Below are 53931 nucleotides of genomic sequence, written 5' to 3'. Positions count from 1 at the left end.
AAACCGTGGTGCAGGCCCAGGCCGTGTTCGCGCGCATGGACTCCGAGGGGCAGCGCCGCATGGCCGCGCTGCATTCGGGCGGGGCCAAGCGCTCCCGGGCTGACCTGGAGATCAGCCCCAACCTGTGGGCCGGCGTGGGCCTGGTGCGCGGCGGGGCGGGCACGGCCCTGGTGGGCGATCCGCAGACCGTGGCCGACCGCATCAAGGAGTACGCCGCCTTGGGGATCGACACCTTCGTGATGTCGGGCTACCCGCACCTCGAGGAGGCGTACCGCCTTGCCGAGCTGGTGTTCCCGCTGCTGCCGCTGGCGTTGCAGGAAAAGCTTGCGGGCGGCGCGCCCGGCGGGCCGTTCGGCGAGGTCGTGGGCAACCAGTACGCGCCGCGCGCGTCGCAAAGCTGAGCGGCGGGGCACACCATGGCGATCCATTCCATCAACCATGTGCAACTGGCCTTTCCGGCGGGCGCCGAGGGCCAGATCCGCAACTTCTACAGCACGCTGCTGGGGCTGCCGGAATTGATCCACCCCATCGGGAGCACTCTGCGCTTTGCTGCGGGGGCGCAGCGCATCGAGCTGGTGCCCACCGAACGCTGGCAGCCGGCGCCTGCCGTGTCCCACCTGGCGTTCGAGGTGGAGAACCTGCCCGAGCTGCGCGGGCGGCTGCTGCAGGCCGAGCTGCCGCTGGTGGAGAACCGGGCGCTGCCCGGCTACCTGCGCTTTTATGTGAAGGACCCGGCGGGCAACCAGCTGGAGTTCCTGGAACCCGACAACGAACCGAGGTACGACGCATGACCGATACGGTACGAGAACTGCAGGTCTCGCCCCTGCCCGAGTCGCCCGAAGGCCCGGCGGGCGCCTTGCCCGCGCCGCTGGTGCAACTGGCGGCCGCCGTGTGGCGCCGCCTGCTGCCCTGGCTGGTGCCGGTCGCGCTGATCGCGCTGTGGCAGGTGGCGTCCGCCCTGGGGTGGCTGTCCACCCGCGTGCTGCCGGCGCCGCTGGACGTGGTCAAGGCCGCGTGGACGCTCACCGAATCGGGCGAGCTGTGGACCCATGTGAAGGTGAGCGCCAGCCGTGCCCTGGCGGGCCTGGCGATCGGCGGCGGCCTGGGGCTGGTGCTGGGGCTGCTCACCGGCTCGCTGCGGCTGGCCGAGACGCTGCTCGACTCCACCATCCAGATGGTGCGCAACATCCCGGCGCTGGCGCTCATTCCGCTGGTGATCCTGTGGTTCGGCATCGACGAGTCGGCCAAGCTGTTCCTCATCAGCGTGTCGGTGTTCTTTCCGATCTACCTGAACACCTTCCACGGCATCCGCAACGTGGACCCGGGCCTGATCGAGATGGGCCGCACCTACGGCCTGTCGCGCTGGCAGCTGTACCGAGAAATCATCCTGCCCGGCGCGCTGTCGTCCATCCTGGTGGGCCTGCGCTTTTCGCTGGGGCTGATGTGGGTGATCCTGATCGTGGCCGAGACGATTTCGGCCCAGGCCGGTATCGGCTACCTGACCATGAACGCCCGCGAGTTCCTGCAGACCGACATCGTGCTGGTGGGCATCCTGCTGTACGCGCTGCTCGGCAAGCTGGCCGACGTGTTCGCCCGCGGCCTGGAGCACTGGTGGCTGCGCTGGCACCCCGGCTATCAGGCCAAGTCCTGAACCCGCCCGCCGTGCGCCAGACCGAAAGAAGGAACTGCCCATGACCTTTCCCCATTCCCCCAATCGCCGCACGGTGCTGGCGGCGCTGGCCGCCACGGCCACGCTGGGCGGCACCGGGCTGGCCGCTGCACAAGGCACCGCCCCGTCCGTGGTGCGCATCGGCTACCAGAAGTCGTCCACGCTGACCGCGCTGCTGAAAGTGCAGGGCACGCTGGAAAAGCAGCTCGCGCCGCTGGGCGTGCAGCCCGTGTGGCACGAGTTCACGAGCGGCCTGCCGCTGCTGGAGGCGCTCAACCTCGACAACCTGGACTTCAGCGCCGACGTGGCCGACACCGTGCCGGTGTTCGCCCAGGCCGCCGGGGCCCGCGTGACCTTCGTGGCGCAGGAGGCGCCGTCGCCTACGGCCCAGGCCATCCTGGTGCGGGCGGACTCGCCGCTCAAGACCGTGGCCGAGCTCAAGGGCAAGAAGGTCGGCTTCGCCAAGGCGGCGGGCGCGCACTACCTGCTGATCGCCGCGCTGGAAAAAGCCGGCCTGTCGTTCAGGGACATCGAGCCGGCCTACCTCACGCCCGCCGACGGCCGGGCCGCCTTCGAGCGCGGCGCCATCGATGCCTGGGTGGTGTGGGACCCGTTCCTCGCGGCCGCGCGGCAGCAGTCCGGCGCCCGGGTGCTGGCCGACGGCACGGGCCTGGCGTCGTACCAGCGCTATTACCTGGCCAGCACCCGGTTCGCTCAGGCGCGGCCCGACGTGCTGCGCACCCTGTATGCCGAACTGGAAAAGGCCGGCCGCTGGACCAAGGCCTACCCCAGGGAGGCCGCCGCGCTGCTGGCGCCCGTGTGGGGCCTGGATGCCGCCGTCATCGAGCAGGCCAACGGCCGCCGCAGCTATTCCGTGCGGCCCGTGGTGCCCGAAGGACTGGCCGAGCAGCAGCGCATCGCCGATGCCTTCTTTGCCGAGAAGCTGATCCCGCGCCGGGTGGATGCCCTGGCCGTTCCCCTGTTCAAGCCCGGAGCCTGACCCCATGCCTGACGCCCGACCTTCCTCTTCTGCATCCCCCGCCGGTGGCGTGCGCCTGCAGGCGCGCGGCCTGTCCAAGCGCTACGGCCAGCGCGAGGTGCTGCGCAACGCGCAGCTGGAAATCGAACCCGGCGAATTCATCGCCATCGTGGGCCGCAGCGGCTGCGGCAAGAGCACCTTGCTGCGGCTGGTGGCTGGGCTGGAGGCCGCCAGCAGCGGCACGCTCACCACCGACGGCCAAGCCGTGGCCGGCCTGCACGACGACACGCGCATCATGTTCCAGGAGGCGCGCCTGCTGCCCTGGCGCCGGGTGCTCGACAACGTGACGATCGGCCTGCCCAAGGCCGCGCAGGCGCGGGGCCGCGAGGTGCTGGCGCAGGTGGGCCTGGCCGACCGCGAGGGCGAATGGCCGGCCCGGCTGTCGGGCGGGCAGCGCCAGCGCGTGGCCCTGGCGCGCGCCCTGGTGCACCAGCCGCGCCTGCTGCTGCTCGACGAGCCGCTGGGCGCGCTGGATGCACTCACCCGCATCGAGATGCACCGTCTCATCGAGGGGCTGTGGCAGCGCCATCGCTTCACGGCGCTGCTCGTCACCCACGACGTGCAGGAGGCCGTGGCCCTGGCCGACCGCGTGGTGTTGATCGAGGACGGCCGCATCGCGCTGGACGAGCGCATCGACCTGGCCCGCCCGCGCTCGCAGGGCGATGCGGCCTTCGCCGCCATCGAAAAACGCATCCTCGACCGCGTGCTGCAAAAGCCCGATGCCGACCCGCCGGCCGATCCGGTCTGGCCCGGCATTCCCGCGCACGGGCTGCGCTGGGCGGTCTGAAACGACGCTTTCCATCGTTCCGTTCCCCTGATTTTCGATCCCACAGTTTTCCGTTCCCGGACTTTTCAAGGAGAAAACCATGTCCATCCAAGCCATCAACGTGCGCAATCAATTCAAGGGCAAAGTGCGCGAGATCGTCCGCGGCGACGTCGTGTCCGAGGTCGATGTCGAGACGCCCTGGGGCATCGTCACCTCCGTCATCACGACGCGCTCGGTCGATGAGCTGAGCCTGGTCGTGGGCTCTGACGTCGTGGCGTTGGTCAAATCCACCGAGGTGTCGATCGCCAAGCTGTGAAGGACATCGGGGCCAAAAACGCCCCTGGCGCATGATTCACTAGGGCGTTGTGCTATAAAAAAAGTAGCACTTGCTTTAAAAGGCGGCTTGCGGGCCGCCTTTTTCATGGTGGGGCGATCCTGCTGGGGGGGGGGCGCTGCGGCACGGCGCCCGGCGTGTCCGCCTTCATCCGTGCGGGCACTTTCCGACACCGTTGCGCGCAGCGCCTCGGTAGCGTCGAGGCCTGTTCCAACAAGGCACTCCCATGAATCCTTCTCCCATCGAATCATTCAAGCGGCTCCAGCGGTACGACGACCGGCGCCCCGGCTTCCAGGGCGAGCACTGGCTGGTGCTGGGCGCGGGCGCCGCGCTGCTGCTGGCTTCGCGCAGCAGCCCCTCGCCCTTGCGGCGCACCGTCGGCTCTGCGCTGGGCAGTGCGCTGCTGGTGCGAGCCGCCAGCGGGCGCCAGGGCCTGGCCAGCATCCTGCGGTACCTGCCGCTGGGCCGGCGCTGGTAGGGCGCACGCCCGGCGCGGCCAAGCGAAGCGGCTGTCTCAGGCGTTTTCGTCCCGCTGCGAAGGCGCGGTGCGGCACAGGTAGTTCTCCAGCAAGGTGACCAGCTCCGTGGCGAAGCGGGGGTCGCCGAGCAACTTCGGCCGCTCTGCGGTCACGGTGTGCACGACCGCATGCGCGGCCACGCCCACCAAGTAGGTCGCCAGGTCCGGGTCCGGCACGTTCTGCATGAGCGGCCGGATCACCTCCAGGAATTCCCCGCGCAGCTGGTGCTTGTCTTCCTCCAGGCCGCGCACCGTGCGTGGCAGTTCGTCGTAGATGGCTTTGTGCACGGCGGGCGCGGCGCGGTGCTCCTCCACGATCATTTCCACGACCACCGTCAGTGCCTTTCGCAGGGAGGGCTGCTCCGGCAGGACCTGCAGCGCCTTGCGCAGGTCGGAGCGCGTCTCGACGGCATGCCGCCGCTGCAGTTCCGCGATCACCGCCTCCTTGTTCGGAAAGAACTGGTAGAGCGAGCCGATGTTCACGCCCGCGCGCTCGGCGATGGCATTCGTCGTGAATCCTGCCCAGCCCACCTTGGTCAAAATGTAAGTCGCGGCTTGCATGATGGCATCCACGGTGGCGCGCGAGCGCGCCTGGACCGGGATTTTGCGGGGCTTGGCGGCGGTTTTGCTTTTGCGCGGGGACGGCATAGGAACGCGAGTTTCGGAAATAAAAGCTTTAACTTACGATTTAAAGCATGAAAACACAAGACCTGCTGCATCCCTGGGATGCCTTCCAAGCCGCCAACCGCTTTCGCCGGGCGATCCGCCGATTCCGGCCCACACCGATTCCGGAAGCGGATGTCCGGGCCCTGCTGCGCGAGGCCACCTTCGCCCCTTCCAGTGGAAACATGCAGCCCTACGAGCTGCACTGGGTTCGTACCCCGGCCGTGAAAGCCCGCCTCGCGCAGGCCTGCAACGGGCAGAAGGCGGCGGCATCGGCTGCGGATTTCGTCGTCTTCGCTGCCAGTCCCGCCATCGGGCAGCGGACTGCCCAGGCGCAGCTCGACCATGTCGAACGATCGACCGGGCTGGGGCCGGAATCGAAGGCCTATTACCGCAAGCAGATCGGCATGTTCCAGCGGATCCTGGGCGCGGGCTCGTCGGTGCTGTGGTCGCCATGGCTGCTGCTGGCCGCCTGGGTGCGCCCCACGCTGTCGCTGCTGCCGGTGGGGCACATCGGCGGCCGCCAGTGGGCCGCCCGCAATGCGATCTTCGCGGCACAGACGCTGCTGCTGGCCGCGGCGGCGAAGGGCATCGATTCGTGCCCCATGGAAGGCTTCTCCGCGTCCGCGGTCGCCAAGCTGCTGGGACTGCCGCGCGGCACGGTCATCCCCCTCGTTGTGGCGCTGGGCTACCGCGCCGATGACGCCCGCGTCGAGGATCGCTGGCGCCTGCCTTTGGAAGAGTCGGTCGTCGTCCATTGACCGGCAGGGTGACGCCACGCGGCCGGCATGCTCCGTGCCGTGCCGTGCCGTGCCGTGCCAGGAGCCGGGCCGCCCGCGTTCGGGATGCTCGTCAGTATGGTCTGTCGAAATTTTCAATAACGCATCTTTGTTGCGTTATTGGGTCTAGAATCTGCTGTTGCAACTCAGTTGCAGTAGTAAATAAATTCACCTTCGGCCACCCTCATCCCCTTTTAAACTGCGGCACCTTTCCCTGTGATCCCGCCGTGGCGCTCTGCCCCGGCCGCCGGCGGCCTTGGCATCCGTACGGCTTGCGCGCATCGGGGCCTGCCTTTTTCCACCGTCCACGCCGGTCTCGCTCTCAGCGGCCATTCCTTGTCTTTTTCCATCCCATCATGCGACCGCTCTGCCCGACAGCTTCCCTCTGGTTGACCCCTTTGCTGGCGCTGTCCGCGCCCGGCGCCATGGCCCAGGAGGGCGGCAGCACCGCCGCGCTGCCCACGGTGGTCGTGAAGGAGCATGCCACGCCAGGCGCGCTGGACCAGCCGGCCGAGGGTGCGTCCCGCCTGGGCCTGTCGGTGCGCGAAACGCCTGCGTCCATCGACGTGGTCTCGCGCCAAGTGCTGGGCGAACGCGGGTTGCGCACCGTCACCGAAGCGGCCCAGGCCGCCGTGGGCGTGACGGCCGGGGACTTTCCGGCCGAGCCCAGTGCGTTTTCGATGCGCGGCTTTGCCAACAGCCAGATCAACACGCTCTACAACGGCATCAAGATCGGTCCGCCCAACATGACCTCGCGCGTCATGGACACCGCCAACCTGGAGCGCATCGAATTCCTGAAAGGCGCGGCCTCCCTGATGTCGGGCGAGGGCGCCTCGGGCGGGGCGGTGAATTTCGTCACCCGCGCGCCGCACCGCGGCCCGGTCCAGACCGAGGTCGAGACGGCGGCCGGCTCGTTCGGCGAGCGCCGCGTCCGCCTGGGCTCCGGCGGCACCACCGCCTGGAAGGACCTGGATTACCGCATCGACCTGAGCGGCTCGGACAGCGACGGCCCCGTGCAAGGCACCCAACAGCACAACCGCCACCTGTCGGGCGGGCTGGACTGGCATGTGCGCCCCGGCCTCAAGTTCTTCGTGGCGGCCGAGGTCAAGCGCGACCGGGGCAGCAGCTACTGGGGCACGCCGCTGGTTTCCGCCGCGGCGCCGGGCATCGAGCCCGAGGGCGGCGTGGTGTCCGGTACCTACACGTCGGGCTTCAACGGCAGCGCGCTCGGCCCGGTCGCGATCGACCGGCGCACGCTGCGCACCAATTACAACGTGCTGGACAACCGCAACGACGCGCGCGAGACCTGGCTGCGCACCGGCATGGACTGGCGCATCGACAACGCCTTCACGCTGCGCACGCAGATCTACCGCTATACGGCCACGCGCACCTGGTTCAACAACGAGATCGCCGCGTTCAACGCCGGCACCGGCCTGGTGGACCGCGAGCGCTTCTACGTGGCCCAGGACCAGACCTCGGTGGGCCAGAAGACCGAGCTGCAGTGGGACGGCCAGATCGCCGGCCGCGACAACCGCTGGGTGGCGGCGCTCGAATACAGCGACCTCGACCTGACCCGCCCCGGCGCGGCCAACTTCCCCGGCGACAGCGTGAGCTTGGTGAACCCCGATCGCGGCACCTACGGCCCGCTCACGCGGCAATGGCAGACGAGCGGCGTGCGCAACACGGTGCTCGCGCTGGAAGACCGGTTCTCGGTGGCGCCGGGCTGGATGCTGCTCGGAGGACTGCGGCACGAATCCATCGAGCTGTCGCGCACCTCCACCGATGCCGCCGGTGCGCCGCGCGTCGGCTTTCCGTTCGACAAGGCCTGGCACCCGACCACGGGGCGCGTCGGCCTGACCTGGACCCCAGCCGCTGGCACCACCGTGTATGGCCAGTACGCCACGGGCGCCGACGTGGCGGCCAACAACCTGTTCCTGCTGCGCGGCACGCAGCCGCTGGACCTGACCCGCACGCGCAATGTGGAGGCCGGGGTCAAGCAGTCGTTCTGGCAGGACCGCGGCGAATGGACCTTCGCGGTGTACGACACCGAGCGCCGCAACGTCTATGCCGCGCAGGGCGGGCAGTCGCTGGCCGTGGCGGGGGCCTTGCAGTCGCGGGGCGCCGAGGCCTCGGTGGCGCTGCGGCCCGATGCGCACTGGAGCGTGTGGTCCACCCTGGCGCTGAACCGCGCGCGCTACCAGGACTACGCGCTGGCCGGTGGCGGCTCTCTTTCCGGCAACACGCCGCCCAACGCCCCGCGCGTGGTGGCCAATGCCGGCGTGGGCTACCGGTTCGTGGCCGGCGTTCCGGTGCAGGTATCGGCCTCGCTGCGGCATGTGGGCGAGCGGTTCCACAGCGATGCGAACACCGTGCGGCTGGCAGCCTACACCGCGCTGGATGCCGCCGTGGCCGTGGACGTGGCCCGCGGCGTGCAACTGACCCTGCGCGGGCGCAACCTGACCAACCGCGTGTACGCGGCCTGGGCCGATCCGTTCTACCCGGACCAGATCCTGCTGGGCGCGCCGCGCAGCTTCGAGCTGGCCCTGCGCTGGACGCTGTGACATGCAGGCGCTGCTGCGGGCCGAGGGCCTGGGCTTTCGCACCCCGCAGGGGCGCCCGCTGCTGCACGGCGTGAACGCCTGCGCGGCCCGCGGCGAATGCGTGGCCCTGGTCGGCCCCAACGGCGCGGGCAAGAGTACGCTTTTGAGGCTGCTGGGCGCGCGGGCCGTGCCCTCCGAGGGCCGGGTGAGCGTGCTCGGGCACGACTTGGCCGCCTGGCCGGCGCCCGAGCGTGCGCGGCACATCGCCGTGCTGGGGCAGACCGAAACCGCCGACCTCGCGTTCCGCGTGCATGACTACGTCGCCCTCGGGCGGCTGCCCCACCAGCACCATGCCGGCCGCGCGGAACACGCGCGGGCGGTGGACGAGGCCCTGCACACCTGCGCGGTCGACTCCCTGGCGCATCGGGCGCTGTCCACCCTGTCGGGCGGCGAGCGCCAGCGCGTGCACCTGGCCCGCGCCCTGGCGCAGCAGCCCGCGCTGCTGCTGCTGGACGAGCCCACCAACCACCTCGACCTCGCGGCACGTGCCGACCTGATCGCCCTCGTGCGCGGGCTCGGCATCACCGTGGTGGCCGCGCTGCACGAGCTGGGCCTGGTGCCTTCGTTCGCCGACCGGGTGTGGATGCTGGACCGCGGCACCCTGGTGGCCGACGGGCCACCCGATGAGGCGCTGAGCGCCGACCGCGTGGCTGCCGTGTTCGGCATGGAACTGGTTCACACGCGGCACCCGCGCCATGGCGGCACGCTGTGGTCGTTCGAACGAAAGGTGGCGGCATGAGGCGCGCGCTGCGGCGGTGGACGGCCGGCCGATCGCTGGCGGTGGCGATGGTGGTGGCCGGCGTGCTGTGCGGCGCGGGCCCCGCGCTGGCGCAGGGTGCGGGTGCGGTGCCGGGGTTCCCCGTCACCGTGCCCAACTGCGGCGACACGCTGCGCATCGCCGCGCCGCCCCAGCGCATGGTCGTGCACGACCTGAACATGGTCGAGATGGCGATGGCGCTCGGGCTGCAGTCGTCCATGGTGGGCGTGACGGGCATCACCGGCTGGTACAAGACCGATGCGGCGTTCCTGCGCAGCCTGGGGGCCATTCCGGAGCTGGCTCCCAAGTACCCCACGCTGGAAACGCTGCTGGCCGCCAAGCCCGACCTGTTCTTCGCCGGCTGGTACTACGGCATGCAGCCCGGGGGCGAGGTGACCCCGGCCACCCTGGCGCCGCACGGCATCCAGACGCTGATCCTGACCGAAAGCTGCGCGCACACGCTTGGCGACAAACCGCGCGCCACGATGGACCTGCTGTACGGCGACCTGCTGCGCCTGGGCACCGTTTTCGGCCGCCGTGCCGAGGCCGGGCGGCTCATCGCGCAATGGCGCGAGCGGGTCCGGGCCGCGACCCGGTCGCCGCTGCCGCAGCCGCCACGCGTGTTCGTCTACGACTCGGGCGAGGACAAGCCCTTCACCGCGGGCCGCGCCGCCATGCCCACGGCTTTGATCGAGGCCGCGGGCGGGCGCAACGTGCTGGGCGATGTCCCCATGAGCTGGGGCACCAGCGCCTGGGAGACGGTCGCAGCCAGCAACCCGCAGGTCATCGTGCTGCTGGATTACCAGAACGGCCAGGGCCCGGAACACCTTCAGAGCCTTCTGCAGGCCCACCCGGCCATGCGGCTGACCGACGCCGTGCGCCAGCGCCGCTTCGTCACGCTGCGCTATGCCGAGTTGACGCCCGGGCCCGCCAACATCGACGCCATCGAAAAGCTGGCCCGCGCCCTGAGGCCGGCGCCATGACGCCGCCGGGGGCGGATGCCCGCACCGCGCGGCGCAGCGCGGTGCCTCTGCGGATCGCGATGCGCCGCGCGGCGCCATGGGGAATCGCGCTGGCCCTGGCGCTGCTGGTCATGGCGTCGCTCACCGCGGGCAGCGCGCCCGTGTCGTGGCGCGAGGCAGTCGCGGCGCTGGCGGGGCCCTGGGCCGGCGTGTTCGGCGCGCCCGCGGGTGACATGGCGCAGGCCATCGTGCGCGACCTGCGCCTGCCGCGTGTGGTGCTGGCGCTGCTGGTGGGCGCCACGCTGGCCATGGTGGGCGGCCTGCTGCAAAGCACCACGCGCAACGACCTGGCCGATCCGTTCCTGTTCGGCCTGTCCTCGGGGGCTTCCACGGGCGCCGTGGCCGTCATCACGTTGACCGGCGAATGGCTGGGCGCCTGGACCTTGCCGGCCGCGACCTTCGCCGGGGCCGCGGTGGCGGCGGGCGCCGTGCTGCTGCTGGTGCGGCGCGCGGGCGGGCAGGGGCCCGCGCAGACCGTGCTGGCTGGGTTGGCGGTGTCGTTTCTGTTCGGCGCGCTGACGCACGGGCTGGTCTTTGCAGGCGATCAGCGCGCGGCGCATGCCGTGGTCTTCTGGTCGCTCGGCGGCCTGGGGCTGGCGCGGTGGGACAACCTGTGGCTGGCATGCCTGGGGCTGGCCGTGCCCATGGGGTTCGTCTGGCGCCGCCACCGCGCGCTGGATGCGCTGCTGGCCGGCGACGACACGGCCCACAGCCTGGGCATCGCGCCCGAGCGGCTGCGCACGCAGGCCTTCGTGGTGGCCGCCGTGGCGACGGCCTGCTGCGTGGCGCTGGCCGGGGTGATCGGCTTCGTCGGCCTGATGGTGCCGCATCTGGCGCGGCGGCTGTCGGGGCCCCTGCATGCCGCGTTCCTGCCGTTGGCCGGGGTGATGGGGGGCGCATTGCTGCTGGCGAGCGATCTGGTGGCACGCACGCTGCTGGGCTCGCAGGAATTGCCGGTGGGCATCGTCACGGCGGGCATCGGCGCCGTGTTCGTGATGGCGCTGCTGCGGCGTCGGGTGGTGGACTGACATGGATCATCAGATGTTTTTGATCCTAAGTCATGGAAATATATTCTTTCTGGTTTGAAGGGCCGACTCCTAAGATCGCGGCAGCTTCCCTGAAAGGTGTTTTCCGTGATCCGACCGCTCTCCGTGGCAACCGACATTTCCCCAGGCCTTCGACGATCGGCCGACGCCTGGACCGCAAGGGGCGGCGCATGAACTTTCAGCAACTGCGCTCCGTGCGGGAGGCCGTGCGCTGCGGCTTCAACCTGACCGAGGTGGCCGCCATGCTCTACACCTCGCAACCCGGCGTGAGCCGCCAGATCCGCGAGCTGGAGGAAGAGCTGGGCCTCGAAATCTTCGCCCGCGCGGGCAAGCGCCTCACCGGCCTCACGCCGCCCGGCGCCACGCTGCTTCCCATCGTCGAGCGGCTGCTTCTGGAGGCCGAGAACCTCAAGCGCGCCGGCCTGGACTTCAGCGCCGCGCAGGAAGGGCGCCTGTCCGTGGCGGCCACGCACTCCCAGGCGCGCTACGCCTTGCCCCAGGTGGTGCGCGACTTCCGGGCGCTGTACCCCCACGTGTCGCTGCACCTGCACCAGGGCTCACCCCGCCAGGTGGCCGAGATGCTGCTGTCCGGCGAGGCCGACATCGGCGTGGCCACCGAGGCGCTGGCCGGTTACGACAGCCTGGTCACGCTGCCGTGCTACCGGTGGTCGCACAGCATCGTGGTGCCGCCGGGGCATGCGCTGCTGGACCAGGCCGAGCCCGTCACGCTGCAGCAGTTGGCGCGGTTTCCGATCATCACCTACGAGCTGGGTTACACCGGCCGCGCGCACATCGACGAGGCCTTCTCGCGCGAGGGCCTGACCCCTGACGTGGTGCTGACCGCCATGGATGCCGATGTGATCAAGACCTACGTGGAACTGGGCATGGGCGTGGGCATCGTCGCCTCCATCGCCGTGGACCCCGACCGCGACCGCCACCTGCGCATGCTGGACGCACGCCACCTCTTCGAGGTCAATCTGACCCGCCTGGGCCTGCGGCGCGGCAGCTGGATGCGCGGCTATGCCTACCGCTTCATCGAGAGCTTCGTGCCCACCCTCACGCGCGAGGCGGTGGAAGCCGCCATGAAGGCGCCCGCGCCCTGAGCCGGGCAAGAGCGGGCCAGCCAGCGCTCAGGGCGGCGGGGCTGGCTGCGACAACACCCACAGCGCGAGGGCCCGCGCCTCGGGTTCGGTGATGCGCGCCTGGCGCGGCATGATCACGCGGCCCCAAGTGCCGACGCTGCCGTTGCGGATCTTGCCGGCCAGCCGGACCGGCGCCTCCGGGTCGTTGCGGTAGCGCTCGGCGATCTGCGCGAACCCCGGCCCCACCTGCTTGCGGACCATGCCGTGGCAGGCCATGCAGCCATGCTCCTGGCCCAGGTGCCGATCCTCGGCGGCCTCGCCGGTGACGGCAGCGCTCGCCAGCCACAGGCCCGCCAGCACCATCACGGCCCCGTGCCAGCCCCGCCGCGGCCCGGCGGCCGGGCCTGCGGAACGGGGCAGGGTGCGTGGGGCCATGGCGGTGCGGAAACGGGCGTGGGTCATGCCGTCGAGCATAGCGGTGCGCGCCCACCCACCTCCTTCGCTGTCCGGCCTGCCGTTTTGCGCATATCCAAACGCGTTCTTGTCGCTTGGGCCAGCGCATCGGCCCCGATAGATTCGCTCCAAGCCCACCGCACGGCGCAGTGGGCACTCCAGCGAAAGGACGAGGGATGACGACTGCAGCACTGCGATTTCAACGCCACCTCCCGACATGGCGCGACGGCCTGTATGCCCTGGCATTGGGCGCGGCCATCGCGCTGTGCGGCACGGCCTTCGCGGCCACGCCGGTACCGCAGGGTCCGCTGGTCACCACCGACTGGCTCGCGCAGAACCTGGACAACGCCAAGGTCCGCGTGATCGAGGTCAGCGTGAACCCCGGCCTGTACGAGCGCAGCCACGTGCCCGGCGCGGTCAACTTCTCCTGGCATTCCGACCTGAACGACAAGGTGCGCCGCGACATCGTGGGCAAGGAGGCATTCGAGGCGCTGCTGTCCAAGGCCGGCGTGGCGCCGGACACCACGGTGGTGCTCTACGGCGACACCAGCAACTGGTTCGCTGCCTGGGGCGCCTGGGTGTTCGACATCTACGGCGTCAAGGACGTGAAACTGCTGGACGGCGGCCGCAAGAAATGGGAGGCCGAGAACCGGCCGCTGAACAACCGGGTGCCCGAACCCGTGGCCACCACCTACCGCGTCGCTAACGTCAATACCCAGCTGCGGGCCCGGCTGTCCGACGCGCTGGCGGTGGCCGAAGGGCGCAGCGATGCCCGGTTGGTGGACATCCGCTCGGCGGACGAATACACCGGCAAGGTCTTCGCCCCGGCCGGCGTGCCCGAGCTGTCGGTTCGCGCGGGCCACATTCCCGGCGCGGCCAATGTGCCATGGGGCCAGGCGGTGCGCGAAGACGGCACGTTCAAATCGGCCGAAGAATTGAAGAAGCTTTATGCCGCCGCGGGCATCGACGGCAGCAAGCCGATCATCACGTACTGCCGCATCGGCGAGCGCTCCAGCCACACCTGGTTCGCGCTGAGCAAAATCCTGGGCTACGAGGTGCGCAACTACGACGGTTCGTGGACCGAATACGGCAACGCCGTGGGCGTGCCCATCACCAACCCGGCCGGCACCCTCTGGGCCGCCAAGTAACGCCGAGCCAAAACAGTTTGTCAGTAGGGGGTCTCTTTTCAAGCCCGCCGCGTGCGGGCTTTTTTTTGTCCGGAGGTTTTGGCCATGCGCGTTGCGAGACTGTTTTCATGGGGACTGCTGGCCGCGGTGGGGGTTGCCGCTTTGGCGCTGCAGGCCCAGCCGGGCGGGCGCACGCTGGCTTTCTCATTGGCGGTGGGCGCCGTGCTGGGCGTGGTGCTGCAGCGGTCGCGCTTTTGCTTTTATTGCCATGCCCGCGACTGGTTCGCCGACGGCAACCCGCGCGGCCTGCTCGCCCTGGTCTTGGCGCTGGCCGTCGGCACGGTGGGCTACACCGTCGTGCTGGGCAGTTGGGTGCCGGTGCCCACGGCCGGGCAATTGCCGGCGGACATGCACATCGGCCCGGTGAGCCTGGCCCTGGTGGCCGCGGGCCTGGCGTTCGGCGCCGGCATGGCGGTGTCGGGCTCGTGCATCAGCGCGCACTGGTACCGGCTGGCGGAGGGCTCGCCCGTCGCGCCTTTCGCGCTGATCGGATCGGCCGGCGGGTTCATCCTGGGGTTTCGCACCTGGAACCCGCTGTACAGCGCCAGCGTGGCCGACGCACCGGCGGTGTGGCTGCCAGCGCACCTGGGCTACGGCGGCGCGCTGGCGCTGCAGCTGGGCGTTCTGGCGGCCATCGCCGCCTGGCTGTGGCGCGGATTCGCCCGCGAGGCGCCCGGCGCCGCCGCCGCGCCCCCGGGCGTGCCGGGCCTGCGCGAGGCATGGCGGCGATTGTGGGTGGGCCGCTGGCCGTACTGGGCGGGTGGGTTGGCGGTGGGGATCATCGGTGCCTTCGTGATCGTGCGCATGCGGCCGCTGGGTGTCACGGCGACGCTGGGCAGCGCGGCCCGCTCGCTGGCCCAGGGGCAGGGGTGGATCCCCGACCGGCTCGACGGCCTGGACAGCCTGGCAGGATGCGCCACGGCCCTGCAGGCGACCTGGCTCACGCCCAACGCGGTGCTGATCGGCGGGCTGGTCGCGGGCGCCTTCATCGCGGCGCTGGCCAGCCGCCAGTTCGCGCCGCGCTGGCCCACCGGGCGCGACGCCGTGCGGGGACTGGGTGGCGGCGTGCTGCTGGGCTGGGGCGCGATGACCGGGCTGGGGTGCACCGTCGGTACCCTGCTGTCGGGGGGCATGGCCGGCGCGCTGTCGGGCTGGGTGTTCGGGGCTGCCGTGTTCCTGGCGGTCTGGGGCGGGGTGAGGGCGCAGGCATGGCGGGCGCGCCGGGCCGCCCGCTGATGCTTGAAGTGTTTTGGCCCCGATGCCGGCGGATTCCATGCCTTCATTGCTACTAAATTCGTAGCAGGCCGCGCGTTCGTGGCCTGTGGGGCCGGGTGTGCATTGCGGCACTGTCCGACGACAAAGGGCGTCTTGGCTGACGGAGGGCCGGGGCCCGGTCGAGCCACCATCGGCGGGTCGCCCGCGCCGCGGGCCCGCATCCGATTCAGGGAACGCATGGCATCCAAAGACAAAGAGAAAGAAAAAGACAAACCCGCCGGTCCGGCCATGAGCGAGAAGGAAATCAAGGCGCAGCGCGATCTGTGCGTGCTGGGACCGCACGGCGACCTGCGCCTGGCCTCGGTCACCATCGACGGCTACAGCCTGGAACTGCGCGACGGCGACGGCTTTGTGGGCGACAACGCCAGCCGCACCGCCTTCCGCGAAATGCTCGATGACTGGCGCAAGCTCTATACCGGCATGGCCGGCAAGGACCCGCTGGGCAGCAAGCCCACGCGCGAGATCAGCAAGCAGCGCCTGGACGAGCTGCTCGAAAAGGACGGCACCGCCGCTCGCGCCATCGAGGCCGCCTCGGAGGACTACGCGCTGCAGCTGTCCCATGTGGTGCAGTGTTTTCTCAAGCACAAGACCTGGCGCGGCGTGAAGCGCGTGATCATCGGAGGGGGCTTTCACCAGAGCGAAGTGGGCGAAAGGGCCATCGCCCGCGCCGCCGAAATCCTCAAGAAGGAAAAGACCTCCGTCGAGCTGCGCACCCTGCACCACCACGCGGACGAGGGCGGCCTGATCGGCTGGGTGCACCTGGCGCCGCCGGCGCTGCTGCAGAGCTACGACGCCATCCTGGCCGTGGACATCGGCGGCACCAACGTGCGCTGCGGCATCGTGCAGACCCACCTGCACAGCGCGCCCGATATGTCCAAGGCCGAGGTGCTGATCCGCGAGAAGTGGGGCCATGCCGACGACGCCCCCAAGCGCGACGAACTGGTCGAAGGCATCGCGGAGATGCTGGAAGACCTGGTGGCCCATGCCGAGAAGGAAAACATCCGCCTCGCGCCCTACGTCGGCGTGGCCTGCCCGGGGCTGGTCTGCGAAGACGGGTCGCTGGCGGGCGGCACGCAGAACCTGCCGGGCAACTGGGAGAGCATCCGCTTTCACCTGCCGCGCGACCTGTGCGAGCGCCTGCCCTACATCGGCCAGGGCCGCACGCAGGTCTGCCTGCACAACGATGCGGTGGTGCAGGGCCTGTCGGAGCTGCCCTTCACCACCGACGTGAAGCACTGGGCTGTGCTCACCGTGGGCACGGGCCTGGGCAACGCCAGCTACACGAACCGCGCGGACGGCTGAGCCGCAGGCCCGCGCCTGGCGGGGCCGGGCGCGGAAGGCCCGCAGGACAGGGCGGGGCCGATCTCCGGCGCCTTGGGCGGGCGCCGCGCTGCCCAATAGGGTGGGCCGCCCTCCGGCATGCCCCGAAACCTATAATCGACGTCCCCAGCCCTCGCCGGGCCTTCATGGGCCTCACATGCGTTGAGGCACCTCGGCACCCCACCAGATTCCAAGATGAGCCAGCCCACTTCCAGCGTCGCAGACATCCGCAAGACTTTCCTCGACTTCTTCGCGTCGAAGGGCCACACCATCGTTCCGTCAAGCCCGCTCGTGCCGGGCAACGACCCGACGCTGATGTTCACGAACTCGGGCATGGTGCAGTTCAAGGACGTGTTCCTGGGCACCGACAAGCGTCCCTACCAGCGCGCCACCTCCGTCCAGGCCTGCCTGCGTGCGGGCGGCAAACACAACGACCTGGAGAACGTGGGCTACACGGCCCGCCACCACACGTTCTTCGAAATGCTGGGCAACTGGAGCTTTGGCGACTACTTCAAGCGCGAATCGCTGAAGTGGGCCTGGGAGCTGCTCACCGAGGTCTATCAGCTGCCGGCCGAACGCCTGCTCGCCACCGTCTACGAAGAGGACGACGAGGCCTACGACATCTGGACGAAGGAAATCGGCCTGCCGCCCGAGCGCGTGATCCGCATCGGCGACAACAAAGGCGGCCGCTACAAGTCCGACAATTTCTGGATGATGGCCGACACGGGCCCCTGCGGCCCCTGCAGCGAAATCTTCTACGACCACGGCCCCGAGATCCCCGGCGGCCCGCCCGGCAGCCCGGACGAGGACGGCGACCGCTTCATCGAGATCTGGAACAACGTGTTCATGCAGTTCGACATGGCCGAGGACGGCTCCGTCAAGCCGCTGCCCGCACCATGCGTGGACACGGGCATGGGCCTGGAGCGCCTGGCCGCCATCCTGCAGCACGTGCACAGCAACTACCAGATCGATCTGTTCGATGCGCTCATCAAGGCCGCAGGCCGCGAGACGCACACGGCTGATCTGTCCAACCCGTCGCTGAAGGTGATCGCCGACCACATCCGCGCGACCTCGTTCCTCATCGTGGACGGTGTGCTGCCGAGCAACGAAGGCCGTGGCTATGTCGAGCGCCGCATCGTGCGCCGCGCCATCCGCCATGGCTACAAGCTGGGCCAGAAGACGCCTTTCTTTCACAAGCTCGTCAAGGACCTGGCGCAGCAGATGGGCGACGCCTACCCCAAGCTGCGCGAGCAGGAGCAGCGCATCACCGACGTGCTCAAGACCGAAGAGGAACGCTTCTTCGAGACGCTGGCCAACGGCATGGAAATCCTGGACGCCGCCCTGGCCGGCGGCGCGAAGGTGCTGCCCGGCGACGTGGCCTTCAAGCTGCACGACACGTACGGCTTTCCGCTCGACCTGTCGGCCGACGTGTGCCGCGAGCGCGGCGTGACCGTGGACGAGGCCGGTTTCGCCGAAGCCATGAACAAGCAAAAGGCCCAGGCCCGCGCGGCCGGCAAGTTCAAGATGGACAAGGCGCTGGAGTACACCGGCGATGTCAACCGCTTCACCGGCTACGAGCAACTGGCCGAGAAGACCGCCAAGATCACTGCCATCTATGTGGACGGCGTCGGCGTGGCCGCGCTGCGCTCGGGGCAGGAGGGCGTCGTGGTGCTCGACACCACGCCGTTCTACGCCGAAAGCGGTGGCCAGGTGGGCGATCAGGGCGTCATCACCAGCGGCTCGGCCCGCTTCGCGGTGGCCGACACGCTCAAGATCAAGGCCGACGTGTTCGGTCACCACGGTAGCCTGGAAGCCGGCACCCTGAACGTGGGCGACACCGTGACGGCCGAGGTGGACACGGCGCTGCGCGCCGCCACCATGCGCAACCACTCCGTCACCCACCTGATGCACAAGGCCCTGCGCGAAGTGCTGGGCAGCCATGTGCAGCAAAAGGGCTCGCTGGTGAACGCCGAGCGCACGCGCTTCGACTTTGCCCACAATGCCCCGGTGACCGATGCGCAGATCCGCGAGATCGAGCGCCGCGTGAACGAGGAAATCCTGGCCAACACCCCCACCGGCGCCCGCGTGATGGACATCGAGTCGGCCCAGAAGACCGGCGCCATGATGCTGTTCGGCGAGAAGTACGGCGAAAGCGTGCGGGTGCTGGACATCGGCTCCAGCCGTGAACTGTGCGGCGGCACGCACGTGGCGCGCACCGGCGACATCGGGCTGTTCAAGGTCGTCGCCGAAGGCGGCGTGGCGGCGGGCGTGCGGCGGATCGAAGCCGTCACCGGCAGCAACGCGCTGGCCTATCTGCAGCAGCTCGAAGACACCATGACCCGTGCGGCCAGCGTGCTGAAGGCACCGGTGGCCGAGCTGAACGGCCGTATCGGCCAGACGCTGGACCAGGTGAAGGGGCTGGAGCGCGAAGTGGCCGCACTCAAGGGCAAGCTCGCTTCGGCGCAGGGCGACGAGATGCTCGCCCAGGCGGTGGACATCAAGGGCGTGAAGCTGCTGGCGGCCCAGCTGCCCGGCGCGGATGCCAAGACCCTGCGCGACACCATGGACAAGCTCAAGGACAAGCTCAAGTCCGCCGTGATCGTGCTGGCGGCCGTCGATGGCGACAAGGTGCAGCTGGCGGCCGGCGTGACCGCCGACAGCGTGGGCAAGGTCAAGGCCGGCGAGCTGGTCAACTTCGTGGCCCAACAGGTCGGCGGCAAGGGCGGCGGCAAGCCCGACATGGCCATGGCCGGTGGCACCGATGCGTCCGCGTTGCCCGCGGCGCTGGCGTCCGTGCAAGGCTGGGTGGTCGAACGCCTCTGATTTTCAAGGCGCCGCAAAAACAAAGGCCCGCATCGCGGGCCTTTGTTTTTTGGGCAGCCGCAGGGGAGGCCGGTCAGAACAGTTCGACGTCGTCGTTGGACACCTTGGTGTGCAGGTGGCCCTGGTCGATCAGTTCGTCGTAGTAGCACACCCGGTTACGGCCGTTTTCCTTGGCGAAGTAGAGGGCCTGGTCGGCCTGGCCCAGGATTTCGACCGGCGCGCCGCGGTCGGTGCACACGAAGCCCAGGCTGACCGTGACGCGGCCCACCTGCGGAAAGTTGTACTCCTGCACCGCCAGGCGAAAGCGGTTGAACACCTTGTGCGCGGTCGACAGCGTGGTCGAGCGCAGCAGCACCACGAACTCCTCGCCCCCGAAGCGGAAGATGCGGTCGTGGCTGCGGAAGGACGAGCGCAGGATGTTGGCGATCAGGATCAGCACTTCGTCGCCATACAGGTGGCCGAAGCGGTCGTTCACCTGCTTGAAATGGTCGATGTCCACCACTGCCAGCCACTGCTGCAGCGGCTCGCTCGCGTCGGCACCGTCTCCGTCCGCTAGCATCTCGTCGGCCGCGATGCGCACGCTGCCGGACACGCCCGCGCGGCGCGCGAACTGCTCGTCGAAGGTCTTGCGGTTGAACAGCCCCGTGAGCGCATCGCGCTCGCTGTAGTCCAGCAGGCTCTGGTAGTTCTGGTAGACGTAGAAGACGCTCTGGATCACGTCCAGCTTGTGCACCGAGAACGGCCGCGACTGCGTCACTTCGATACAGGCGTGCACCTCGTCGTGCATCCACACCGGCATCCACAGCGTGTGCTCGCCCTTGCGCAGCGAATGCAGCGCGCGCCGCTCCTTCTGCAAGATGCATTCGTGCAGCGCGGCGTATTGGGTGAGGGGCTCGCGGCGGGAATCGGCCGCGGCTTCGGAGTTGGTCGACACCATCTGGCCCTGATCGCACCAGGTGCGCGGCCGCACGTACGGAACGCCATCGTCCTTGAAGATTTCGAGCGCACGCACTGCCTTGATCGCGGGCAGCTTCTGCAGCGTGGAGAGCACCGACACCTCCAGCCGAAGATGGTCGCGGTGGCCGGTCATTTCGACCAGGTTGTCGAGAATGGGCTTCATGGATGCGTCGATTCTGCAGTCATGCGGTCAACTTCGGCGCACGAACACCACGTCCCATACGCCGTGCCCCAGGCGCAGGCCACGGTTTTCGAACTTGGTGAGGGGGCGGTAGTCGGGCTGCGGCGCGTAGCCGTCAGCGGTATTGGCCAATTGGGGCTCGGCCGACAGCACCTCCAGCATCTGTTCGGCGTACGGCTGCCAGTCCGTCGCGCAATGCAGGTAGCCGCCCGGCTTGAGCCGGGCCGCCAGCTTGGCCACCAGCGGCGGCTGGATCAGGCGGCGCTTGTTGTGCTTTTTCTTGTGCCACGGATCGGGAAAGAAGATGTGGATCCCATCCAGCGTGCCGGGCGGCACCATGTGGTCGATCACCTCGACCGCGTCGTGCTGCAGGATGCGGATGTTGGCCAGGCCCTGCTCGCCAATGCGTTTGAGCAGCGCACCCACGCCGGGCTCGTGCACCTCGCAGCACAGGAAGTTGTCCTGCGGGCGCACGCCGGCGATGTGCGCGGTGGCTTCGCCCATGCCGAACCCGATCTCCAGCACCAGCGGGGCGGTGCGGCCGAACACGGCGGGGACGTCGATGGGTTGGGGGGAGTAGTCCAGCACGAAGCGGGGGCCCAGCTCTTCGAAGGCCTTGGCCTGGCCGGTGGTGGTGCGGCCTGCGCGGCGCACATAGCTCTTGATGGTCTTGGGATAGGGGACGTCGGCGGGGGCACCGCCGCCCGCGCGCGCAGGGCGCTGCTCGGGGGGATTCGTCGGGCCGGCATCGGCCAGGGGCAATTGCGTTTCTGTCACGGTGAGCGATTGTAGATTCCGGACCATGCCCGCGCCCAGAGCTCCAGCGCATGGCCGACCGGGGTGTCGTTTGGCCGCACCAGCGGCGGCAGGCCCAACTGGTGCGCGGCGGCGGCCAGCGCCTTGACGGGTTCGCGCGTGTCCACCGGCGGCGCGCCGTGCTGCTTGGAGAGCTTGGCACCGTCGGGCGCATACACCAGCGGCGTGTGCAGGTAGCGCGGCGTGGCCAGGCCGAGGGCGTGCTGCAGCAGGATCTGTCTCGGCGTGTTGTCGGCGAGGTCTTCCCCCCGCACCACGTGGGTGATGCCCTGGTCGGCATCGTCCACCACCACGGCGAGCTGGTAGGCCCACAGACCATCGGCGCGGCGCAGCACGAAATCGCCCACCGCGCTCGCCACGTCCTGCGATTGAACGCCCAGCCGGCGGTCTTCCCAGACCACGCCGTCGCGCGAGACCGAAGGCCCGGCATCGCGCTCGCACGGCCCTGGACGGGCAGGTAGTTTTTTCTGGATTTCCGATGAGCGGAACCGCCAGGACCGCGCCGGCCGACCCTGCAGCCCCCCACGGCAGGTGCCGGGGTAGGGCAGCTCCACATGGGGTTGGCGCACATGGCCGAGCCGGGCCTGGGCTCGCTCGATGTCGCTGCGCGAACAGGCGCAGGGGTAGGCCCGGCCCTGGGCGAGCAGGCGGTCCAGCGCTTGCTGGTACGGCAGGCCACGCTCCGATTGCCGCACCACCGGACCATCCGGCAGCAGGCCGCAATCGGCCAGCTGGGACAGGATGATGGCGTCGGCCCCAGGCGCGCAGCGCGGGGTGTCGACGTCTTCGATGCGCACCAGCCATTGCCCGCCGCGCCCCCCGTGCGCCGAACGCGCGTCCAGCCAACTGGCCAGCGCCGCCACCAGCGAGCCCGCATGCAGCGGGCCCGTGGGCGACGGCGCGAAACGGCCGATGTAGCGGGAAAGGGCGCCCAGCGTCATGCCACCGCGAGGGCGAGTTCCAGTCCGGAGACGAAGGCGTCTTCCAGGCGATGGCCCAGGCACCAGTCGCCGCACAGGCCGATGCCGGCCTTGGCGTCCCACAGGTGCGAGCGGCCCAGCGGCGCGAGCGTTTGCGCATAGCGCCATCGGCAGACCTCGGCGTGCGCGGGCTCGGCGCGGATGCCGGTCACTTCGGAGAACGCTTTGGTGAGCTTGGCCTGCACCCGGGCTTCGCCGTCCTCCAGGTGCTCCCGCGACCACGCGGGGCTGGCCTGCACGGTCCAGCGCTCCACCGGGCCGCGCCCGGGCTTGGAGGACTCGCGCGCCAGCCAGGCGATGCGGTGGTGGGTGCTGCGCGCCGCGTTCCACTGCGGCCCCAGCGTGGTGAGGCCCGGCCGCACCGCCTGGGGAAACGCCAGCATGAGGGTCCAGCAGGGGGCGATGGTGACCTGGGCCAGCGGTGCGTGCAGCGATGGCGCGACGGTCGTGCTCGACGCGGTGCCAGAGGCCTGCAGCAGCGCCAGCGCCGGCACGGAGGGCTGCGCGAGCAGCACCGCGTCGAACCCCGCATGCACCTGCGCCGCGCCATCGGGCGACTCGGTGCGCAGTTGCCAGCGCTTGCCGTCCATGGGGTCGCGTTCGATGCGGGTCACGCGGCAGCCGGTGAGCAGGCGGCCGGCCAGCGACAGCGGCCGCGACCAGGCATCCACCAGCGATTGCATGCCAGGGCTGGCGACCCAGTGGGGCTCGCCCGGCGGTGGCGCCGCAGCGGCCACGCGGCCTGCCGCGTCGAGTACGCGCACGGTGTTGGCGCTCCAGGGCCGGCACAGGCCGGGCACGGTTTCCAGGGCCCGTTCGAAGCGCGAGTCGCGCACGGTGAAATACTGCGCGCCGGCATCGAAGCTGCCGAAGGCCGTGTCCAGCGTGGTGGTGCGTCCGCCGGCATGGGGGGCCTTCTCGAACACCGTGACCTCATGGCCTGCCTGGACGAGCGTGCGGGCGCACACGATGCCCGCCATGCCGGCGCCGATGACGGCGAAGCGGCGTGCCGGTGCCGAAGGCTCGGGGGATGGGGCCGGGGTCTCCGTGGAGGGGCTGCGTCGCAGCCGTTGCTTGGATCGTTGGGCAGGTGCTGGGGGCATGGGGCCGGGCCTTTCGGAAGCGAAGTTCAGGAGCAGTGAAACAAGGCCCACTCTACACGCGCGGCCCTTGGCCGCGTGGCTTCGTGCGCTAGAAATGATGATGGTTTTCGAGCAGTGCCTTGCGCGTGGCGGGGCTTTGCAGTTGGGACAGCCACCACTGCAGCGCCCGGCCCGGCGCGCTGTGGCCGGGCCCGCCCCAGGCGTAGTGCAACTGCACGTTGCGCCGTGCGCGGGCCACCCGCCGTGTCACGAGGCGCCCCGCCTCCAGGTAGGGCCGGGCCATGGGCTCCGGAATGAACCCTCCGCCCAGCCCCCGCAACTGGGCTTGCAGCTTGGCCTGCATGCTGTCCACGGTGAAGACATCCTGCCCCCCGAGCAGGCCCATGGTGACGCTGCCGCGCTGCGCGGAATCGGCCACGGCGACGGCGCGGTGCATGCGCAGCACAGTGTCGGTGATGGGCTCCTGCGCATCGGCCAGCGGGTGGTGGGGGGCGATGGCGTAGAGAAACTCCACCTCTCCCATCGTCTCCTGCTGCAGGCCGGAGACGGTGGAGGCGTTGACCGCCACGCCGATGGCCAGGTCGGCCCGGCCGGAGGTCAGCATCTCCAGCGTGCCCGACAGGATGCCGGTGCGCAGCTTGAGCCGCGTGGGCGGCTCCATGGCGTAGAACGCCTCGGTCAGCTCCAGCAGGGTGGTGGGCGAGATGATGCCGTCCACGCTGATGGTCAGCTGCGGCTCCCAGCCCGTGGCGACGCGGCGAACGCGGTGCGCCACCGCGTCCACTTCTTCGAGCAGGCGCGCGCCTTCGCGCAGCAGTTCGGTGCCGGCCTCCGTCGGGCGCGCCTGCCGCGCGCTGCGGTCGAACAGCAGCACGTCGAGCGCGTCCTCGATCTGGCGCACGCGGTAGGTGAGGGCGCTGGGCACCAGTCCCAGCCGCCGCGCCGCCGCGGCGAAGCTGCCGGTGTCGGCAATGACCTGCAGCATGGCCAGGCTGTCGGGGGTCAGGGCATCGCGGGCATTTTGCATGGTGGGTGCGGCTTGGATTAAAAGATTTTGAATGATGCCTTCAATCCGCTTGGGCTTGCAAGCCGCACCCTGCTTCTAAAGTCGCTGCACCGTATGAACACCCGCTGCCCATGCTGACCGTCCGAAAATCCCAAGACCGGGGCCATGCCGACCATGGCTGGCTGCAGTCGTACCACAGCTTTTCGTTCGCCGGCTACTACGACCCCCGCTACATGGGCTACGGCAGCCTGCGCGTCGTCAACGAAGACCGCATCGCACCGGGCACCGGCTTCGGCACCCACGGCCACCGCGACATGGAAATCCTGAGCTACGTGCTGTGCGGCGAACTGGCGCACAAGGACAGCCTGGGCAACGTGCGGGGCATTCCCCAGGGCGACGTGCAGCGCATGAGCGCCGGCACGGGCGTGACGCACAGCGAGTTCAACCATGCCCCCGGGCGCTCCACCCATTTCCTGCAGATCTGGCTGGAGCCCGATGCCCGCGGCATCGAACCCGAATACGAGCAAAAGACCTTCGCCGATGCGGACAAGCGCGGCGTGCTCCGACTGCTGGCCTCGCCCGATGGCGCGTGCGGCTCGCTCACCGTCCATGCGAATGCCCGCCTGTACGCCGGCCTGTTCGATGGGTCGGAGGCCGCCACGCTGGCGCTACCACCCGGCCGCAAGGGCTACGTGCAACTGGTGCGCGGGGCGCTGCAGGTCAACGGGCTTGACCTGGCGGCCGGCGACGCGGCCTTTGCCGAGCAAGAGCCCCTGCTGGCGTTCGGGCAGGGCACGCAGGCGGAAGTGCTGGTATTCGACCTGGCGGCCTGAGAATCGGCCGACTTTCGTTTTCTTTTTCTCCCTGTCCCCTCTCTTTTTTCTCTATCCAACCACCCGTTCGAGGAGTTCTTCATCATGGCAAAAATCGCAGTGGTCTTTCATTCCGGCTATGGCCACACCCAGCGCCTGGCCCAGGCCGTGGCCGAAGGCGCGAACGCGCAGCTCGTCGCCATCGATGCCGATGGCAACCTGCCCGAAGGCGGCTGGGACACCCTGCAAGCGGCCGACGGCATCCTGTTCGGCACCCCCACGTACATGGGCGGCCCGAGCTGGCAGTTCAAGAAATTCGCCGATGCCTCCTCCAAGGCCTGGTTCGGCCGCAGCTGGCAGGACAAGGTGTTCGGCGGCTTCACCAACAGCGCCAGCCTGAACGGCGACAAGCAGGGGACGCTGGCCTACCTGCACACCCTGGCGTCGCAGCACGGCGGCATCTGGGTGAGCCTGGGCCTGCTGCCCAGCAACTCCAAGGCCGCCACCCGCAACGACCTGAACAACCTGGGCGGCTCGGTCGGCGTGCTGGCCCAGTCGCCCTCCGACGCCAGCGTGCAGGAGATGCTCCAGGGCGACCTGGACACGGGCCGGTCGTACGGCGCACGCGTGGCGGAGATTGCGCGCCGCCTGCACGGCTGATAGATTGGCCGGCCCATCCCCTCTCGATCCCTCCCCTCACCGGAGCCTTCCCATGACCCTCGAATTGCGGCGCATTGCCGGCGCACCGCTGGCGCAGACCCTGACGGTTCGCGGGCATCGCCTTGTCGTGGACGGCACCGTGGCCGAGGACGGCGATGACACCGGCCCCAATCCGCACGACCTGTACGACGCCGCGCTCGGCGCATGCAAGGCGCTCACCGTGCTGTGGTACGCGCGCCGAAAGGGCATGGCGGTGGACGACGTGCGCACGGTGATCGACCGCGACGCGTCGGCCGAGCGCAGCGGCACCTACCGCCTGGCCGCCCGCCTGCAGGTGAGCGGCGATCTCACCGACGCCCAGATCGCGGAGCTGGAGGCCGTGGCCGCCAAGTGCCCGGTGCACAAGCTGATGACCAGCGTCACCACCGAGATCACCACCGCCGTGGAGCGCATGCCATGAGCGGGCCGGCCATCCTGAAGGGGCACGACAAGGACCTGGGCGGCGGATTCACCGTGCGCCGGCTGCTGCCATCGCTGCAGCGCCGCTCCGTCGGGCCCTTCGTCTTCTTCGACCATTTCGGGCCGGTGACCGTGGAGCCGGCGTCCGAATACGACGTGCGGCCCCACCCGCACATCGGCCTGGCCACCGTCACCTACCTATTCGACGGTGCCATCGTGCACCGGGACAGCCTGGGCTCGCTGCAGCAGATCGAACCCGGTGCCATCAACTGGATGACCGCGGGGCGCGGCATCGTGCATTCCGAGCGGCGGCCCGATGCGCTGCGCGACCGCAGCTACGTGAACCATGGCATCCAGCTGTGGGCGGCGCTGCCGATGGCCAGCGAGGACGATGCACCCAGCTTCGTGCACACGCCGGCCGCCGACATTCCCGAGCTGTCGCACGAAGGCGCCACGGTGCGCGTGCTGATCGGCCAGGCGTTCGGCCAAGCCTCGCCCGTGGCGACGCTGTCGCCCACGCTGTACCTCGACGTGCAATTGGCCGCCGGCGGTGCGCTGACCTTGCCGCCCCTGGCGCAGGAAATGGCGATCTATGCGGTGGACGGCGACCTGCTGCTCGACGGCGAGCCGTTCGCGGCCCACACGCTGGCCGTGCTGGAGACGGGCGCCGGCGCCGCGCTGCGCGCGCCGGACCGGGCGGTGCGGCTGATGGTGATCGGCGGCGACGCGCTGGATGCCCCGCGCCACATCTGGTGGAATTTCGTGTCGCGCCGCAAGGACCGCATCGTGCAGGCCGCCGACGACTGGGACGCCCAGCGCATGGGCCACGTGCCCGGCGAGACCGAATGGATTCCGCTGCCGGAGCGGCGCTTCAAGCCTTGAACTGAAAAATCGGGCCAAAACAGCCCGATGCCTTAGGAAATGATGCCCCGGCAGCTCACATTTTGATAGCGTTCGGCTCTGCGGCTGATTCCGGCTGCGTCGACAGGTCGTTCGCCAGCACCCGGCGCTCGTCGAACACGAAGCAGCCGCCGTGGTAGTGCGCCCCGTCGGTTTCCTCGAAGTACTTGAGGATGCCGCCTTCGAGCTGGTAGACGTTCTCGATGCCTTCCTCGCGCATCAGGATGGCGGCCTTTTCGCAGCGGATGCCGCCCGTGCAGAAGCTCACCACCGTCTTGCCGGCGAACTCGGCCTTGTGCTCGCGCAGCGCCGGCGGAAACTCGGTGAACTTGTCGATGCGCCAGTCGATGGCGTTGTCGAACGTGCCCTGGTCCACCTCGAAGGCATTGCGCGTGTCCAGCGTCACCACCGGCCGGCCCGCGTCGTCGTGCCCCTGCGCCAGCCAGCGGTGCAGGGTGGGCGCGTCCACCGCGGGCGCCCGGCCGTTCGACGGGCGGATGGTGGGGTGGTCCATGCGGATGATTTCGCGCTTGACCTTCACCAGCATCTTGCGAAACGGCTGCGTGGCCGACCAGCTTTCCTTGGGGGCCAGGGGTTCGAAGCGCGCGTCCGCCTTCAGGGCTGCTATGAAGCCGCGCACTGCCGTCGCCGGCCCGGCCAGGAACAGGTTGATGCCTTCCTCGGCCAGCAGGATGGTGCCCTTGAGGTGGGCCGCCTCGGCCCGCGCGTGCAGCACGTCGCGCAGCTCGACCGCGTCCGGCAGGGGCACGAACAGGTAGCAGGAGATATTGAGAACGTCGTTCACGGTGGACTCGGGCATGGCAGGCGGGCCGGACGGCCAACGGCGTGGCCCCGGCGTTCGGCTAACTGGCGGGGGTGAGCAGCGCGGTGTCGATCTTGTTGGCCAGCTGGGCAATGGCCAGCGCCGCGGGGCAGCCGGGCATCTGCATCAGCAGCAACTGGCGCCGCATGACGGCATCGCGCACCGACGTGTCGGCCGGGATGTCGCCCATGTGCAGCAAGCGCATGGAGCGCCCCGATTCGGTGCTCACGAAGCGGTCCAGCACCTGCTGCAACTGGCTCGTGATGGCGCGGCCGTCGCCGGGGCGCGCGGCCTGGTTGACCACCATGCGCACGTGCTGGCGCTTTTGCTGCGTGGCCAGCACCTTGATCGCGGCGTAGGCGTCGGTGAGGGAGGTGGGCTCGGGCGTGGCGACGATCAGCACCTCGGACGCGAGCGACACCGAGAAAAGCACCACGTCGGAGATGCCCGCGCCGGTGTCCAGCAGGATCACGTCGAAGCGCGGTGCCAGCGTCTGGATCACGTTCAAAAATTCGCTGCGCACCTCGGGGGTGAGGCGCGAGTACTCGACCATGCCGGAGCCGGCCAGCACGACCGAAAAGCCGCCGGGCGCGTCGATCACGGCATCGTCCAGGTCGGCCTTGCCGGTGAACACGTCGTGCAGCGTGACCTTGGGGTGCAGGTTCAGCACCACGTCGAGGTTGGCCAGGCCCAGGTCGGCATCGAGCACGAGCACGCGGTGGCCGCGGCGGGTGAGGGCGGCCGCCAGGTTGGCGGAAACGAAAGTCTTGCCCACGCCGCCCTTGCCGCTCGTGATGGCGATGATGCGGGCGCCAGGCGGCGGGCTAGCGGTGCGCGCAGGCATGTTGGGGCCGGCGGGTGTGGTGGGTTGCGGGGACAGCGCGTCGGTCATCTCTGGGCTTTCAATAGGCGCTGCCTGTGGAATCCATGGGCGGTGGCAGATCGCCCCATCCCGACGGAGTGTATAGCGGGCCGAAGAGCAGGCTCTTCTCTTCGGCACTGACGGTGCTGTCCGGCTGTTCTTCGATGCTGACGCGGTTGCGGCCGGCCATCTTGGCTTTATAGAGCTGGCTGTCGGCACGCTCGCTCCACAGGAGCGTCGTGCTGCGGATCCATTGCAGGGCGAAAGCCCCGCCGATGCTGACGGTGACGTTGAGATCGACGGAGGGCGAGATGCGCACCGGCGTGCGCTCGATCGCGCGGCGGATGCGTTCCGCCACCACGCGGCCGAAGCCCGCCTGGCAGGCCGGCAGCACCACGGCGAACTCTTCGCCGCCGTACCGGGCCAGGGTGTCCATGGGGCGCACGCAGCCGTTCAGGGTGCGCGCCACCGACTGCAGCACGATGTCTCCGGCGAGATGGCCGTAGGTGTCGTTCACCCGCTTGAAATTGTCGATGTCGAGCATGAGCAGCAGCGCCGCCTCGCCCGCCCTGGTGACGCGGTCGATCTCGCGCTCCAGCACGGTGCGGAAGTGGCGCCGGTTGGCCAGCCCGGTGAGGGGATCTTTGAGCGACAGCTCGCACAGGCCATCGATCAAGCCCTGCAGGTAGTGCAGTGGCGTGTCGGAGGGCAAAGCAGCTTCTGAGCCCGCGGCCTGTGCAACCAACGCATGCGCTGTCGTCAGGCGCAGGTCGCGCAGGTTCACGAATTGAGGGGTCGCAGATTCAGTCACAAAATGCAACAAACAGTATGTACCGAGTGTAGCAGCGGGGTTGGCTTCTGACCCCTGCGATCCTGGCTCATTCCGTTAATTGTTGCAACACCGCCAGTGCCTGCGCATCGGTGCGGTAGAGTGCAAGACCCGGTCCCGCTTCCAGAAGCCCGGCGCGGCGCAGCACCTGTTCCACTGGCAGTTTGATGCCGCTCACGTGCAGTTGCCCCCCGCGGGAGGCGGCCAGTGTGCGCAGGCGGGCGAAGGTTTCCACGCCCGTCACGTCGATGCGGTTGATGGGTTGCGCAAAAAGGCACAGGTGCCGAATCTCCGGGTGGGCGGCCCAGTGCTCGGCGATGCGGCGTTCCAGGGCCGCGGCGGACGCGAAGTCCAGTTCGGCATCCATCCGCAGGGCGAAAAGCCCCGGCGCGATGGGCGGCAAAAGCCACAGGTGGCGGTCGCGCAGGCTGCCGTCCGGGTGCGGGGCCACCTCAATGATGCGCGGGTGCAGGCGCTGATAGAGAAAGTGCCCCAGGTTCAGCACCAGGCCCACCAGCACGCCCCAGTACATGCGCGGCGCCGTCGCCAGGGTCAGCGCGAAGGTGACGCCGCCGATGACCGTCTCCACCCGCGACACGCGCCACAGCCGCAGCAGCGTGCCGGGCTTGATGAGGCTGGTCACCGCCGTCACCACCACCGCCGCCAGCACCGAATGGGGCACGTGGTACAGCGCCGGGGTGAGCCACAGCAGCACCGCCAGCACCAGCGCCAGGGCGAAAAGGGTGGCCCAGCCGCTCTTGGCGCCCGCGTAGAGGTTGATCGCCGAGCGCGAGAACGACGCGCTCGTGGCGAAGCTGCCGCACAGTCCCGAACTCATCTTGGCCAGGCCGTGGGCGATCAGGTCCTGGTTCTCGTTCCAGCGCGTGCCGCCCTGCTGGTGCTCGACCTTGGCACTGGAGGCGGTCTCCAGGAAGCTCACGAGCGTGACCACCAGCACAGGCAGCACCAGCGCGCCGAACTCGTCCCACGACAGCCAGCCGGGCCAGTAGGGCTGGGGCAGCCCGGCGGGCAGGTGGCCGACCACGGCGCCGTCGTGGTCGGCGTAGCCGATCGCCCAGCTGACCAGGGCCGCCAGCCCGACGATCACGATGGCCGCCGGAAACGTGGCGCGCCAGCGCCGCGCGGCCACCAGCAGCCCCAGGCTGCCCAGGCCGAATGCCGCGGCCGTCAGGTCGAAATGGTGCAGCGACGGCGACACGGCGAGCGCGTTCCAGGTGGTGCGCAGCCCCAGCAGGTCCGGCAACTGGGAGGCCAGGATGAGCAGAGCTGCCGCCTGGGTGAAGCCGTTGAGCACGGGCGAGGTGACCAGATTGAGCAGCCAGCCGAACCGCGCCACCCCCAGCAGCATCTGCAGCAGGCCCGACAGCAGTGCCATCCAGGCGGCCAGCGCCACCCAGTGCGCGCTGCCGGGCTCCGCCAGGCCGGTGAGCGACGCGCCGATCAACAGGCTGGTCAGTGCGGTGGGCCCCACGCCCAGGCGGGTGGAGGAACTCCACAGCACCGCGATCAGCGCAGGCACCAGCGACGCGTAGATGCCGGTGATGACCGGCATGCCCGCCAGCGCTGCATAGGCCACCCCCTGGGGCACCAGCATGAGGCCGACCGTCATTCCGGCCCAGAACTCTCCTCGCATCAGGTGGCGGTCCGGACGGGGCCAAGCCAGGAAAGGGAACCATCGGGAAAGGGACTGCAGGCGCATCCCGCGATTGTCGCGCGGCGGCGGGCGGGCGCCAGCGGCATCTCGACTGCCTTGTCCTACGCGAGCTTCGGCGCCTTCCCACCGGGCGCATGGCGCCTCAAACCTAAAGTGCCCACCAGATTCCCCCATTTTCTGCAAGGAGGCCTCCCATGAACGCAACCCGCACGCCCCACAGCCCCTCCCACCGGATGGTGAGCATTCTTTCGGCCACGCTGCTGGCTTTCGGCTTGGCCGCCTGCGACAAGGCCGATGACCGCACGGTGGGCCAGCAGATCGACTCCGCCGTCGCCAAGAGCGGACAGGTGGCCTCCGACGCCCAGCGCAAGATGGAAGCCGCCGCCAACGAAGCCGGCGATGCGACCCGCCAGGCCGCCGAGCGCGCCGCCGCGGTGATGGACGATGCCGGCATCACGGCCAAGGTGTCCGCCGGCCTGGCCCAGGACGCGGAGCTGAGCGCTGTCAAGATCGACGTGGACACCCGCAACGGCATCGTGACGCTGAACGGGCCGGTCAAATCCAAGCAGGCCAGCGAGCGCGCCACGAACATCGCCCAGAACGTGCAGGGCGTGAACTCGGTGGTCAACCAGCTGACCATCTCCAGCGCCGGCTGATCTCCGGCCCGGCTTCTGCCAATCCGGCACGGGTAGAACGGCCATTCACCGTGCGCCGCCCGGCCCACCCTGGACGGGTGCGCCGGGCGCTACCATGGCGCCCATGACTTCACCCGCCGACCTCGCCACCCGCATCGTCCACCACGACTACGTGCCCCCTGCGGGCTTCGCCGCACCGCAGCCTGCGGTCTACAAGGCCTCCACAGTCATTTTCCCCAATGTGGCGGCCATGCGCGCCCGCGAGTGGAAGGACAAGACCAGCTACACCTACGGCCTGCACGGCACCCCCACCAGCTACCAGCTGGAAGAGCGCCTGTGCGAGCTGGAGGGCGGCAAGCAGTGCCTGCTGGTGCCCAGCGGCCTCGCCGCCATCGCCAATGTCTCGCTGGCGCTGCTGCGCGCCGGCGACGAGGTGCTCATTCCCGACAACGCCTATGGCCCGAACAAGGCGCTGGCCGAGGTGGAACTGGCCCACTACGGCATCCACCATGTGCTGTACGACCCGATGGACCCTGCCGACCTCGCCGCCCGGATAACCCCCGCCACGCGCCTGGTGTGGCTGGAGGCGCCGGGCTCGGTGACCCTGGAGTTCCCCGACCTGGTCGAGCAGGTGCGCATCTGCCGCGAGCGCGGCGTGGTCTGCGCCCTGGACAACACCTGGGGCGCAGGTCTGGCGTTCGCGCCCTTCGACCTGCGGGGCGACGGCCAGTGGGGCGTGGATGTGTCGGTGCATGCGCTCACCAAATACCCCAGCGGCGGCGGCGACGTGCTCATGGGCAGCATCGTCACCCGCGACCAGGCCCTGCACCTGCGCATGAAGCTGTGCCACATGCGCCTGGGGCTGGGCGTGGGCGCGAACGACGTCGAATCCGTGCTGCGCTCGCTGCCCAGCATCGGCCTGCGCTACCGCGCCCACGACGTGGCGGCGCGCGCGCTGGCGCGCTGGATGGCGGAGCAGCCCGCGGTGGCCCAGGTGCTGCACCCCGCGCTGGCGGGATCGCCCGGGCACGACCAATGGCGTGCGCTGTGCGCGGCCGATGGTGGGGAGGGCGCCGCGGCGGGCCTGTTCAGCGTGGTGATCGACCCCCGGTACTCCCAGGCGCAGGTGGACGCTTTCTGCGACCGGCTGCAATATTTCAAGCTGGGCTACAGCTGGGGCGGACCGATGAGCCTGGTCGTGCCGTACGAGCTGGCGACCATGCGCAGCCGCCCGACGCCGCAGCTCGTGCCCGGCACCGTGGTCCGTTTTTCGATCGGCCTGGAGGCCGAAGCCGATCTCCGCCGCGATCTGGCGCAGGCCCTGGCGCATGCCTTTCCCGCACCCTGACGCCCTGAGGAGTCCGGTGGCTGCGCCCGGTGCGGCGCAGCGGCCGGGACACCCGGGGCCTTGAGGGCATGCTGTTACATTGACCGCTTCAATTCAGGAAGGTACTACCTTGGCAACACCCAACTACGGATACGAAAAGCGCCAGCGCGAGCTCGCCAAGAAGAAGAAAAAAGAAGAGAAGGCGCAAGCCAAGTCCCACCGCAAGGACGACCCGCGGGAAGGCCCCGCGCAGGACGACGGCCAGCAGAGCGCACCGCCCGCCGACGGCAACGCGCCTGCGGCCTGATCCCTTAACGGCCCGCAGCCGCCGCACCGCCGGCCCAGGTCAAGGCGCTCCGCCCGGCGACCGGGCCCGCCAGTGCGCCGCCCGTCAGCGCAGCAGCTTGCGCAGTTCGGGCCACACGTTGGCCAGCATGGCCGGGTGGGCCTCGGCCTTGGGGTGGATGCGGTCGGGCTGGAACATGGCGGTCGGGTCGGCCGCATCGGCCACGCCCTTGAGTAGGAAGGGCACCAGCGCCGACTGGGTGTCCTTGGCCACGCTGGCGAAGGTGCCGGCAAAACGTTTCGCGTAATCGGTGCCGTAGTTGGGCGGCACCTGCATCCCCACGATGAGGACCTTGGCGCCCGACTGTTTGGCCGCCTGGGCCATGGCCTTCAGGTTGTCGGCGGTGTTCTGCAGCGGCAGCCCGCGCAAGGCGTCGTTGCCGCCCAGCTCGATCACCACATGGCTGGGCCGGTGCTGGGTCAGCAGGGCCGGCAGGCGGGAGCGGCCCCCCGAGGTGGTGTCGCCACTCACGCTGGCGTTCACGACCGTGGCGTCGATCTTCTCTTCGGCCAGCTTCTTTTCCAGCAGCGCCACCCAGCCCGTGCCGCGGGCCAGTCCGTACTCGGCGCTCAGCGAATCGCCCACCACGAGGATGACCGGCTTGGCCGCCGCAGCGGCCAGCGCAGCAGGGGCACAAAGCCCTGCGGCCGCGCCGGCCGCCAGGGCCGCGATAAAGTGACGCCGGTACAACAGATTTCGATTCACAGCAAAGCACCTTTCATGTCGGAAACTCCTTCCTTGCCCACCCACCCCATCATCGCCGTGGAGCACGTGCACAAGTCGGTGACGGACTCGACCGGCACCCTCGACATTCTGCGGGATATCGATTTCCGGCTGGCTGCGAGGGAAACCGCGGCCATCGTGGGCGCCTCGGGCTCGGGCAAGAGCACGCTGCTGTCGATCATCGCGGGGCTCGATACGCCCACCCGCGGCACCGTGCGCCTGGATGGGCAGGACCTGTTCGCCATCGACGAAGATGCCCGCGCCGCACTGCGCGCGCAGAAGGTGGGCTTCGTGTTCCAGAGCTTCCAGCTCATGGGCAACCTGACCGCGCTGGAGAACGTCATGCTGCCGCTGGAGCTGGCCGACCGCCGCGACGCGCGCAAGCTCGCGGCCGACATGCTGGGGCGCGTGGGGCTGGGCCAGCGCCTGTCGCACTACCCCAAGGTGCTGTCGGGCGGCGAGCAGCAGCGCGTGGCGCTGGCGCGCGCCTTCGTGGTCGAGCCGGCCGTGCTGCTGGCCGACGAGCCCACCGGTAGCCTGGACTTCGCCACGGGCGAGACCATCATGCGGCTGATGTTCGAGTTGAACCGCGAGCAGGGCACCACGCTCGTGCTCGTCACGCACGACCGGGGCATCGCTGCGCAATGCGAGCGGCGCATCACCATCGACGCGGGGCGCGTGTCCGAGGCCTGAGGCTTCCGTGGGACTTTGGGCCGTTTGTGCCTTGTGCCGGGATATTGCATGCCTTGGTTGCTATCAAATAAATAGCAATCGGGCGCTCGGCCCGTGGCGCGGATAATCCCCGCATGTCCAGCCCCAAAGTCCTCTTCGGCTTCCACGCCGTCGGCGTGCGCCTGAAGACCGCGCCGCAATCCATCATCGAGATCTACTACGAGGCCACGCGGCGCGATGCCCGCATGCGCCAGTTCCTCGACCGCGCCAACGCCGCCGGCGCGCGCCTCATCGAAGCCGATAGCGCGCGCATCGCCAAGCTGGCAGGCAGCCAGGGCCACCAGGGTGTGGCGGCGCGGGTGGAGCCGGTGGCCCTGGCCACCTCGCTCGACGAGCTGCTCGAAGACCTGGAAGCCTCCGGCGTCGCCCAGCCCCTGCTGCTGGTGCTGGACGGCGTGACCGATCCGCACAACCTGGGTGCCTGCCTGCGGGTGGCCGACGGCGCGGGCGCGCAGGCCGTGATCGCGCCCAAGGACCACGCGGTGGGCCTGAACGCCACGGTGGCCAAGGTGGCCAGCGGTGCCGCAGAGACGGTGCCGTATTTCATGGTGACCAACCTCGCGCGCACCCTGAACGAGCTCAAGGAACGCAACATCTGGTGCATCGGTACCAGCGACGATGCGCCCAAGAACATCTACCAGGTGGACCTGAAAGGCCCCGTGGCCCTGGTGCTGGGCGCGGAGGGCGACGGCATGCGCCAGCTCACGCGCAAGACCTGCGACGAGCTGGTCTCCATCCCCATGAAGGGCGCGGTGGAGAGCCTGAACGTGTCGGTGGCCAGCGGCGTGTGCCTGTACGAGGCCCTGCGCCAGCGCACCGTCTGAACCCGGTCTTTTCGCCATGCCGCGTGTGCCAGCCCCCGACGTCGCGTGGAGCGGCTCGGGCGACCTGAACACCGCCATCGCCTGGGTCGACGCCGCGCAGCGCATCGTGGTGCTGACCGGCGCTGGCGTGAGCGCCGAGTCCGGCGTGCCTACATTCCGCGATGCGCAGACCGGCCTGTGGGCGCAGGTGCGCCCCGAAGACATGGCCAGCGAGCCCGGCTTTCGCGCCGATCCCGCGGGTGTCTGGGCGTGGTACGAGCACCGTCGCGCGCTGCTGCAGGGCGTGCAGCCCAATGCGGGCCACCGGGCGCTGGCGGACTTTGCCCGGAGCCATCCTGGCCGCCTCACGCTGGTCACGCAGAACGTGGATGGCCTGCACCAGATGGCGGGCAGCGCGGGCGTGCTGTGCCTGCATGGCGAGCTGCGCGGCAACCGCTGGCTGGACGATCCGCGCGGCTGCTGCGATCTGACCCACGCCGAAGCCGGCGCACCACCGCGCTGCGCCACCTGCGGCAATCTCGTGCGCCCGGCCGTGGTGTGGTTCGGCGAGTCGTTGCCGATCGACATCCTCGGTCAGGCGGAGGAGGCGGTCAGCGCCTGCGACCTGATGCTGGTCGTGGGCACGGCCGGCGCCGTGTATCCCGCGGCCGGCCTCGCCCACATGGCCCGGCGCATCGGGGCGCGCGTGGTCATCGTCAACCCGGCGCCGAGCGAACTCGACAGCACGGCCCATGCGGTGCTGCGCGGTCCGTCGGCCGAAGTCTTGACCCTGCTGCTGGGCCGGGATCGCCCCGCAGGCGACACGCCACCGGCGGCAGCGCCGCGATAATCGCTCGGTCTTCAGGGCGGGGTGGAATTCCCCACCGGCGGTAGGCGGTGCGGGAGGTCTCCCCGCGCCGCGAGCCCGCGAGCGCTCCGCATGCGTCCTTCGGGATGGGCGGAGGTCAGCAGATCCAGTGCGACGCGGCTCCAAGGAACACGGTTCCTGGCCCGTTCAGTCTGGGGCCGACGGTCACAGTCCGGATGAAAGAAGATGGGGTGCGCAGCCATGCGCGCCCTGGTGCCTGCGCGCGCCTGCCATTCGGGCGTGCGCCGGTGCTTCTTGCATGCCTTGAGGCGTTTCCTCACCTTCCAGGAGCGTTTCATGAACACCGCCGTTTCCGTTTTTCCTTCCTCTTCCCCTTCCACGCCTGTGGCCGTGGCCGTCGATCACGGCGTGCAGTTGGCGCCCATGCCCGAGGTCATCGCCGCCATTGCCGCGGGCCGTCCCGTGCTCGTCATGGACGATGCCGACCGCGAGAACGAGGCCGACCTCATCTGCGCGGCCGACAACCTCACCGAAGCCACCATGGCCTTGATGATTCGCGAGGGCAGCGGCATCGTCTGCCTGTGCCTCATGCCCGGCCACGCGGGCGCCTTGGGCCTGCGGCCGATGGTGGAGGTCAACCGGTCCTCGTTCGCCACCGCCTTCACCCAGTCCATCGAGGCGGCCCATGGCGTGAGCACGGGCGTGTCGGCGGCCGACCGGGTGCAGACGATCCGCTGCGCCCTGCAGGTACCGGCGCCCGGCGGTGCCCCGCAGATCGTCAGCCCCGGCCATGTCTTTCCGCTGGTGGCACGCCCGGGCGGGGTGCTGGAGCGCACCGGCCACACCGAGTCGGCCGTGGACCTGGCGCGCCTGGCCGGACGCGCACCCGCCGGGGTGCTGTGCGAGCTGATGAATCCGGACGGCAGCATGGCCCGCGGTGCGGACGTGGCCCGGTTCGCCCAGGCCCACGGTCTGCTGTGCACGACCGTGCAGGCGCTGGTGGCGTATCGGCAGGGATTGCAGGCCTTGGCGGAAGAAGGCGGGCAGGGCAGCGGCAGAGCGCCCGCCGCCCAGGAGGCGGTCGGCGAACCCGCCTGACGGCCTCCGGGGTCCTCAGGCCGCTTCGGCGCTGGCCTGGCTCAGCGATTCGAGCGCATCGGCATCCAGCTTCAGACTGGCGGCCTGCACCAGTTCCTGCAGTTGCTCCAGCGACGATGCACTGGCGATGGGCGCGGTGATGCCGGGCTGCGCCATCTGCCACGCGATCGCCACCTGGCCGGGGGTGACCTCATAGCGCTCGGCCACCTGGTCGAGTTCGGCCAGGATGCGCAGGCCCCGGTCGTTCAGGTAGGTCTGCACCACCTTGGCGCCGCGCGGGCTTTTGTCCAAGTCCGCTGCGCTGCGGTACTTGCCGGTCAGGAAGCCGGCGGCCAGCGCGTAGAAGTTGATCACGCCCACGCCCTTTTCCAGGCACAGGGGACGCAGCTCTTTCTCGAACACGTCGCGGTCGTACAGGTTGTACAGCGGCTGCAGGCTTTCGTAGCGCGGCACGCCCAGGCGCTCGCTGGTGTCCAGGGCCTCGGCCAGGCGCTTCGCGGAATGGTTGGAGGCGCCGATCGCGCGCACCTTGCCTTCGCGGATCAGGTCGGCGTAGGTGCCCAGGGTCTCCTCCAGCGGGGTACCGGCATCGTCATCGTGAGACTGATAGAGGTCGATCACGTCGGTGTGCAGGCGCCGCAGCGAGTCGTCCACCGCGCGGCGGATGTAGTCGCCGCCCAGACCCACCTTGCCATCGCCCATGTCCTTGCCCACCTTGGTGGCCAGCACGATGCGGTCGCGCTTGCCGCTGCGCTTGAGCCACTGGCCGATCATGGCTTCGGACTCGCCGCCCATGTGCCCCGGCGCCCAGCGCGAGTACACGTCGGCGGTGTCGATGAAATTGAAGCCCGCGTCCACCCAGGCATCGAGCAGCGAGAACGTGGTGGGTTCGTCCACCGTCCAGCCGAACACGTTGCCGCCGAAGCACAGTGGCGAAACCTGCAGGCCCGAACGGCCGAGGGGGCGAAATTGCATGGGGGACTCCTTGGATTGCGGAAAAGACAGGCCCGATGCGAATCGGGCCACGAAGAAAACGGGGTGCGGCAGCAGGCCCGGGAAGGCCCGACCAACGCCGATGGCGAAGGTGCCAAAGCCATTGTTACGGCACACGCCACCCGGCGCGGTAAGACGACCGCTGAATCTTCACGCCCCGTGGGTTCAAGACAGGCCGTTCACCCAACGGGCGCGCCCGGTCACACCACGCCCAGCGCCCCCAGCACCGCACCCGCCGCCAGCAGCCACAGCAGGTGAAGGCGCGTGCGCCACACCACCAGCGCGCACGCGCCGCTCAGCAGCCACAGGCGCAGATCGGTGCCGGCGCCATGGTGCACGCTGCCCAGCAGCCAGGCGGTGGCCAGCAGCAGGCCGATCACCACGGGCGCCAGCCCCTGCTTGAAGGCGCGCACGCTGCGCCGGTGCTTGTTGCGGTGGCCCCAGCGCGTGGCCAGCCAGGTCAGCACGGTGCTGGGCAGCATGATGCCCACCAGGCTCAGCGCCATGCCCAGCGTGGCCGCTGCCCAGCCCGCCGCGCCCGGCCCGCCGGCGTTCAGGCCCACGTTCCAGCCCAGCAGGCCGACGAAAAGCACGTTGGGCCCCGGCGCGGCCTGGGCGATGGCGATGGAAGCGTTGAACTGCAAGTCGGTGATCCAGCCCTGCCGTTCCACCAGGAACCGGTGCATGTCGGGCGCGGCGGCAATGGCCCCGCCCACCGCCAGCAGCGAGATCGAGGCGTAGTAGAGGAACAGGTTCAGCCAGTCCACCGGCTGCAGGGCGAGGGTGGCGGCCGGCGTCATGGGGCGATCCTCCGCCAGGTGACAGCGCACGCAGCGCCGCCCACCACGGGCAGCACCCAGGCCAGCGGCCAGCGCAGTAGCGCCATGGTGCCGAAGGTCGCCGCCACGAAGGCCCAGCCGGCCACCGGGCCCAGGGGGTGCGTGCGCAAGGCCCCGGCCATCCGCAGCGCCACGCCGCCGACCAGGCCGGCCGCCACCGCCCCCATGCCGCGCAAGGCGCCACTCACCGCGGCATGCCCGGAAAACTGCGCATAGACCACGGCCAGCGCCAGCACCAGCAGCAAGGGAAACAGCAGCATGCCCGCCAGTGCCACCAGGGCGCCACGCAGCCCGAAATAGCGGTCGCCAATCACCACGGCGAGGTTGACCACGTTCGGCCCCGGCAGGATCTGCGCCACGGCCCAGTCTTCGAGGAATTCCTCGTTGGTGAGCCACCCCTTGCGGTCCACCAGCTCGCGCTGCACCACGGCCAGCACGCCGCCGAAGCCCTGTAGCGCCAGGAGGGTGAACGACCAGAACAGGTCGGCCAGATGGGCCGGGCGGGGCCGGTCGGCCACTGCAGGCGGCAGCGTGGCGGGGGCAGGGGGCTTGGGTGAACGGGGCATGGCGGATTCGGGGCGGAAGGGGGCCTGGAGCGGTCGGTGGTTCGGGCCGATATTACGGCGCGTGGCGGATGCCCGCCCTGGCGATGGGCGAGGCTCGGTGTGGCGCCCAGGCATCGCGCTGACGGGTAGGGCAGGGTTTCGCAGAACCTGCCCCGTCTTCGCGTGTGAGAAGGCGCCGCCGAGTCACAGCCGCTAACTTGCCGGCCCAATGATTTATCGCCTTGCCGCTCGGGCGCGCGTGCCGCGCCAACCTCCCACCAGACCGCCATCGGGCCCCTCGCTGCCGGCGGACTCCCCACCGAAACGGTATAGCGGCTCCCCTGCATTGAGGGCCGCCCCCCAGGGCGCAGGCCGAGGGACCCTTTCTCCCGTCCGCTCGGCGATCTCGGCGCTGCGGAGCCTGCCTGCCCGGCGAACCACCCATTCCGCGGCCTCCAATGGCGCGTACGCCAACGGCTCCGTGGAGATGTTCGCGGTCGGCACGCTGCCGCCCGTAGGGCCCGGGCGATGGGCCTACCTGGCCGATCCCGCCCACTGGCAGCCCGAGCGCCGCAAGCTGCACGATGCGCTGATCGACGACTCCCTTCGCAAGGCCACTGTCTTCGCGGAATGTGTGGAGCGGTCGGGCTGCGATCCGACGCTGTTCGCGTTGCGCGGCAACACGGCCGCAGGAAAGACCCGGCTGGCCCGATCGGCCGTGCCGGCCCTCGCCGAGGCCCTGGAGAAAAGCGGCGGGGGCAGCATCAATCCGGACGCGTTCAAGTCGCGGCTCAGGAAAGCGCCCGGCCAGCCCCGGCTGACCCCGGCCAACGTGCACGCGGAGTCGTGTGTGCTCGCCGATCGGCTGGAGCACCAGATCGCCACAGGGAAGACGGCGAGCGGAAAGCCGGCCAGCATGCTGGTCGACAAACGGCTGGGCGGCGCGCACGAAGTCGCCGGCTACATCGCACTGTCCGAGAACACCGGCCGCCAGGTCGAGATGTACGACATCGACATGCCGCTGGAGCGTTCGCTGCTCGGTGTCCTGCAAAGGGATCCCGACGGGGACGATCCGCGTCCGCCCTATGCCGCCGTCGCCGCCGGCTACTGCGCCATTCGCGGCAATCGCCTGGACGTCATCGACCAGTTCCTGGCGAAGCCGCAGATCGGCACCTACCACCTGATGGGCACGTCGGCGACGGGCGAGAAGGCGCCTGTCGCGACCGTTGCGAACGGGGAGCTGACCATCCACGACGCGGACCAATACGCCGAGATCGTGGCGCTCTCCGACTTGCCCGCCAGCGACATCGGCGAACAGGTGATCGACGACGGGACGATCCGGCAACTGACGCAAGCCATGCCCGCCGCCGTCGCCGTGACCGCTCGAGAAGCCTTGCAGAAATATGCCGGCCTATCGTGGTCCCAGGCGCTGGGAATCCACTGCACGCTGAATGGACAGGATCGAAGATGACCCAACTCAAAGGCGAGGTCGCCCTGGCTTTTCATCGGCAGCTCAGGGAGCGCGCGCAGCAGCAGCGGACAGCGCGGCTGCAGGACGCCAAGGCACAGGCCGCATCGAGCGGCAAGGAGGCCTTCGACCTCGGGAAGCTCCAGACGCTTTACGATACGACGCAGCGCGGCCGCTGGACCGATCTTGCGCAACAGGCGGTGGTCTACGAGTACCTGTACTACGTGGAGTATCCGCAGGTCCCGGACCTGCAGGCGTTCGCCCGCAGCCTGGACGAGATCGACTACTGGTCGTGATGCTTCGGAAGGGGCGCCCTTCGCCCGCTTCCGCGTCTGGAAACTTCCACCGGTAGGAGACACTTTGAAACTGATCCGATATGGCCAGCCGGGCGCGGAGCGTGCCGGGCTCGTCGATGCGCAAGGCATTGTCAGGGACCTGTCCATGCTGCTGCCCGACATCGGCCCCGCCCAGCTGTCGCCCCGCACCCTGGCCGCCCTCGCGGCGCTGGACACGTCGCGCCTGCCCGTGGTGCCCGAATCGGAGCGCCTGGGCTGCCCGGTGGCGGGCGTGGGCAAGATCGTGTGCGTGGGGCTCAACTACGCCGACCATGCGGCCGAAGCGGGCCTGGCCGCGCCGGCCGAGCCCGTGCTGTTCATGAAAGCCACCACCGCGCTGAGCGGGCCCACGGACCCGGTGCGCATCCCGCCCGGCGCGCTGAAGGCCGACTGGGAGGTGGAGCTGGGCATCGTGATCGGCACGCGCGCGCAACATGTGGCCGAAGACGCGGCGCTGCAGCATGTGGCGGGCTACGTGCTGGCCAACGATGTGTCCGAGCGCAGCTACCAGATGGAGCGCGGCGGTCAGTGGGATAAAGGCAAGGCCTACGACACGTTCGCGCCCATCGGACCCTGGCTGGTGACGGCCGACGAGGTGCCCGACCCGCACGCCATCGGCCTGTGGCTGGAGGTGAACGGCGAGCGCATGCAGGACGGGAACACGCGCAACTTCATCTTCGGGGTGCCCCGGGTGCTGTCGTACATCAGCCAGTTCATGACGCTGGAGCCGGGCGACATCGTGCTCACCGGCACGCCGGCCGGCGTGGGGCTGGGCAAGAAGCCCGCGCCGCGCTTTCTGCGGCCGGGCGACGTGATGCGGCTGGGGGCCACGGGCCTGGGCGAGCAGCGCCTGGTGTGCGAAGGCGGCTGAGCCGACCCGGGCCCTGCGCCTAGGGCAGGGCGGCTACAGGAACTGCGCGCGCAGCCCCACCATGATGCGCCGTCCCGCCGCGGGCTCGAAGAAGCGCCCGTTGCCATCGTTCACGATGAGCGAGCCCGCGTAGCGGCGGTCGAACAGGTTATCGAGCCGCGCCCAGGCCTGCCAGCGCGTGTCCCCGGTGCGAAAGGCATAGCCCGCCCGCAGGCCCGCCGTGGCGAATCTGGCGGCGGCCTCGGTGTTCACATCGTTGGCGTACACCTTGCCGGACACGTCCAGCGTCGCGCCCCATTGCCATGCCGGCGACAGGGCGTGGTCCAGCGCCAGTTGCACGGTCTGGCGCGCCGTGCCCGGCAGCCGGTTGCCCGAGGGCACGGTGGCGCCGCCCGCCACGGCGTAGGGACTGTCGAAGAACGCATCGAGGTACGTGTAGGCCACGCGCGGCTTGAAGGCGCCGGACTGGGCGCTCCAGGCCAGTTCCAGCCCGCGCCGACGCACCCGGTCGGCGTTCTGGTACACGGTGCGCCCGTTCACGGTGGCTGCCGGCACGATCTCGCCCCGGCTTTGCGCGTCGAACCAGGCCGCGTCGATGCGGTGCACCGCGCCCTGCCACTTGGCACCGACTTCCATCTGCCGGCTGCGCGAGGCGTTCAGGCCGTAGTTGGGGCCGGTGTTGCCCGTGCTGTAGGCCATCTCGGCCAGGGTGGGCGTCTCGAAGCCGCGGCCGATGTTGGCGTACAGGTTGAGCTGGTCGGTGGCACTCCACACCAGGCCCAGCACGGGACTGGTCTGGCGCCAGGTGCGCTGGCCGCTGTCGTCGGGGTTGGCGGCGGTGATGAAGCGGTCGTTGACGCTCGCGCGCACGCGGCTGGCGCGCACCCCGGCCACGGCGCGCCAGGTGGGTGTGAGCCAGGCGTCCACCTGGGCGAACCAATCGGTGTTGCCCGCGCGGTCCTGCTCGTCACGCCGCAGCGCGCCGGGCGTGCCGTTGTTGTTGACCAAGCCCTGGCGGTGCTCGGACAGACGGTCGGCGTCCAGCCCCAGCGTCCAGGTCAGGGGCAGGCCGGAGGCGCGGCGCACGGTGTGCGTCCAGGCCATGCCCAGGCCGTAGTAGTCGCGGTCCAGGTCCACGACGCCGCCTGCGCTGCTGGCCGCGGCGCCGCTGAACGACAGGAATTGCGTGAGCGTGCGCGTGCCGCCATAGGCGCGCACCCGAACGCTGTCGGCCGCGCCCAGTTGCCGCTCCAGCACCACACCGAACTGGTTTTGCGCCACGGATTTGCGCGTGCCGAAGTCCGTCGCCACGGCCGGTGCCTGGCGCGGATCGGCCTCGAACTGCGCCCGGGTCAGGCCCAGCGGGTCCTGCGCCAGGGGCTGGTCGTAGAGATTGAGCAACGCGGTGATCCGGGTGTCGGCATCGGGCCGGGCCACCAGCTTGCCATTGAGGTGCGTGCGCCGCGCCGCGCTGTGGTCGCGCGAGCCGTCGGTTTCGAAGTGCGACACGTCGACCAGCCCGCCGAGCGTGCGGTCGCCGAAGTCGAGCGACGCATCCACCAGCCGCTGCCCGAACGAACCCGCCGCCACCGACGCGCCGGCGCCGCCGCCTTCGCGCGGCTCCCGCGTGGTGACCTGCAGCACGCCGCCCGCCGCGTTGCCGTAGAGCTGGGCCAGCGGCCCGCGCAGCACCTCGACCTGCGAGGCCGACTGCAACTGTGCGGTGGCCGCCTGGCCCTGGCCGTCCGGCATGGTGGCCGGAATGCCGTCCACCAGGATGCGCACCCCGCGCACGCCGAAGGTGGAGCGCGCACCGAAGCCGCGCACCGCGATCTGCAGGTCCTGCGCGTAGTTCTGCCGGTCCAGCGCCACCACGCCCGCCTGGGCCGCGAGCAACTCGGACAGGTTCACCAGCGTGCTGGGGGTGGAGAACGCATCGACCGCCACGCTGGTGTGGCTGGCCGCGGCATCGAAGCGGCGCTGCGCCTCGGCCTGGCCGGGCACCTGCACCGCCGGGAGCGTGGCCGTTGGCGGGGCCTGCGGAGGAAGGTTTTGGGCCCGTGCGAACCCGGCAGATGCCAGCGCGCAGCACCACAAAGCGGCCTGGGGCACCGCGCGCCGCGCGCGGCGCATCAACGGACCAGCAGGGAGGGGGCGGCGGCCTTGTCGCCCACCACGGTGCTGGCCGGTGCGGGCTGGATCAGGCCGCACAGCAGCCGGCCACCGGAATTGCCGGCAGGGTTGGTGGTGTAGTCGTCTTCCTTTTCGTGCACGACCAGTGAGCGGCCCACCACCGAGGTCTTGCCCGGCGTGAGCGAGACGTTGGCGTTCACGAAACGCACGCTGCCCCGGCCGTCGTCGCCCACGGTGATGTTGGGCAGCTCGCCCGCATGGGCCTCGTGCGAGGGCTGGCCGGGATGGCCGTGCTTCTTGGCCATGCCGGGATCGAAGTGGCCGCCGGCACCGCCGAACGCGATGGTCTGGCCGGTGGTGGCGTCCGGTCCGGGCGAGCAGGCGCCATTGGCATGGATGTGAAAGCCGTGCTTGCCCGGCGACAGGCCCTGCACCTGGATGGCCACTTCCACGCCCGCGGCGGTTTCGGTCAGGACGGCATTGCCGGCCGGCGCGCCTTCGGGCGTGACCAGGCGTGCGGTGGCGGTGGCGCGTTCCAGGCCCGGCACGGGGGTCTTGGCGACGGCGGAGCGGGAGTTGTCCGAGGCGCTGCCGGCGCAGCCCGCCAGGAACAGGGCGGCCGCCACGGCGGCGGTGCTGGCAGCGAGGGTGCCGCGGCGTTGGAATGAAGTGCGGGATGGGCTGGAAGGAAGAGGGGCCATGGAATTCTCCTGGGAAGGGTGCGTCGGGATCGACGAAAAGAATGGTGAAGGAGGCGGCAGGGACGGGTGTCGTGTGATGCGTTGCGCGGCCCTGGCGCCAAGGGTGGATCAGTGGCTGCAACCGTGGTCGCGCGGTGCCCTGGCGGCGCCGCGGGCGAAGGCCCGAGGATGACCGCATGCGGGCCCGCAAGGCGTAGGACAACGGCGGCGATGCGCCTGGCGCGGCGCGGCAGCATGCGGTGCCTGGGCCATACTCGCCCCAAGCACATTACCGGAGGGCAACGAATGGCATCGGATGGCGAAGACCGCCAGCGCTTGGGCTCGCGGGGCGGTGGCGACGTGGAAGACGCACACGTGCCCGGCGAGCGCCGCACGCGCGCGCTCGCCCGCAGGGGCATGTGGGGCATCCTGGCCTTTTGGCTCGCATTGATGGGCGTGCTTTACGTGGCCATGGACCACTACCTCAAGCCGCGCGGCGCCAGCGTGACGGCGGAGGGCGCCCTGGTGATCCCCCGGCACCGCGACGGGCACTTTCGCGTGGCCGGCACGGTGAACGGCCAGCCCGTGATGTTCATGGTGGACACCGGTGCCAGCCTGGTGGGCGTGACCGATGCGCTCGCGCGCAAGGCCAGCCTCACGGGCGGGGAAGTGACGCAGTTCCGCACCGCCAACGGCACGCGCCAGGGCCGCGTGGTGGTGGCCGATTCGGTCACCGTGCGCTCGCTGGCGGTTTCCGGCCTGCGCGTGGGCACGGGGTACACGGGCGACGACGACGAGGACGCGCTGCTGGGCCAGAACTTCCTGCAGCACTTCGACGTGGAGATCGGGCGCGACCGCATGGTGCTGCGGCCACGCAACTGAGGGTAGGCCCGGGGGGCTGGGCGCTGCCCCGCCGCGGGTCAGCCCTTCTTTTGCACCGCCTGGATGATGCTGGAGAAATCCAGCGCCCCCTGGCCGGCCAGGCTGTGCGCCGCATACAGGCTGCGCGCCAGCCCGCCCAGCGGCGTGGCGGCCTTCACGGCCATGGCGTTCTCCTGCGCCAGGCCCAGGTCCTTGAGCATCAGGTCGGTGCCGAAGCCGCCCGCGTAGCCCTTGCTGGCGGGGGCCGCTTCCATCACGCCGGGGTAGGGGTTGTACTTTTCCAGGGCCCAGTTGCCCCCCGAGCTGCGGCGCATGATCTCGGACAGCACCTTCGGGTCCAGCCCGTTGGCCACGCCCAGGGCGATGGCCTCGCTGGTACCCGCCATCAGGATGCCCAGCAGCATGTTGTTGCAGATCTTGGCCGTCTGACCCGCGCCCACGGCGCCGGCATGGAACAGGTTGGCGCCCATCTTTTCCAGGATGGGGCGGGCGCGCTCCAGGTCGGCGGCATCGCCCCCCACCATGAAGGTCAGCGTGCCGGCCACGGCGCCGCCGGTGCCGCCCGAGACGGGCGCGTCGATGAACGCCAGGCCGCGCGCCTGCGCGGCTTCGGCCACCTTGCGCGAGGTGGCGGCGGCGATGGTGGAGCAGTCGATCACCAGCGTGCCGGCGGCCAGCAGCGGCAGCAGGCCGGGCTGCTGCCCGTTGCCCAGGTACAGCGATTCCACGTGCTGGCTGGCGGGCAGCATGCTGATGAGCACCTCGGCGCCCTGCACGGCGGCCGCCGCATCGGCCGCAATGGCCACGCCGCCTTCGGCCAGCTTGTCGCGCGCGGGCTGGGACAGGTCGAAGGCGCGGACCTCATGCCCCGCCTTGTGCAGGTTCAGCGCCATGGGGCCGCCCATGTTGCCCAGGCCGATGAATGCGATCTTCATGGAAGTGTCTCCTTTGGTTTTGAATGAAACAGGCCTCTGGCACAATAAGTACTAGGGCATGCTGCTATGAAATTGGTAGTGAATGCGGTCAGCGGATGGCGTCGGGCGCGTCGCCCTCCAGCATGCGGCGGGCGATGATGACCCGCATGATCTCGTTCGTGCCCTCCAGGATCTGGTGCACGCGCGCGTCGCGCATCAGGCGCTCCAGCGGGTACTCGCGGATGTAGCCGTAGCCGCCGTGCAGCTGCAGCGCCTCGTTGCACACGTTGAAGCCCGCATCGGTCGCAAAGCGCTTGGCCATGGCGCAATAGGTGCTGGCATCGCGCGCGCCCGCATCCAGCTTGGAGGCCGCCAGCCGCACCATCTGGCGCGCGGCCACCAGTTCGGTCGCCATGTCGGCCAGCTTGAACTGCAGCGCCTGGAAGCTCGCGATGGGCTTGCCGAACTGCTTGCGGTCGTGCATGTACTGCTGCGCCTGGGCCAGCGCGCCCTGCGCCGCGCCCACCGAGCAGGTGGCGATGTTGATGCGCCCGCCGTCCAGGCCCTTCATGGCGATCTTGAAGCCCTCGCCCTCGCGCCCCAGCAGGTGGTCGGCCGGAATGCGCACGTTGTCGAAGCTGATGGTGCGGGTGGGCTGGCTGTTCCAGCCCATCTTTTCTTCCTTCTTGCCGTACTGGATGCCCGGCGCATCGGCCGGCACCGCGAAGGCGCTGATGCCCGCCGCGCCCGATGCGGCGTCGCCGGTGCGGGCCATCAGCACCAGCACGTCGGTGCTGCCCGCGCCGCTGATGAACGCCTTGGCGCCGTTGATGACGTATTCGGCGCCTGCCAACTCCGCCCGGGTCTTGAGCGAGGCCGCGTCCGAGCCCGCGCCGGGCTCGGTCAGGCAGTACGAGGCGAGCTTCTCGCCGCTGGCCAGCAGGGGGCCCCAGCGGTCGCGCACGGCATCGGTCGCCCAGGTGCCGAGCATCCAGGTGGCCATGTTGTGGATGGTGATGAAGGCCGTGGTGGAGGGGTCCACCGCCGCCATTTCCTCGAACACCAGGGTGGCGTCGAGCCGGGGCAGGGCGAGGCCGCCCGCGTTCTCGGGGGCGTACAGGCCGCAAAAGCCCAGGGCGCCGGCTGCGGCGATCGCCTCGCGCGGGAATATGCCCTCGGCGTCCCAGCGGGCCGCGTGCGGCGCCAGTTCGGCGCGCGCGAAGTCGCGGGCCGTCTCGGCGAATGCGCGCTGTTCTTCGGTCAGTTCAAAGTCCATGGATCGGGTCTCGCTGGCGGTCGTTCGTTGTTCTGCTTTGTCTCGTTTCGGGCGGGGCGGGGTGGACGGTGGCGGATGCGTTACGGCTTGGCGGAGGGATGGTCCAGCGTCAGCCAGCGCATCAAGCCCTGGCGGCGCGCCTCGGTCTCGGCGGTCAGGCAGGCGTGGTACAGGCGCGGCCACTCGGGCAGGCCCTCGGTGGACTGGGTGCCCTGCTTGCACAGCATGGTGCGCTGGCGCTGCCAGGCCGTCTGCTCCTGCCGCAGCTGCGGCCGCTCGTGGGCCGACAGCGCGCGCATCACGTCGCTGTAGAGAATGGCAATGGCCGTGTCCGCCTGCTGGTAGGTTTGCACCGCGCAGGCATTGGTCTCGGCCACCGTGCCCTCCGGCCGGCAGGTTGCGCCCGCCTGGGCGTGTGCCCCCGCGCTGAACAGCAGGGCGCAGGCCGCGCCGCCACCCCAGGCAAGCGCCGCCCACCGTTTCGTCGTGATCTTGAGAATGTGCATCCTTGGCGTTGTAGCACCGCGCGGCCCCGGCCGGCCGCTCCCGCGCCAGCGGGCTACTTCAGGCTGATGGTGGTGTTCACGCCGTGCGAGATGGTGCTGTCGTCGAACCAGCGCGCCGTGACCGTCTTGGTCTGCGTGTAGAACAGCACGACCTGCTTGCCATACGGCCCCAGGTCGCCCAGCTTGGAGGCGCGCGAGCCCGAGAACGAGAACAGCGGCACGGGCACGGGAATCGGCACGTTGATGCCCACCTGGCCCACGTCGATCTCTTCCTGGAACTTGCGGGCTGCCGCGCCCGACTGCGTGAAGATGGCCGTGCCGTTGCCGTTCGGGTTGTCGTTGATGAAGGCGATCGCTTCGTCGATGTCGGCCGCCGCGCCCAGGCACAGCACCGGGCCGAAGACTTCCTGGTCGTAGATGGACATGCCGGGCTTCACGCCGCTGAACACCGTGGGGCCGACGAAGTTGCCTTTTTCGTAGCCCGCCACCTGCGGCTTGCGGCCGTCCAGTTCCAGCGTGGCGCCATCGGCGATGCCGCGCTCGATCAGGCTTTCCACCCGGTCCTTCGCTGCGCACGAGACCAATGGGCCCACGTCGGTGCCCTTGTCGGTGCCGCCGCTCACCTTGAGCGTCTTGGCCTTGGCGACGAGGTCGGGAATCCACTGCTGGGCCTCGCCCACCAGCACCACCACCGACAGCGCCATGCAGCGCTGGCCCGCAGCGCCGAAGGCGGCGCCCGCCAGGGCGTTGAGCGTCTGCTCCTTGTTGGCGTCGGGCATGACGATGGCGTGGTTCTTCGCGCCCATCATGCATTGCACGCGCTTGCCGTTCAGGCTGGCGCGGTTGTAAACGTGCGTGCCCACCTTGGTGCTGCCCACGAAGCTGATCGCCTTGATGTCCGGGTGGTCGCAGATGGCGTTCACCGCGTCCTCGCCGCCGTGCACCACGTTCAGCACGCCCGGGGGCACGCCGGCCTCCAGCGCCAGCTCGCACAGGCGCATGGTCACCATGGGGTCCTGCTCGGAGGGCTTGAGCACGAAGGTGTTGCCCGTGGCGATGGCCATGGGGAACATCCACAGCGGGATCATGGCGGGGAAGTTGAACGGGGTGATGCCCGCGCACACGCCCAGCGGCTGCATCAGCGTGTAGGTGTCCACGCCGCCGGCCACGTTGTTGGCCAACTCGCCCAGCTGCAGGTTGCCGATGGCGCTGGCGTGCTCCACCACCTCCAGGCCGCGGAACACGTCGCCCTCCGCATCGGGCAGCGTCTTGCCTTGCTCGGCCGTCAGGATCGCGGCCAGTTCGGCCATGTTCTCGCGGATCAGCTGCTGGTACTTGAGGAAGATGCGCGCCCGGGCGCCGATGGCCGTTTTCTTCCAGGTCTTGAAGGCTTCCTTGCCCGAGGCGACGGCGGCGTTGATCTCCTCTGGCGTGGCGAAGGGCACGCGCGCCAGCACTTCCTGCGTGGCGGGGTTCACCACATTGCGCCACTGGGTGGTTTGGGACTCGACGAACTGGCCGCCGATCAGCAGCTTGACGGTGGGGGCCAGGGCGGCCTGTGGGGCCTTTTGAGCGGTGATGGATGCGTCCATGGTGTCTTGTCTCCTGTGTTTGTCTGTCATGCGGGGCCGGGACAATGGCCTGAGCGGACGGCCGGGCAGGGCGCCGGTGCCGCAACCGCGGGCAAATCCCGGTGGCCTGCGCATCCTAGCTGTGCGAAATTGCCAACACAAGGCGCATGCATGCACCTTGGGTTTGCAAATTTGCACAGGTGGCGGCGGGCCGGGTCGGCACGCACCGCCCGAAGAACACTACGACGAGAGGGCCTCACACGAATGGAATGGGACAACCTGCGCTACTTTCTGGAGCTGGCGCGCTCCGGCACACTGGCCGGCGCGGCACGCCGCACGGGCGTGGAGCACACCACGGTGGCCCGCCGCATCCAGTCGCTGGAAAAGCAGATGGGCGCACCGCTGTTCGCACGCGAGGCCGGCGGGCACCGCCTGACGGAGGCGGGCCGGCAACTGCTGCCCGCCGTCGAGGCCATGGAAACCGCCGTGCTCGGTCTGGAGCGCGCGGCCCCGGCGAATGCGGCGGCGGGCCTGTCCGGGGTGGTGCGCGTGGGCGCGACGGAAGGCTTCGGCACGCTCATCCTCGCGCCGCACCTGGCACGGCTCACGCAGAAGAACCCCGGCCTCACCATTGACCTGCTGGCTTTGCCGCGCATGCTGCACCTGTCCCGGCGCGAGGCAGACATCGTCATCTCGCTGGAGCGCCCCGCGCGGGGATCGGTCATCGTCGCCAAGCTGGCGGACTACACGTTGCACCTGTACGGCCAGCGCGAGTACCTGGCCCGTCGCCCGCTGGTCTCGACCCGGGACGATCTGCGCCACCATGCCTTCGTGAGCTATGTGGACGATTTGCTCTTCACCAAGGAACTGCAGTTTCTGGACGCATTGCACCGGCCAGCGCGGTTCGCGTTTCGAAGCACCAGCATCACGGCGCAGTACGAAGCGGTGCGCGCCGGCGCGGGGTTGGCCGTGCTACCGGCCTTTCTGGCCGACCGCGATCCGGTGCTGGCCCGGGTGCTGCCTGAAGAAGCCCGGTTCACGCGGACCTTCTGGATGAGCATGCCCGCCGAGGCCAAGCACCAGGCGCGCATCCAGGCGGTCTGGACTTGGCTGAAAGAGGTGTCTTCCGACAAGACGCTCAAAATCATTCACGCGCCGGATGCGTCGGAATAATACGAAAGTAACTGAATGTATGATCTTGCCGCCTCGGAGCCACGGGAGTAATTTGACCGTTTGCATGCCCGAGAACATGCCCTGCGAATTTTGTTGATAAGAAACCCATGAAGAAGTTGGCTTTGATTGTTTTAGTGTCCGCTCTGTTTACTGGATGCGCTTCCGTGAAGATGGAAAGTAGGGAAGCTTCGGCAAAGTCAAAGGAATTTTCGCAGCCCAGCGAAGGCCATTCAGGGCTTTATGTCTATCGAGACAGTTTTATAGGCAAAGCAGTCACGAGAAATATTTGGCTGGATGGGAAATGTCTAGGGAAGGTCTGCACAACACACGCATAAGTGTGCCGAAGCACTCAGCCCGTTGATATATAAGGCAGTCGAGGCCCTTTTTTACTCACCTTGGGTGCACGCGGCGGCAGATTGGCTGCCCTTGGCGAACTGCAGACGCACTCATGCCATTGCCGCCAGCAATTTACGCCGCACCAGCCACAGATTGACCAACGCAAACAGCGTGTGCAACTGCGCGGTGTTCTTGGCCAGCCCTCGGTAGCGCACCTTGATGTGGCCGAACTGGCGCTTGATCACTCGGAACGGGTGTTCCACCCGCGCCCGAATGCTGGCCTTCACGCGCTCCAGTTTCCCGGTCAGGGCCTTGATCGGTTTGGCCGGGTCGAGCAGGCGACGTTTGCCGGGCCGCATGGCGATGTGCCAATTCACGTCGCGCCTGGCATCAGGGCGTTGGCCCGCGCCTTGGTAGCCGGCATCGGCATAGACATCCCGGTCGCTTGCGCGCACCAGACTGTTGGCCTCGATCACATCATTGACCGCGCCACTGGTGCCGCGCACGGTATGCACCAGACCCGAGTCGGCGTCCACTCCGATATGGCACTTCATACCGAAGTACCACTGCTGTCCCTTGCGGCTTTGTTTCATCTCCGGGTCGCGCTCTCCGCTGCTGTTCTTGGTCGAGCTGGGTGCTGCGATCAAGGTGGCATCCACCACCGTGCCGCTCTTGAGCATCACGCCCTTGGCGCTGAGCAGATCGTTGACGGTCTGCAGGATTTGCGCAGCCAATTTGTGCTTCTCCAGCACATGCCGGAACCGAAGGATCGTGCTCTCGTCGGGCAGCCGCTCGTCCCAGCCTTCCAGGCCCGCGAACTCTCGGAATACCGGCATGTCGTGCAGCGCTTCTTCCATCGCCGGGTCGCTCAGCGCGAACCACTGCTGCATGAAATGGATACGCAACATGGTCTCGCATGGGAACGGAGGACGCCCCCGCTTGCCTTCGGGTAGGTACGGCGACACCAGGGCCACCAGTTCGGCCCACGGCACGACCTTCTCCATCTCATCCAGGAATTCCCGCCGCCGCGTTCGCTTCGCCGTCATTCCCAAGCCCAGGCTGTGCTGCTTCATGTGACGTATCGTCTCAGGGCTTCACGCCGGTGCCAAGGATGCCGTGGGGCGATTTATGCAGACCTTCCCTAGGGGAATCTGGTCCGGATGTCTTCTTTCACACGGAAGTTGCCGGTGGACAAGAGCACGTGATTGCCACGGATTCCGAGTTCTCGCCCAACGAGTTGAAGGTGATGTTCGAGAAAGGCAAAAATACTTCGTCCGGCAATACATGCAGTTCGGTGCGTTCACTGGGAGGACCTACGTCGAGCTAATCCCCGAGGCTGAAGGCAAGGCCGCCGTGGCGAAGCTTGAAATGGCTACGGCAGGCACCTGCAGCAGATAACGCCGCCGGACCGATCGCAGCGCGTCGGCTGCACCCTGCGGGCTGCCGGCGCCCGCGATCGGCGCGGCCGCTTATCGGTCAGACGATCGTGCTGACTCGGCGGCCCTCCGTCGCGGTGATTGA

55 protein-coding genes and 1 riboswitch (1 of these 56 running past the window's edge) are annotated in these 53931 nt (G+C 69.4%); of the genes, 33 read left to right on the top strand and 22 right to left on the bottom strand.

Features of this window, described 5'->3' with window-relative positions:
• The 7 genes from ssuD to AVTE2539_RS23640 form a co-directional block, all read left to right on the top strand.
• A protein-coding gene (gene ssuD / locus AVTE2539_RS23670) for an FMNH2-dependent alkanesulfonate monooxygenase (RefSeq protein ID WP_284414454.1) crosses the window boundary here: on the top strand, positions 1 to 401 show its 3' portion. Its footprint begins 763 nt before the window's first position; only the last 401 of its 1164 coding nucleotides appear in the window; its start codon lies off the left edge, out of view; its stop codon occupies positions 399 to 401.
• A gap of 15 nt (positions 402 to 416) precedes the next feature.
• The gene (locus AVTE2539_RS23665; protein WP_284399990.1) at positions 417 to 791 is read left to right on the top strand and encodes a VOC family protein; all 375 of its coding nucleotides are present in this window, start codon (positions 417 to 419) and stop codon (positions 789 to 791) included.
• Positions 788 to 1651: an aliphatic sulfonate ABC transporter permease SsuC gene (gene ssuC / locus AVTE2539_RS23660; protein WP_284414452.1), complete on the top strand. Its 864-nt coding sequence runs from the start codon at positions 788 to 790 to the stop codon at positions 1649 to 1651. The genes AVTE2539_RS23665 and ssuC overlap by 4 nt, the downstream gene beginning before the upstream one ends.
• Before the next feature lie 40 nt (positions 1652 to 1691).
• Positions 1692 to 2669, top strand: coding sequence for an aliphatic sulfonate ABC transporter substrate-binding protein (locus tag AVTE2539_RS23655; protein WP_284414450.1), 978 nt, complete (start codon positions 1692 to 1694; stop codon positions 2667 to 2669).
• 4 nt (positions 2670 to 2673) lie between these two features.
• Positions 2674 to 3495 (top strand): ATP-binding cassette domain-containing protein, encoded by an 822-nt coding sequence (locus tag AVTE2539_RS23650; protein WP_284414448.1) that lies wholly within the window; start codon positions 2674 to 2676, stop codon positions 3493 to 3495.
• Between the two features lie 79 nt (positions 3496 to 3574).
• The gene (locus AVTE2539_RS23645; protein ID WP_092743710.1) at positions 3575 to 3790 is read left to right on the top strand and encodes a TOBE domain-containing protein; all 216 of its coding nucleotides are present in this window, start codon (positions 3575 to 3577) and stop codon (positions 3788 to 3790) included.
• A gap of 244 nt (positions 3791 to 4034) precedes the next feature.
• Entirely contained in the window at positions 4035 to 4286 is a 252-nt protein-coding gene (locus AVTE2539_RS23640; RefSeq protein WP_284414446.1) for a hypothetical protein, read from the top strand.
• 36 nt (positions 4287 to 4322) lie between these two features.
• Here the strand turns inward: AVTE2539_RS23640 and AVTE2539_RS23635 are convergent, their stop codons facing one another.
• Positions 4323 to 4886 (bottom strand): TetR/AcrR family transcriptional regulator, encoded by a 564-nt coding sequence (locus tag AVTE2539_RS23635; RefSeq protein ID WP_284414444.1) that lies wholly within the window; start codon positions 4884 to 4886, stop codon positions 4323 to 4325.
• A 134-nt stretch (positions 4887 to 5020) separates the two neighbouring features.
• Here AVTE2539_RS23635 and AVTE2539_RS23630 point away from each other — a divergent pair, with 134 nt between their 5' ends.
• The 6 genes from AVTE2539_RS23630 (at position 5021) to AVTE2539_RS23605 (ending at position 12295) form a co-directional block, all read left to right on the top strand.
• Complete coding sequence (locus AVTE2539_RS23630; RefSeq protein WP_284414442.1) at positions 5021 to 5749, top strand: nitroreductase family protein; 729 nt, start codon at positions 5021 to 5023, stop codon at positions 5747 to 5749.
• Positions 5750 to 6156: 407 nt separating this feature from the next.
• Entirely contained in the window at positions 6157 to 8328 is a 2172-nt protein-coding gene (locus tag AVTE2539_RS23625; protein WP_284414440.1) for a TonB-dependent receptor, read from the top strand.
• Position 8329: 1 nt separating this feature from the next.
• Complete coding sequence (locus AVTE2539_RS23620; RefSeq protein WP_284414438.1) at positions 8330 to 9106, top strand: ABC transporter ATP-binding protein; 777 nt, start codon at positions 8330 to 8332, stop codon at positions 9104 to 9106.
• Positions 9103 to 10107 (top strand): ABC transporter substrate-binding protein, encoded by a 1005-nt coding sequence (locus AVTE2539_RS23615; protein ID WP_284414436.1) that lies wholly within the window; start codon positions 9103 to 9105, stop codon positions 10105 to 10107. Before AVTE2539_RS23620 ends, AVTE2539_RS23615 begins: the two co-directional genes overlap by 4 nt.
• Positions 10104 to 11174 carry a FecCD family ABC transporter permease gene (locus AVTE2539_RS23610; RefSeq protein WP_284414434.1) on the top strand — a complete coding sequence of 357 codons (1071 nt, stop codon included), beginning with the start codon at positions 10104 to 10106 and terminating at the stop codon, positions 11172 to 11174. Before AVTE2539_RS23615 ends, AVTE2539_RS23610 begins: the two co-directional genes overlap by 4 nt.
• Before the next feature lie 188 nt (positions 11175 to 11362).
• Positions 11363 to 12295: a CysB family HTH-type transcriptional regulator gene (locus AVTE2539_RS23605; protein WP_284414432.1), complete on the top strand. Its 933-nt coding sequence runs from the start codon at positions 11363 to 11365 to the stop codon at positions 12293 to 12295.
• A gap of 27 nt (positions 12296 to 12322) precedes the next feature.
• On the opposite strand, the gene AVTE2539_RS23600 is transcribed toward AVTE2539_RS23605, so the two are convergent.
• Complete coding sequence (locus tag AVTE2539_RS23600) at positions 12323 to 12736, bottom strand: c-type cytochrome (RefSeq protein WP_349817215.1); 414 nt, start codon at positions 12734 to 12736, stop codon at positions 12323 to 12325.
• 167 nt (positions 12737 to 12903) lie between these two features.
• On the opposite strand from AVTE2539_RS23600, the gene AVTE2539_RS23595 reads away from it, so the two are divergent.
• The 4 genes from AVTE2539_RS23595 to alaS all read left to right on the top strand — a co-directional run bounded on the left by AVTE2539_RS23595 (position 12904) and on the right by alaS (position 19332).
• Complete coding sequence (locus AVTE2539_RS23595; RefSeq protein ID WP_284414430.1) at positions 12904 to 13875, top strand: sulfurtransferase; 972 nt, start codon at positions 12904 to 12906, stop codon at positions 13873 to 13875.
• Between the two features lie 84 nt (positions 13876 to 13959).
• Positions 13960 to 15150, top strand: coding sequence for a YeeE/YedE family protein (locus AVTE2539_RS23590; protein WP_284414428.1), 1191 nt, complete (start codon positions 13960 to 13962; stop codon positions 15148 to 15150).
• Between the two features lie 216 nt (positions 15151 to 15366).
• Positions 15367 to 16491, top strand: coding sequence for an ROK family protein (locus AVTE2539_RS23585; protein ID WP_284414426.1), 1125 nt, complete (start codon positions 15367 to 15369; stop codon positions 16489 to 16491).
• A 213-nt stretch (positions 16492 to 16704) separates the two neighbouring features.
• Positions 16705 to 19332, top strand: a complete 2628-nt coding sequence (gene alaS, locus AVTE2539_RS23580; protein WP_284414424.1) for an alanine--tRNA ligase — start codon at positions 16705 to 16707, stop codon at positions 19330 to 19332.
• Positions 19333 to 19405: 73 nt separating this feature from the next.
• Here alaS and AVTE2539_RS23575 read toward each other — a convergent pair whose 3' ends face one another.
• From AVTE2539_RS23575 to AVTE2539_RS23555, 5 genes are all read right to left on the bottom strand, one after another.
• Positions 19406 to 20452, bottom strand: coding sequence for a GGDEF domain-containing protein (locus tag AVTE2539_RS23575; protein WP_284414422.1), 1047 nt, complete (start codon positions 20450 to 20452; stop codon positions 19406 to 19408).
• 27 nt (positions 20453 to 20479) lie between these two features.
• Positions 20480 to 21274 carry a tRNA (guanosine(46)-N7)-methyltransferase TrmB gene (gene trmB, locus AVTE2539_RS23570; protein WP_284414420.1) on the bottom strand — a complete coding sequence of 265 codons (795 nt, stop codon included), beginning with the start codon at positions 21272 to 21274 and terminating at the stop codon, positions 20480 to 20482.
• On the bottom strand, positions 21244 to 22227 hold the full coding sequence (gene gluQRS, locus AVTE2539_RS23565) for a tRNA glutamyl-Q(34) synthetase GluQRS (RefSeq protein WP_284414418.1): 984 nt from the start codon (positions 22225 to 22227) through the stop codon (positions 21244 to 21246). Before gluQRS ends, trmB begins: the two co-directional genes overlap by 31 nt.
• On the bottom strand, positions 22224 to 23369 hold the full coding sequence (locus AVTE2539_RS23560) for an NAD(P)/FAD-dependent oxidoreductase (protein WP_284414415.1): 1146 nt from the start codon (positions 23367 to 23369) through the stop codon (positions 22224 to 22226). Before AVTE2539_RS23560 ends, gluQRS begins: the two co-directional genes overlap by 4 nt.
• An 88-nt stretch (positions 23370 to 23457) precedes the next feature.
• Positions 23458 to 24396, bottom strand: coding sequence for a LysR family transcriptional regulator (locus tag AVTE2539_RS23555; protein WP_284404435.1), 939 nt, complete (start codon positions 24394 to 24396; stop codon positions 23458 to 23460).
• Between the two features lie 110 nt (positions 24397 to 24506).
• On the opposite strand from AVTE2539_RS23555, the gene AVTE2539_RS23550 reads away from it, so the two are divergent.
• The 4 genes from AVTE2539_RS23550 (at position 24507) to AVTE2539_RS23535 (ending at position 27188) form a co-directional block, all read left to right on the top strand.
• Entirely contained in the window at positions 24507 to 25208 is a 702-nt protein-coding gene (locus tag AVTE2539_RS23550; RefSeq protein ID WP_284414413.1) for a pirin family protein, read from the top strand.
• An 84-nt stretch (positions 25209 to 25292) separates the two neighbouring features.
• Positions 25293 to 25847, top strand: coding sequence for a flavodoxin family protein (locus tag AVTE2539_RS23545; RefSeq protein ID WP_272569353.1), 555 nt, complete (start codon positions 25293 to 25295; stop codon positions 25845 to 25847).
• A gap of 52 nt (positions 25848 to 25899) precedes the next feature.
• Entirely contained in the window at positions 25900 to 26307 is a 408-nt protein-coding gene (locus tag AVTE2539_RS23540; RefSeq protein ID WP_272569354.1) for an OsmC family protein, read from the top strand.
• Positions 26304 to 27188, top strand: coding sequence for a pirin family protein (locus AVTE2539_RS23535; RefSeq protein WP_284414411.1), 885 nt, complete (start codon positions 26304 to 26306; stop codon positions 27186 to 27188). Before AVTE2539_RS23540 ends, AVTE2539_RS23535 begins: the two co-directional genes overlap by 4 nt.
• A gap of 55 nt (positions 27189 to 27243) precedes the next feature.
• Here the strand turns inward: AVTE2539_RS23535 and AVTE2539_RS23530 are convergent, their stop codons facing one another.
• Genes AVTE2539_RS23530 through AVTE2539_RS23515 form a run of 4 tightly spaced genes read right to left on the bottom strand, consistent with a single transcriptional unit; the run spans position 27244 to position 31440 of the window.
• Entirely contained in the window at positions 27244 to 28026 is a 783-nt protein-coding gene (locus AVTE2539_RS23530; RefSeq protein ID WP_284414409.1) for a sulfurtransferase, read from the bottom strand.
• 43 nt (positions 28027 to 28069) lie between these two features.
• Positions 28070 to 28921 (bottom strand): MinD/ParA family protein, encoded by an 852-nt coding sequence (locus AVTE2539_RS23525; protein WP_272569360.1) that lies wholly within the window; start codon positions 28919 to 28921, stop codon positions 28070 to 28072.
• Positions 28922 to 28931: 10 nt separating this feature from the next.
• On the bottom strand, positions 28932 to 29714 hold the full coding sequence (locus tag AVTE2539_RS23520) for a GGDEF domain-containing protein (protein ID WP_372588176.1): 783 nt from the start codon (positions 29712 to 29714) through the stop codon (positions 28932 to 28934).
• A gap of 55 nt (positions 29715 to 29769) precedes the next feature.
• Complete coding sequence (locus AVTE2539_RS23515) at positions 29770 to 31440, bottom strand: SulP family inorganic anion transporter (protein WP_284399906.1); 1671 nt, start codon at positions 31438 to 31440, stop codon at positions 29770 to 29772.
• 149 nt (positions 31441 to 31589) lie between these two features.
• On the opposite strand from AVTE2539_RS23515, the gene AVTE2539_RS23510 reads away from it, so the two are divergent.
• From AVTE2539_RS23510 to AVTE2539_RS23500, 3 genes are all read left to right on the top strand, one after another.
• Positions 31590 to 32051, top strand: coding sequence for a BON domain-containing protein (locus tag AVTE2539_RS23510; RefSeq protein ID WP_272569363.1), 462 nt, complete (start codon positions 31590 to 31592; stop codon positions 32049 to 32051).
• A 103-nt stretch (positions 32052 to 32154) separates the two neighbouring features.
• Positions 32155 to 33378: a PLP-dependent transferase gene (locus AVTE2539_RS23505; RefSeq protein ID WP_284414407.1), complete on the top strand. Its 1224-nt coding sequence runs from the start codon at positions 32155 to 32157 to the stop codon at positions 33376 to 33378.
• A 109-nt stretch (positions 33379 to 33487) separates the two neighbouring features.
• Positions 33488 to 33664 carry a hypothetical protein gene (locus AVTE2539_RS23500; protein ID WP_284399897.1) on the top strand — a complete coding sequence of 59 codons (177 nt, stop codon included), beginning with the start codon at positions 33488 to 33490 and terminating at the stop codon, positions 33662 to 33664.
• 84 nt (positions 33665 to 33748) lie between these two features.
• On the opposite strand, the gene AVTE2539_RS23495 is transcribed toward AVTE2539_RS23500, so the two are convergent.
• Positions 33749 to 34408, bottom strand: a complete 660-nt coding sequence (locus AVTE2539_RS23495; protein WP_284399895.1) for an arylesterase — start codon at positions 34406 to 34408, stop codon at positions 33749 to 33751.
• Positions 34409 to 34423: 15 nt separating this feature from the next.
• Between AVTE2539_RS23495 and AVTE2539_RS23490 the strand changes: the two genes are divergently transcribed.
• The 4 genes from AVTE2539_RS23490 (at position 34424) to ribB (ending at position 37888) form a co-directional block, all read left to right on the top strand.
• Positions 34424 to 35119, top strand: coding sequence for an ABC transporter ATP-binding protein (locus AVTE2539_RS23490; RefSeq protein WP_272569367.1), 696 nt, complete (start codon positions 34424 to 34426; stop codon positions 35117 to 35119).
• A gap of 113 nt (positions 35120 to 35232) precedes the next feature.
• On the top strand, positions 35233 to 35982 hold the full coding sequence (gene rlmB, locus AVTE2539_RS23485; protein ID WP_284414404.1) for a 23S rRNA (guanosine(2251)-2'-O)-methyltransferase RlmB: 750 nt from the start codon (positions 35233 to 35235) through the stop codon (positions 35980 to 35982).
• 16 nt (positions 35983 to 35998) lie between these two features.
• A complete protein-coding gene (locus AVTE2539_RS23480) occupies positions 35999 to 36811 on the top strand; it encodes an SIR2 family NAD-dependent protein deacylase (RefSeq protein ID WP_284414402.1) in 813 nt (270 codons plus the stop codon).
• 3 nt (positions 36812 to 36814) lie between these two features.
• Positions 36815 to 37021: riboswitch (FMN riboswitch) on the top strand.
• 105 nt (positions 37022 to 37126) lie between these two features.
• Positions 37127 to 37888: a 3,4-dihydroxy-2-butanone-4-phosphate synthase gene (gene ribB, locus AVTE2539_RS23475; RefSeq protein WP_502868972.1), complete on the top strand. Its 762-nt coding sequence runs from the start codon at positions 37127 to 37129 to the stop codon at positions 37886 to 37888.
• A gap of 15 nt (positions 37889 to 37903) precedes the next feature.
• Here ribB and AVTE2539_RS23470 read toward each other — a convergent pair whose 3' ends face one another.
• From AVTE2539_RS23470 to AVTE2539_RS23460, 3 genes are all read right to left on the bottom strand, one after another.
• Positions 37904 to 38863 carry an aldo/keto reductase gene (locus tag AVTE2539_RS23470; RefSeq protein WP_284414400.1) on the bottom strand — a complete coding sequence of 320 codons (960 nt, stop codon included), beginning with the start codon at positions 38861 to 38863 and terminating at the stop codon, positions 37904 to 37906.
• 218 nt (positions 38864 to 39081) lie between these two features.
• On the bottom strand, positions 39082 to 39681 hold the full coding sequence (locus AVTE2539_RS23465) for a chromate transporter (RefSeq protein WP_284414398.1): 600 nt from the start codon (positions 39679 to 39681) through the stop codon (positions 39082 to 39084).
• Positions 39678 to 40286, bottom strand: a complete 609-nt coding sequence (locus AVTE2539_RS23460; RefSeq protein WP_284414396.1) for a chromate transporter — start codon at positions 40284 to 40286, stop codon at positions 39678 to 39680. The genes AVTE2539_RS23465 and AVTE2539_RS23460 overlap by 4 nt, the downstream gene beginning before the upstream one ends.
• Before the next feature lie 466 nt (positions 40287 to 40752).
• Between AVTE2539_RS23460 and xopAJ the strand changes: the two genes are divergently transcribed.
• The 3 genes from xopAJ (at position 40753) to AVTE2539_RS23445 (ending at position 42939) form a co-directional block, all read left to right on the top strand.
• Positions 40753 to 41736, top strand: a complete 984-nt coding sequence (gene xopAJ, locus AVTE2539_RS23455; protein ID WP_284414528.1) for a XopAJ/AvrRxo1 family type III secretion system effector zeta toxin — start codon at positions 40753 to 40755, stop codon at positions 41734 to 41736.
• Positions 41733 to 42029: a hypothetical protein gene (locus tag AVTE2539_RS23450; RefSeq protein ID WP_284399875.1), complete on the top strand. Its 297-nt coding sequence runs from the start codon at positions 41733 to 41735 to the stop codon at positions 42027 to 42029. The genes xopAJ and AVTE2539_RS23450 overlap by 4 nt, the downstream gene beginning before the upstream one ends.
• Positions 42030 to 42093: 64 nt before the next feature.
• The gene (locus tag AVTE2539_RS23445) at positions 42094 to 42939 is read left to right on the top strand and encodes a fumarylacetoacetate hydrolase family protein (protein WP_284414394.1); all 846 of its coding nucleotides are present in this window, start codon (positions 42094 to 42096) and stop codon (positions 42937 to 42939) included.
• A gap of 33 nt (positions 42940 to 42972) precedes the next feature.
• Here the strand turns inward: AVTE2539_RS23445 and AVTE2539_RS23440 are convergent, their stop codons facing one another.
• Positions 42973 to 45072 (bottom strand): TonB-dependent receptor family protein, encoded by a 2100-nt coding sequence (locus tag AVTE2539_RS23440; protein ID WP_502868971.1) that lies wholly within the window; start codon positions 45070 to 45072, stop codon positions 42973 to 42975.
• The gene (locus AVTE2539_RS23435; protein WP_284414390.1) at positions 45072 to 45773 is read right to left on the bottom strand and encodes a superoxide dismutase family protein; all 702 of its coding nucleotides are present in this window, start codon (positions 45771 to 45773) and stop codon (positions 45072 to 45074) included. The genes AVTE2539_RS23440 and AVTE2539_RS23435 overlap by 1 nt, the downstream gene beginning before the upstream one ends.
• Positions 45774 to 46058: 285 nt before the next feature.
• Between AVTE2539_RS23435 and AVTE2539_RS23430 the strand changes: the two genes are divergently transcribed.
• Entirely contained in the window at positions 46059 to 46634 is a 576-nt protein-coding gene (locus AVTE2539_RS23430; protein ID WP_284414388.1) for a retropepsin-like aspartic protease family protein, read from the top strand.
• 38 nt (positions 46635 to 46672) lie between these two features.
• Here the strand turns inward: AVTE2539_RS23430 and mmsB are convergent, their stop codons facing one another.
• From mmsB to AVTE2539_RS23410, 4 genes are all read right to left on the bottom strand, one after another.
• Positions 46673 to 47569 carry a 3-hydroxyisobutyrate dehydrogenase gene (mmsB, locus tag AVTE2539_RS23425; RefSeq protein ID WP_284414385.1) on the bottom strand — a complete coding sequence of 299 codons (897 nt, stop codon included), beginning with the start codon at positions 47567 to 47569 and terminating at the stop codon, positions 46673 to 46675.
• An 88-nt stretch (positions 47570 to 47657) separates the two neighbouring features.
• A complete protein-coding gene (locus AVTE2539_RS23420; protein WP_284414383.1) occupies positions 47658 to 48824 on the bottom strand; it encodes an acyl-CoA dehydrogenase family protein in 1167 nt (388 codons plus the stop codon).
• An 80-nt stretch (positions 48825 to 48904) separates the two neighbouring features.
• Entirely contained in the window at positions 48905 to 49330 is a 426-nt protein-coding gene (locus AVTE2539_RS23415) for a lysozyme inhibitor LprI family protein (RefSeq protein ID WP_284414381.1), read from the bottom strand.
• 53 nt (positions 49331 to 49383) lie between these two features.
• Entirely contained in the window at positions 49384 to 50922 is a 1539-nt protein-coding gene (locus tag AVTE2539_RS23410) for a CoA-acylating methylmalonate-semialdehyde dehydrogenase (protein WP_284414378.1), read from the bottom strand.
• Between the two features lie 243 nt (positions 50923 to 51165).
• On the opposite strand from AVTE2539_RS23410, the gene AVTE2539_RS23405 reads away from it, so the two are divergent.
• The gene (locus tag AVTE2539_RS23405; RefSeq protein ID WP_284399857.1) at positions 51166 to 52074 is read left to right on the top strand and encodes a LysR family transcriptional regulator; all 909 of its coding nucleotides are present in this window, start codon (positions 51166 to 51168) and stop codon (positions 52072 to 52074) included.
• Positions 52075 to 52520: 446 nt separating this feature from the next.
• Here AVTE2539_RS23405 and AVTE2539_RS23400 read toward each other — a convergent pair whose 3' ends face one another.
• Positions 52521 to 53483, bottom strand: coding sequence for an IS5 family transposase (locus AVTE2539_RS23400; RefSeq protein ID WP_284414376.1), 963 nt, complete (start codon positions 53481 to 53483; stop codon positions 52521 to 52523).
• Positions 53484 to 53931: the final 448 nt, after the last annotated feature.

The organism is Acidovorax sp. SUPP2539 (assembly GCF_030158975.1).
Classification (GTDB): Bacteria; Pseudomonadota; Gammaproteobacteria; order Burkholderiales; family Burkholderiaceae_C; genus Paracidovorax.
The sequence above is the reverse complement of the archived record's forward strand: the minus strand, read 5'-3'. Positions and strand labels throughout refer to the sequence as shown.

What these genes read in the sequence shown, in the direction of transcription:
- AVTE2539_RS23665 (WP_284399990.1), top strand. Translation starts at nt 417, where the DNA reads ATGGCGATCCATTCCATCAACCATGTGCAACTGGCCTTTCCGGCGGGC.
- ssuC (WP_284414452.1), top strand. Translation starts at nt 788, where the DNA reads ATGACCGATACGGTACGAGAACTGCAGGTCTCGCCCCTGCCCGAGTCG.
- AVTE2539_RS23655 (WP_284414450.1), top strand. Translation starts at nt 1,692, where the DNA reads ATGACCTTTCCCCATTCCCCCAATCGCCGCACGGTGCTGGCGGCGCTG.
- AVTE2539_RS23650 (WP_284414448.1), top strand. Translation starts at nt 2,674, where the DNA reads ATGCCTGACGCCCGACCTTCCTCTTCTGCATCCCCCGCCGGTGGCGTG.
- AVTE2539_RS23645 (WP_092743710.1), top strand. Translation starts at nt 3,575, where the DNA reads ATGTCCATCCAAGCCATCAACGTGCGCAATCAATTCAAGGGCAAAGTG.
- AVTE2539_RS23640 (WP_284414446.1), top strand. Translation starts at nt 4,035, where the DNA reads ATGAATCCTTCTCCCATCGAATCATTCAAGCGGCTCCAGCGGTACGAC.
- AVTE2539_RS23635 (WP_284414444.1), bottom strand. Translation starts at nt 4,886, where the DNA reads ATGCAAGCCGCGACTTACATTTTGACCAAGGTGGGCTGGGCAGGATTC.
- AVTE2539_RS23630 (WP_284414442.1), top strand. Translation starts at nt 5,021, where the DNA reads ATGAAAACACAAGACCTGCTGCATCCCTGGGATGCCTTCCAAGCCGCC.
- AVTE2539_RS23620 (WP_284414438.1), top strand. Translation starts at nt 8,330, where the DNA reads ATGCAGGCGCTGCTGCGGGCCGAGGGCCTGGGCTTTCGCACCCCGCAG.
- AVTE2539_RS23615 (WP_284414436.1), top strand. Translation starts at nt 9,103, where the DNA reads ATGAGGCGCGCGCTGCGGCGGTGGACGGCCGGCCGATCGCTGGCGGTG.
- AVTE2539_RS23610 (WP_284414434.1), top strand. Translation starts at nt 10,104, where the DNA reads ATGACGCCGCCGGGGGCGGATGCCCGCACCGCGCGGCGCAGCGCGGTG.
- AVTE2539_RS23605 (WP_284414432.1), top strand. Translation starts at nt 11,363, where the DNA reads ATGAACTTTCAGCAACTGCGCTCCGTGCGGGAGGCCGTGCGCTGCGGC.
- AVTE2539_RS23600 (WP_349817215.1), bottom strand. Translation starts at nt 12,736, where the DNA reads ATGACCCACGCCCGTTTCCGCACCGCCATGGCCCCACGCACCCTGCCC.
- AVTE2539_RS23595 (WP_284414430.1), top strand. Translation starts at nt 12,904, where the DNA reads ATGACGACTGCAGCACTGCGATTTCAACGCCACCTCCCGACATGGCGC.
- AVTE2539_RS23590 (WP_284414428.1), top strand. Translation starts at nt 13,960, where the DNA reads ATGCGCGTTGCGAGACTGTTTTCATGGGGACTGCTGGCCGCGGTGGGG.
- AVTE2539_RS23585 (WP_284414426.1), top strand. Translation starts at nt 15,367, where the DNA reads ATGGCATCCAAAGACAAAGAGAAAGAAAAAGACAAACCCGCCGGTCCG.
- alaS (WP_284414424.1), top strand. Translation starts at nt 16,705, where the DNA reads ATGAGCCAGCCCACTTCCAGCGTCGCAGACATCCGCAAGACTTTCCTC.
- AVTE2539_RS23575 (WP_284414422.1), bottom strand. Translation starts at nt 20,452, where the DNA reads ATGAAGCCCATTCTCGACAACCTGGTCGAAATGACCGGCCACCGCGAC.
- trmB (WP_284414420.1), bottom strand. Translation starts at nt 21,274, where the DNA reads ATGGTCCGGAATCTACAATCGCTCACCGTGACAGAAACGCAATTGCCC.
- gluQRS (WP_284414418.1), bottom strand. Translation starts at nt 22,227, where the DNA reads ATGACGCTGGGCGCCCTTTCCCGCTACATCGGCCGTTTCGCGCCGTCG.
- AVTE2539_RS23560 (WP_284414415.1), bottom strand. Translation starts at nt 23,369, where the DNA reads ATGCCCCCAGCACCTGCCCAACGATCCAAGCAACGGCTGCGACGCAGC.
- AVTE2539_RS23555 (WP_284404435.1), bottom strand. Translation starts at nt 24,396, where the DNA reads ATGCAAAATGCCCGCGATGCCCTGACCCCCGACAGCCTGGCCATGCTG.
- AVTE2539_RS23550 (WP_284414413.1), top strand. Translation starts at nt 24,507, where the DNA reads ATGCTGACCGTCCGAAAATCCCAAGACCGGGGCCATGCCGACCATGGC.
- AVTE2539_RS23545 (WP_272569353.1), top strand. Translation starts at nt 25,293, where the DNA reads ATGGCAAAAATCGCAGTGGTCTTTCATTCCGGCTATGGCCACACCCAG.
- AVTE2539_RS23540 (WP_272569354.1), top strand. Translation starts at nt 25,900, where the DNA reads ATGACCCTCGAATTGCGGCGCATTGCCGGCGCACCGCTGGCGCAGACC.
- AVTE2539_RS23535 (WP_284414411.1), top strand. Translation starts at nt 26,304, where the DNA reads ATGAGCGGGCCGGCCATCCTGAAGGGGCACGACAAGGACCTGGGCGGC.
- AVTE2539_RS23530 (WP_284414409.1), bottom strand. Translation starts at nt 28,026, where the DNA reads ATGCCCGAGTCCACCGTGAACGACGTTCTCAATATCTCCTGCTACCTG.
- AVTE2539_RS23525 (WP_272569360.1), bottom strand. Translation starts at nt 28,921, where the DNA reads ATGACCGACGCGCTGTCCCCGCAACCCACCACACCCGCCGGCCCCAAC.
- AVTE2539_RS23515 (WP_284399906.1), bottom strand. Translation starts at nt 31,440, where the DNA reads ATGCGCCTGCAGTCCCTTTCCCGATGGTTCCCTTTCCTGGCTTGGCCC.
- AVTE2539_RS23510 (WP_272569363.1), top strand. Translation starts at nt 31,590, where the DNA reads ATGAACGCAACCCGCACGCCCCACAGCCCCTCCCACCGGATGGTGAGC.
- AVTE2539_RS23505 (WP_284414407.1), top strand. Translation starts at nt 32,155, where the DNA reads ATGACTTCACCCGCCGACCTCGCCACCCGCATCGTCCACCACGACTAC.
- AVTE2539_RS23490 (WP_272569367.1), top strand. Translation starts at nt 34,424, where the DNA reads ATGTCGGAAACTCCTTCCTTGCCCACCCACCCCATCATCGCCGTGGAG.
- rlmB (WP_284414404.1), top strand. Translation starts at nt 35,233, where the DNA reads ATGTCCAGCCCCAAAGTCCTCTTCGGCTTCCACGCCGTCGGCGTGCGC.
- AVTE2539_RS23480 (WP_284414402.1), top strand. Translation starts at nt 35,999, where the DNA reads ATGCCGCGTGTGCCAGCCCCCGACGTCGCGTGGAGCGGCTCGGGCGAC.
- ribB (WP_502868972.1), top strand. Translation starts at nt 37,127, where the DNA reads ATGAACACCGCCGTTTCCGTTTTTCCTTCCTCTTCCCCTTCCACGCCT.
- AVTE2539_RS23470 (WP_284414400.1), bottom strand. Translation starts at nt 38,863, where the DNA reads ATGCAATTTCGCCCCCTCGGCCGTTCGGGCCTGCAGGTTTCGCCACTG.
- AVTE2539_RS23465 (WP_284414398.1), bottom strand. Translation starts at nt 39,681, where the DNA reads ATGACGCCGGCCGCCACCCTCGCCCTGCAGCCGGTGGACTGGCTGAAC.
- AVTE2539_RS23460 (WP_284414396.1), bottom strand. Translation starts at nt 40,286, where the DNA reads ATGCCCCGTTCACCCAAGCCCCCTGCCCCCGCCACGCTGCCGCCTGCA.
- xopAJ (WP_284414528.1), top strand. Translation starts at nt 40,753, where the DNA reads ATGTTCGCGGTCGGCACGCTGCCGCCCGTAGGGCCCGGGCGATGGGCC.
- AVTE2539_RS23450 (WP_284399875.1), top strand. Translation starts at nt 41,733, where the DNA reads ATGACCCAACTCAAAGGCGAGGTCGCCCTGGCTTTTCATCGGCAGCTC.
- AVTE2539_RS23440 (WP_502868971.1), bottom strand. Translation starts at nt 45,072, where the DNA reads ATGCGCCGCGCGCGGCGCGCGGTGCCCCAGGCCGCTTTGTGGTGCTGC.
- AVTE2539_RS23435 (WP_284414390.1), bottom strand. Translation starts at nt 45,773, where the DNA reads ATGGCCCCTCTTCCTTCCAGCCCATCCCGCACTTCATTCCAACGCCGC.
- AVTE2539_RS23430 (WP_284414388.1), top strand. Translation starts at nt 46,059, where the DNA reads ATGGCATCGGATGGCGAAGACCGCCAGCGCTTGGGCTCGCGGGGCGGT.
- mmsB (WP_284414385.1), bottom strand. Translation starts at nt 47,569, where the DNA reads ATGAAGATCGCATTCATCGGCCTGGGCAACATGGGCGGCCCCATGGCG.
- AVTE2539_RS23420 (WP_284414383.1), bottom strand. Translation starts at nt 48,824, where the DNA reads ATGGACTTTGAACTGACCGAAGAACAGCGCGCATTCGCCGAGACGGCC.
- AVTE2539_RS23415 (WP_284414381.1), bottom strand. Translation starts at nt 49,330, where the DNA reads ATGCACATTCTCAAGATCACGACGAAACGGTGGGCGGCGCTTGCCTGG.
- AVTE2539_RS23410 (WP_284414378.1), bottom strand. Translation starts at nt 50,922, where the DNA reads ATGGACGCATCCATCACCGCTCAAAAGGCCCCACAGGCCGCCCTGGCC.
- AVTE2539_RS23405 (WP_284399857.1), top strand. Translation starts at nt 51,166, where the DNA reads ATGGAATGGGACAACCTGCGCTACTTTCTGGAGCTGGCGCGCTCCGGC.
- AVTE2539_RS23400 (WP_284414376.1), bottom strand. Translation starts at nt 53,483, where the DNA reads ATGAAGCAGCACAGCCTGGGCTTGGGAATGACGGCGAAGCGAACGCGG.